Annotated in this window: 49 protein-coding genes (1 of these 49 running past the window's edge); 21 read left to right on the forward strand and 28 right to left on the reverse strand. The window is 69.0% G+C overall.

Annotated features, from left to right (window positions below):
• Window positions 1–123: TetR-like C-terminal domain-containing protein (locus ACWGO0_RS23090; RefSeq protein ID WP_453538278.1), on the forward strand; the 123-nt coding region annotated here is incomplete at its 5' end.
• 631 nt (window positions 124–754) lie between these two features.
• Here the strand turns inward: ACWGO0_RS23090 and ACWGO0_RS23095 are convergent.
• From ACWGO0_RS23095 to ACWGO0_RS23115, 5 genes are all read right to left on the reverse strand, one after another.
• Complete coding sequence (locus ACWGO0_RS23095) at window positions 755–1,297, reverse strand: hypothetical protein (RefSeq protein WP_453538061.1); 543 nt, start codon at window positions 1,295–1,297, stop codon at window positions 755–757.
• 43 nt (window positions 1,298–1,340) lie between these two features.
• The gene (locus tag ACWGO0_RS23100; protein WP_453538064.1) at window positions 1,341–9,917 is read right to left on the reverse strand and encodes a golvesin C-terminal-like domain-containing protein; all 8,577 of its coding nucleotides are present in this window, start codon (window positions 9,915–9,917) and stop codon (window positions 1,341–1,343) included.
• Between the two features lie 388 nt (window positions 9,918–10,305).
• On the reverse strand, window positions 10,306–12,429 hold the full coding sequence (locus tag ACWGO0_RS23105) for an MMPL family transporter (RefSeq protein WP_453538067.1): 2,124 nt from the start codon (window positions 12,427–12,429) through the stop codon (window positions 10,306–10,308).
• 179 nt (window positions 12,430–12,608) lie between these two features.
• The gene (locus tag ACWGO0_RS23110) at window positions 12,609–12,866 is read right to left on the reverse strand and encodes a hypothetical protein (protein ID WP_453538070.1); all 258 of its coding nucleotides are present in this window, start codon (window positions 12,864–12,866) and stop codon (window positions 12,609–12,611) included.
• Window positions 12,863–13,219: an ArsR/SmtB family transcription factor gene (locus ACWGO0_RS23115; protein ID WP_453538073.1), complete on the reverse strand. Its 357-nt coding sequence runs from the start codon at window positions 13,217–13,219 to the stop codon at window positions 12,863–12,865. Before ACWGO0_RS23115 ends, ACWGO0_RS23110 begins: the two co-directional genes overlap by 4 nt.
• Window positions 13,220–13,389: 170 nt before the next feature.
• Between ACWGO0_RS23115 and ACWGO0_RS23120 the strand changes: the two genes are divergently transcribed.
• Entirely contained in the window at window positions 13,390–14,286 is an 897-nt protein-coding gene (locus ACWGO0_RS23120; protein ID WP_453538076.1) for an aminoglycoside phosphotransferase family protein, read from the forward strand.
• Between the two features lie 133 nt (window positions 14,287–14,419).
• A complete protein-coding gene (locus tag ACWGO0_RS23125) occupies window positions 14,420–14,911 on the forward strand; it encodes a cupin domain-containing protein (protein WP_453538078.1) in 492 nt (163 codons plus the stop codon).
• Here the strand turns inward: ACWGO0_RS23125 and ACWGO0_RS23130 are convergent.
• Entirely contained in the window at window positions 14,872–15,651 is a 780-nt protein-coding gene (locus ACWGO0_RS23130; protein WP_453538081.1) for an AraC family transcriptional regulator, read from the reverse strand. The genes ACWGO0_RS23125 and ACWGO0_RS23130 overlap by 40 nt on opposite strands.
• A 54-nt stretch (window positions 15,652–15,705) precedes the next feature.
• On the opposite strand from ACWGO0_RS23130, the gene ACWGO0_RS23135 reads away from it, so the two are divergent.
• The gene (locus ACWGO0_RS23135) at window positions 15,706–16,869 is read left to right on the forward strand and encodes an MFS transporter (RefSeq protein ID WP_453538084.1); all 1,164 of its coding nucleotides are present in this window, start codon (window positions 15,706–15,708) and stop codon (window positions 16,867–16,869) included.
• A gap of 2 nt (window positions 16,870–16,871) precedes the next feature.
• On the opposite strand, the gene ACWGO0_RS23140 is transcribed toward ACWGO0_RS23135, so the two are convergent.
• Together ACWGO0_RS23140 and ACWGO0_RS23145 are read right to left on the reverse strand one after the other, a co-directional pair.
• Window positions 16,872–18,536, reverse strand: a complete 1,665-nt coding sequence (locus ACWGO0_RS23140) for an amidohydrolase (protein WP_453538086.1) — start codon at window positions 18,534–18,536, stop codon at window positions 16,872–16,874.
• Window positions 18,537–18,582: 46 nt separating this feature from the next.
• Window positions 18,583–19,983: a purine-cytosine permease family protein gene (locus ACWGO0_RS23145; protein ID WP_453538089.1), complete on the reverse strand. Its 1,401-nt coding sequence runs from the start codon at window positions 19,981–19,983 to the stop codon at window positions 18,583–18,585.
• A gap of 207 nt (window positions 19,984–20,190) precedes the next feature.
• On the opposite strand from ACWGO0_RS23145, the gene ACWGO0_RS23150 reads away from it, so the two are divergent.
• Window positions 20,191–20,748, forward strand: a complete 558-nt coding sequence (locus ACWGO0_RS23150) for a TetR/AcrR family transcriptional regulator (RefSeq protein WP_453538281.1) — start codon at window positions 20,191–20,193, stop codon at window positions 20,746–20,748.
• Window positions 20,749–20,791: 43 nt separating this feature from the next.
• On the opposite strand, the gene ACWGO0_RS23155 is transcribed toward ACWGO0_RS23150, so the two are convergent.
• The 3 genes from ACWGO0_RS23155 to ACWGO0_RS23165 are packed head-to-tail and all read right to left on the reverse strand — an operon-like array spanning window position 20,792 to window position 23,591.
• Window positions 20,792–21,739 carry an alpha/beta hydrolase gene (locus ACWGO0_RS23155; RefSeq protein ID WP_453538092.1) on the reverse strand — a complete coding sequence of 316 codons (948 nt, stop codon included), beginning with the start codon at window positions 21,737–21,739 and terminating at the stop codon, window positions 20,792–20,794.
• Window positions 21,736–22,470 (reverse strand): SDR family NAD(P)-dependent oxidoreductase, encoded by a 735-nt coding sequence (locus tag ACWGO0_RS23160; protein ID WP_453538094.1) that lies wholly within the window; start codon window positions 22,468–22,470, stop codon window positions 21,736–21,738. Before ACWGO0_RS23160 ends, ACWGO0_RS23155 begins: the two co-directional genes overlap by 4 nt.
• The gene (locus ACWGO0_RS23165; protein ID WP_453538097.1) at window positions 22,467–23,591 is read right to left on the reverse strand and encodes an LLM class flavin-dependent oxidoreductase; all 1,125 of its coding nucleotides are present in this window, start codon (window positions 23,589–23,591) and stop codon (window positions 22,467–22,469) included. Before ACWGO0_RS23165 ends, ACWGO0_RS23160 begins: the two co-directional genes overlap by 4 nt.
• Window positions 23,592–23,708: 117 nt before the next feature.
• Here ACWGO0_RS23165 and ACWGO0_RS23170 point away from each other — a divergent pair, with 117 nt between their 5' ends.
• Window positions 23,709–24,329, forward strand: a complete 621-nt coding sequence (locus ACWGO0_RS23170; RefSeq protein WP_453538284.1) for a PadR family transcriptional regulator — start codon at window positions 23,709–23,711, stop codon at window positions 24,327–24,329.
• Here ACWGO0_RS23170 and ACWGO0_RS23175 read toward each other — a convergent pair.
• Window positions 24,251–24,814, reverse strand: coding sequence for a flavin reductase family protein (locus tag ACWGO0_RS23175; RefSeq protein WP_453538100.1), 564 nt, complete (start codon window positions 24,812–24,814; stop codon window positions 24,251–24,253). The two genes, ACWGO0_RS23170 and ACWGO0_RS23175, sit on opposite strands and share 79 nt — an antisense overlap.
• A gap of 124 nt (window positions 24,815–24,938) precedes the next feature.
• Between ACWGO0_RS23175 and ACWGO0_RS23180 the strand changes: the two genes are divergently transcribed.
• Window positions 24,939–26,537 (forward strand): FadD3 family acyl-CoA ligase, encoded by a 1,599-nt coding sequence (locus tag ACWGO0_RS23180; protein ID WP_453538103.1) that lies wholly within the window; start codon window positions 24,939–24,941, stop codon window positions 26,535–26,537.
• 36 nt (window positions 26,538–26,573) lie between these two features.
• On the opposite strand, the gene ACWGO0_RS23185 is transcribed toward ACWGO0_RS23180, so the two are convergent.
• The gene (locus tag ACWGO0_RS23185) at window positions 26,574–27,500 is read right to left on the reverse strand and encodes a tyrosine-protein phosphatase (protein WP_453538106.1); all 927 of its coding nucleotides are present in this window, start codon (window positions 27,498–27,500) and stop codon (window positions 26,574–26,576) included.
• 182 nt (window positions 27,501–27,682) lie between these two features.
• Between ACWGO0_RS23185 and ACWGO0_RS23190 the strand changes: the two genes are divergently transcribed.
• Genes ACWGO0_RS23190 through ACWGO0_RS23215 form a run of 6 tightly spaced genes read left to right on the forward strand, consistent with a single transcriptional unit; the run spans window position 27,683 to window position 32,861 of the window.
• Window positions 27,683–28,468, forward strand: coding sequence for a 2-keto-4-pentenoate hydratase (locus ACWGO0_RS23190; RefSeq protein ID WP_453538109.1), 786 nt, complete (start codon window positions 27,683–27,685; stop codon window positions 28,466–28,468).
• A gap of 7 nt (window positions 28,469–28,475) precedes the next feature.
• Window positions 28,476–29,381: an acetaldehyde dehydrogenase (acetylating) gene (locus ACWGO0_RS23195; RefSeq protein ID WP_453538112.1), complete on the forward strand. Its 906-nt coding sequence runs from the start codon at window positions 28,476–28,478 to the stop codon at window positions 29,379–29,381.
• On the forward strand, window positions 29,378–30,421 hold the full coding sequence (dmpG, locus tag ACWGO0_RS23200) for a 4-hydroxy-2-oxovalerate aldolase (RefSeq protein ID WP_453538115.1): 1,044 nt from the start codon (window positions 29,378–29,380) through the stop codon (window positions 30,419–30,421). Before ACWGO0_RS23195 ends, dmpG begins: the two co-directional genes overlap by 4 nt.
• A 59-nt stretch (window positions 30,422–30,480) precedes the next feature.
• Window positions 30,481–31,623, forward strand: coding sequence for a Rieske 2Fe-2S domain-containing protein (locus ACWGO0_RS23205; protein WP_453538118.1), 1,143 nt, complete (start codon window positions 30,481–30,483; stop codon window positions 31,621–31,623).
• A gap of 1 nt (window position 31,624) precedes the next feature.
• Window positions 31,625–31,825: a hypothetical protein gene (locus ACWGO0_RS23210; RefSeq protein WP_453538121.1), complete on the forward strand. Its 201-nt coding sequence runs from the start codon at window positions 31,625–31,627 to the stop codon at window positions 31,823–31,825.
• A 10-nt stretch (window positions 31,826–31,835) separates the two neighbouring features.
• Entirely contained in the window at window positions 31,836–32,861 is a 1,026-nt protein-coding gene (locus ACWGO0_RS23215; RefSeq protein ID WP_453538124.1) for a 2Fe-2S iron-sulfur cluster-binding protein, read from the forward strand.
• Window positions 32,862–32,894: 33 nt separating this feature from the next.
• On the opposite strand, the gene ACWGO0_RS23220 is transcribed toward ACWGO0_RS23215, so the two are convergent.
• The gene (locus ACWGO0_RS23220; RefSeq protein WP_453538127.1) at window positions 32,895–33,734 is read right to left on the reverse strand and encodes an IclR family transcriptional regulator; all 840 of its coding nucleotides are present in this window, start codon (window positions 33,732–33,734) and stop codon (window positions 32,895–32,897) included.
• A 169-nt stretch (window positions 33,735–33,903) separates the two neighbouring features.
• On the opposite strand from ACWGO0_RS23220, the gene hsaA reads away from it, so the two are divergent.
• Genes hsaA through ACWGO0_RS23245 form a run of 5 tightly spaced genes read left to right on the forward strand, consistent with a single transcriptional unit; the run spans window position 33,904 to window position 39,070 of the window.
• Entirely contained in the window at window positions 33,904–35,076 is a 1,173-nt protein-coding gene (gene hsaA / locus ACWGO0_RS23225) for a 3-hydroxy-9,10-secoandrosta-1,3,5(10)-triene-9,17-dione monooxygenase oxygenase subunit (RefSeq protein WP_453538130.1), read from the forward strand.
• Entirely contained in the window at window positions 35,073–35,936 is an 864-nt protein-coding gene (hsaD, locus tag ACWGO0_RS23230; RefSeq protein WP_453538133.1) for a 4,5:9,10-diseco-3-hydroxy-5,9,17-trioxoandrosta-1(10),2-diene-4-oate hydrolase, read from the forward strand. Before hsaA ends, hsaD begins: the two co-directional genes overlap by 4 nt.
• A gap of 38 nt (window positions 35,937–35,974) precedes the next feature.
• Entirely contained in the window at window positions 35,975–36,868 is an 894-nt protein-coding gene (locus tag ACWGO0_RS23235) for a VOC family protein (RefSeq protein WP_453538136.1), read from the forward strand.
• Entirely contained in the window at window positions 36,856–37,341 is a 486-nt protein-coding gene (locus ACWGO0_RS23240) for a flavin reductase family protein (RefSeq protein WP_453538139.1), read from the forward strand. Before ACWGO0_RS23235 ends, ACWGO0_RS23240 begins: the two co-directional genes overlap by 13 nt.
• Before the next feature lie 40 nt (window positions 37,342–37,381).
• Window positions 37,382–39,070, forward strand: a complete 1,689-nt coding sequence (locus ACWGO0_RS23245; RefSeq protein WP_453538142.1) for an FAD-dependent oxidoreductase — start codon at window positions 37,382–37,384, stop codon at window positions 39,068–39,070.
• 3 nt (window positions 39,071–39,073) lie between these two features.
• Here the strand turns inward: ACWGO0_RS23245 and ACWGO0_RS23250 are convergent, their stop codons facing one another.
• Together ACWGO0_RS23250 and ACWGO0_RS23255 are read right to left on the reverse strand one after the other, a co-directional pair.
• The gene (locus tag ACWGO0_RS23250; RefSeq protein ID WP_453538145.1) at window positions 39,074–39,766 is read right to left on the reverse strand and encodes an ABC transporter ATP-binding protein; all 693 of its coding nucleotides are present in this window, start codon (window positions 39,764–39,766) and stop codon (window positions 39,074–39,076) included.
• A gap of 1 nt (window position 39,767) precedes the next feature.
• On the reverse strand, window positions 39,768–41,207 hold the full coding sequence (locus tag ACWGO0_RS23255; RefSeq protein WP_453538148.1) for an ABC transporter permease: 1,440 nt from the start codon (window positions 41,205–41,207) through the stop codon (window positions 39,768–39,770).
• 166 nt (window positions 41,208–41,373) lie between these two features.
• Here ACWGO0_RS23255 and ACWGO0_RS23260 point away from each other — a divergent pair, with 166 nt between their 5' ends.
• Together ACWGO0_RS23260 and ACWGO0_RS23265 are read left to right on the forward strand one after the other, a co-directional pair.
• Complete coding sequence (locus ACWGO0_RS23260; RefSeq protein ID WP_453538151.1) at window positions 41,374–42,036, forward strand: response regulator transcription factor; 663 nt, start codon at window positions 41,374–41,376, stop codon at window positions 42,034–42,036.
• Window positions 42,033–43,265 (forward strand): sensor histidine kinase, encoded by a 1,233-nt coding sequence (locus tag ACWGO0_RS23265; RefSeq protein ID WP_453538154.1) that lies wholly within the window; start codon window positions 42,033–42,035, stop codon window positions 43,263–43,265. The genes ACWGO0_RS23260 and ACWGO0_RS23265 overlap by 4 nt, the downstream gene beginning before the upstream one ends.
• Window positions 43,266–43,269: 4 nt before the next feature.
• On the opposite strand, the gene ACWGO0_RS23270 is transcribed toward ACWGO0_RS23265, so the two are convergent.
• The 9 genes from ACWGO0_RS23270 to ACWGO0_RS23310 form a co-directional block, all read right to left on the reverse strand.
• The gene (locus ACWGO0_RS23270; protein ID WP_453538157.1) at window positions 43,270–43,956 is read right to left on the reverse strand and encodes a ThuA domain-containing protein; all 687 of its coding nucleotides are present in this window, start codon (window positions 43,954–43,956) and stop codon (window positions 43,270–43,272) included.
• Between the two features lie 66 nt (window positions 43,957–44,022).
• Window positions 44,023–45,033 (reverse strand): hydroxyacid dehydrogenase, encoded by a 1,011-nt coding sequence (locus ACWGO0_RS23275; protein ID WP_453538160.1) that lies wholly within the window; start codon window positions 45,031–45,033, stop codon window positions 44,023–44,025.
• A gap of 21 nt (window positions 45,034–45,054) precedes the next feature.
• Window positions 45,055–45,864 carry a carbohydrate ABC transporter permease gene (locus ACWGO0_RS23280; RefSeq protein WP_453538287.1) on the reverse strand — a complete coding sequence of 270 codons (810 nt, stop codon included), beginning with the start codon at window positions 45,862–45,864 and terminating at the stop codon, window positions 45,055–45,057.
• A 62-nt stretch (window positions 45,865–45,926) separates the two neighbouring features.
• Window positions 45,927–46,823 (reverse strand): carbohydrate ABC transporter permease, encoded by an 897-nt coding sequence (locus ACWGO0_RS23285; protein ID WP_453538163.1) that lies wholly within the window; start codon window positions 46,821–46,823, stop codon window positions 45,927–45,929.
• Between the two features lie 123 nt (window positions 46,824–46,946).
• Entirely contained in the window at window positions 46,947–48,251 is a 1,305-nt protein-coding gene (locus tag ACWGO0_RS23290; protein WP_453538167.1) for an ABC transporter substrate-binding protein, read from the reverse strand.
• Window positions 48,252–48,365: 114 nt separating this feature from the next.
• The gene (locus ACWGO0_RS23295) at window positions 48,366–49,454 is read right to left on the reverse strand and encodes a substrate-binding domain-containing protein (RefSeq protein ID WP_453538170.1); all 1,089 of its coding nucleotides are present in this window, start codon (window positions 49,452–49,454) and stop codon (window positions 48,366–48,368) included.
• A 117-nt stretch (window positions 49,455–49,571) separates the two neighbouring features.
• Entirely contained in the window at window positions 49,572–51,590 is a 2,019-nt protein-coding gene (locus tag ACWGO0_RS23300; RefSeq protein WP_453538173.1) for a hypothetical protein, read from the reverse strand.
• A 62-nt stretch (window positions 51,591–51,652) separates the two neighbouring features.
• Entirely contained in the window at window positions 51,653–52,267 is a 615-nt protein-coding gene (locus ACWGO0_RS23305) for a heparin lyase I family protein (protein ID WP_453538176.1), read from the reverse strand.
• A gap of 526 nt (window positions 52,268–52,793) precedes the next feature.
• Complete coding sequence (locus tag ACWGO0_RS23310) at window positions 52,794–53,627, reverse strand: helix-turn-helix domain-containing protein (protein WP_453538179.1); 834 nt, start codon at window positions 53,625–53,627, stop codon at window positions 52,794–52,796.
• A 100-nt stretch (window positions 53,628–53,727) separates the two neighbouring features.
• Between ACWGO0_RS23310 and ACWGO0_RS23315 the strand changes: the two genes are divergently transcribed.
• On the forward strand, window positions 53,728–54,597 hold the full coding sequence (locus tag ACWGO0_RS23315; RefSeq protein WP_453538182.1) for a phytanoyl-CoA dioxygenase family protein: 870 nt from the start codon (window positions 53,728–53,730) through the stop codon (window positions 54,595–54,597).
• Between the two features lie 584 nt (window positions 54,598–55,181).
• Here the strand turns inward: ACWGO0_RS23315 and ACWGO0_RS23320 are convergent.
• The 3 genes in view from ACWGO0_RS23320 to ACWGO0_RS23330 are tightly spaced (each overlapping or abutting the next) and all read right to left on the reverse strand, a layout consistent with a single transcriptional unit that may run on beyond the window.
• On the reverse strand, window positions 55,182–55,526 hold the full coding sequence (locus tag ACWGO0_RS23320) for an Asp23/Gls24 family envelope stress response protein (protein ID WP_453538185.1): 345 nt from the start codon (window positions 55,524–55,526) through the stop codon (window positions 55,182–55,184).
• Window positions 55,523–56,215 (reverse strand): hypothetical protein, encoded by a 693-nt coding sequence (locus tag ACWGO0_RS23325; RefSeq protein WP_453538188.1) that lies wholly within the window; start codon window positions 56,213–56,215, stop codon window positions 55,523–55,525. The genes ACWGO0_RS23320 and ACWGO0_RS23325 overlap by 4 nt, the downstream gene beginning before the upstream one ends.
• On the reverse strand, window positions 56,206–56,585 hold the 3' portion of the coding sequence (locus tag ACWGO0_RS23330) for an RNA polymerase sigma factor (protein WP_453538191.1). The gene runs 208 nt beyond the window's last position; only the last 380 of its 588 coding nucleotides appear in the window; the start codon falls outside the window, past its right edge; its stop codon occupies window positions 56,206–56,208. The genes ACWGO0_RS23325 and ACWGO0_RS23330 overlap by 10 nt, the downstream gene beginning before the upstream one ends.

A 56,585-nucleotide genomic window follows, 5' to 3' on the forward strand; every position in this document is an offset into this window, starting at 1 on the left:
TTCACCGAGGTGTTCTGGGCGTCCCTGCACGGCCTGGCCACCCTGACCCGGGCGGGACGGCTGCCGCCGGAGGACACCGCGCAGAGGGTGGAGCTGCTGGTGGACCGGCTCGCCGTGGTCTGACATGCCGTCCAGGCGAGCGCGCAGCGGGGCCCCCTCGAGCCATCGCCCCACCCGCCCGAAAAAGCGGTGGAGCCGCACTCCAGTGTGCCGTTACGGTGCTCCCGCCCGCAGTCGCCCTGTCAAGGACGTGCCGTTGTACACCAAGTGAGACACCCCGAGCGCTGATCCGTCGCGCGTCGCGCATGTGCGCCGCGCTCCTTTTCGCTGCGGTCTTCTCACTGGAAGCGGTGCTATTTCTGTGTCCAAAAACTGGGTGGTCGTGCCCACCTGCCTGCCGATAGTTCTCCGCCCTTGCCACAGGTGCACCTCCACTGGCACCACCACCGTCCTGGAGCGGATGAACGTGCGTTCCGTACAACCCGAGCGGCCGGCCTGGCAGTCGCCGTACGGTCCGGCGCCGCACCGGGCGCACCGCGGCCGGTGGCCGTCTGCGCCGGTGTCGGCCAGGTCCCGGGCCGCTGTGCGGCGCGGACACGTGTGCAGCCGGCGCGACTGATCGCCGAGGTCGAGCGACCGCTCCCCTGAGGGAAGCGGCACCGGCGCCGGCAGACTGCCGCGTACGCAAAACGCTCGGCCGGGAAACCCCGGCCGAGCGCTTGCATGAACTGCTCGCGGCCTTACCGCGGGGGCGTCAGCCCCGGGCCTGGAACGTCACCTCGCTCACGCCCCAGAGGAATGCGCCGCCCAGCGGGTTCTCCGGCCATTCGGCACGGAAGTTCCGGACGAGGAATTCCACCATCCCGCAGTCGTAGCGGCTCCACAGCGACTCGTTGCGCTGATAGACCACGACCGGCCACTTGGCGGGATCGTCGTCCGACGCGTCCCAGCACAACATGTCCGCGGTGGCGTCGACCCCCCAGGTGATCAGCACCGGAGAAGTGCCTTCCAGTTCGGGTGTCTTCTCCTCCGTCTCCCAGTCGGCCTCGGCGGTCGCCGTCTCGATCACCATGCCGTCCCGCGGTGCCTGTTCCAGCGGCACCTTGGGTTCCGGCCTGCCGATCGACAGGTAGTTCTGCACCGCGCCGGCGCCGTAGACCTCCATGTAGCGCTGGAAGTCGAGCGGGAAGGGCGTGCCCCACGACGCGGCGATCGCGGCCCAGTCGACCTTCGTGCCCCCGTCCTTCGGAGGCGGCATGAGCCCCCGCAGGGCGTCCAGATCGGTCGGCTCACTCATCGGTACCTCGCTCTGTGTGCATTCGGTGCTCGTCGGGTCCGGGTCATGGAGTGCTCCCCGTGGGTGCCGCCGCACCGTTGTCCATCTGTGTGCCGAGATTGTCTCCCGTGCTCAGTTCGTTCGGTATGAACACCTGGAAGTCGAGCCCGACCGAACCGTCGGGATTGACGCCGTACGCCGACATGTCGTAGCCGGTCGGCACCGTCCTGCTGCCGTCGTAGCGCGGCGACACGGTGTACATGACGTCCTGGCCGGCCATCACGGCCGTGTAGACCTTGCTCTCGTACGTTCTCATGTGCTCGTCGCCCTGCGTGGAGCCGATCTGCTTGGCGTTGGCGCCGCGGGCGCACGGGGAGAGGTTCGCCAGGACGCCCTTGCCCGCCAGCTTGTTGCCGATGAGGTGACAGGCGTTTACGTTCTTCTGCGCGTCCAGCCCCTTGCCCGTGGCGAAGCCCTGGGCCCACTGGTATCCGGGCGGGTTCGAACCGACGGACGTGCCCTTGTTCTTCTTCAGGTACTCCTTCGTCAGACAGGCCTCACCGGTCGTGGCCCGGCTGCCGTTGGCCGCGTCCCGATCGCCGTACTTGATCCAGCCGTCACCGCAGCCCGACCTGTCGTCGTCGCTGTCGATCTCCGGCTTGGGCCGCGGAACGGGCCGCGGGGCAGGTGCGGGCTCGGCCGCGGTGTCGTCCCGCGCACGGGAACGCTCGTCGATCCGGTCCCGGACCTCGCTGACGACGTAGTCGACGGCGGCGGCCACGGCGATGATCGCGACCGTCACCACGACCGCGGCGACGAAGACCGCGGCGACCACCGGGATGGCGAGCACGAACCAGTGACCGTCGACCTCGACGTTGCTGATCGGGTTGCCGCCGGTGAAGGCGTAGCGGTTCCCGGTGAAGGGGTCACTGCCCAGACCCATGTCGGCCAGGGCCCCGTTGTACATGTCCCGGCTGGTGAAGCGGTTGAGCCCCGGGTCGTAGTCGCGGAAGCCCATGTCGTACGTACCGGAACCGGCGTCCCAGCGCTTGGCGTTGTAGCGGTAGGAGTTGTACTCCTCCTTGGTCGGGTCGGCGGCGTCCGGCTTGTCGATGCCGGTGAACTCCGACGAGTCGTCGTTGCCGTACGCCGTGTAGCCGTAGGTGGCCTTGGTGTTGCCCGTGCCGTCGGTCAGGGTCTCGACGTCGGTGTGGCTGTTGTAGCCGTAGTACGCGTCCTCGGTCGTCCCGTTCTCGTTGTGCTTGACCTGCGACAGGCGCTGGCCCCACGGGCTGTACTGGTAGGACTTGGTGAGCTTGCCGGCCACCTCCTCGGTCAGTACCTCCTGGGACAGGCCGAGGTAGCGGTAGTCGGTGGTCTTGCCGTCGGCGGTCTTGGACCTGGTGCGGTCGAGCGGGTCGAACGTGTACTTCGTCGACTTCATCGTGCCGTCGGCGTCCCGCTGCTGGGACTCGGCGACGTGGTCGAAGCCGTCGTAGATGCTGCGCGAGACGACCTGTCCGTCGTGGGACGTCGACTCCTGACGGCCCAGCGGGTCGTAGTTGAAGGAGGTGACGGACCCGGCGGTGGTCGACGTCTGCAGCCGGTTGCGGTCGTAACGGAAGTCCGTGGGCGTGCCGCCGACGGTCTGCTGGACGACGTTGGCGTTGTCGTCGTGGACGAACGTCTCCGTGGCGGCGCCGTTGCCGGTCTTCACCGACTTGGAGATCCGGTCGACCGGGTCGTAGGTGTAATCGGTGGTGGACTCCAGGTACGCCGAGTGGTTGTCGGCGTTCATCTTCTTCGCCGTGTCCTTCGCCTTGTTGCCGTTGGCGTCGTAGACGTAGGAGTGCGAGGCGACGAGTGTGCCGTCGGCCTTCTTCTCGGCGCTGGTGTTCACCGTGCCGTCGAGGAAGTAGGTGTTGTCGACGGTGTTGCCGTTGTCCTTGGTCTCCCGCAGCGCCTCACCACGGTCGGTGTACGTGTAGGAGGTGACCTTGGGGTCGGTGTCCGTGGGCGACGTGCCCACCGAGACCGACTTGACCTTCTCCCTCAGGTCGTAGGTGTACTTCGAGAACTGGTCGGGGTGGGTGACCGTCTCGGGCTGGTCGTTGGGGTCGTAGGTGTAGGCGGTGTTCGTCTTCTCCTGGCCGGCCAGGGTCTCGGTGATCCGGGACACCCGGTTCAGACCGGTGTAGGAGATCGTGTACTTGTCGACCTCGGCGCCGGACGACAGGTCGTCGATCAGCGAGAGGTTGTCGTTGAGGTCGTAGGCGTAGCGGAAGTGGTGCTTCTCCGCGTCGATGTCGCCGGTCAGATCGCGCACCAGCTTGACGCCGTCGGCCACGACCTTGCCGTCGGCGGCCTGGAACACCTCCAGCTTCGCCGCGTTGCCCTGGGTGAAGTCGAACGTGCCGACGCTGACCCAGGTGCCCGCGGCGACGGACTGGTCGACCGTCTTCTCGGTACTGCCGCCGGCGTGGGTGACCTTGTACTTGGCCGTCTTGCTGGCGCCCGCGACCTGCGGGAACTTCACATAGGCGGTGTACTTGCCGTTCTTGGGGATGTTCAGCGTCCAGGAGTACGCGTCCGTCCCCGCGCCCGCCGCGTGCACGCGGTGGTCGAAGCCCTGCTGTCCGCTGACGTTCGCCGTGGTCCAGGTGCCGGTGGAACCGGTGTGCTGGGTGTCGGAGTTGTCGACGAGGGGCACCGCGGTGCCCACCGGCACGCCGTCGTCGGTCTTCTCCTTCAGCTTGCCGTTCGGGTAGTAGCTCCAGCCCATGGTGCGGCTGACGGAGTCCCCGGCGGAGCTCAGCGTCCTGGAGGTCTGCAGCCCCAGGTCGTTGTACTCGTAGCTGGTCTTAATGTCCCACGGGTCGGTGGAGCTCCTGGTCCACCCGTTGTCGAAGTAGGTGAACTCGGTGTCGTTACGGACCGTCTGGCCCTCCGAGGGCGGCAGCGAGGTCCGGCTGACGCGGCCGGCCGCGTCGTAGAACGTCTGCGTGTAGACGTTCGGGTCGTTGTAGCGGGTGTCCGACGAGTTGTACGGCAGGTACTGCTTGACCGGCCGGTTCAGCGCGTCGTACTCGGTGCGCTTGGTGAAGTCGTCGGCGTTCGCTGTCTCCGTGCCGCGCGGGGTGATCACCCGGGTGGCGTTGCCGACCTGGTCGTACTCGAAGCGGGTGGACCGGTAGGTGATGGCGCCGGCGCTACCCGAGTGCGGAACCTTGACCTCGGCCTTGCGGCCCCGCTCGTCGTAGCTGGACAGGGTGGTGTTGCCGTCGGGGTCCGTGTCGACGACGACCAGCGCGTCCTTGTCGTAGGCGCGGCGCGTCTCATTGCCCAGCGGGTCGGTGACCGACGTGACCCGGTGCTCCAGGTCGTAGGTCATCTTCGACGAGAAGTCGTCGGGGTCCGCCGTGCGGTTCTTCTTGGGGTCGACGACCTTGACGTTGTTGCCCACCGAGTCGTACGAGTACGTGATCCTCTCGCCGGCGGCGTTGACCACCGAGGCGAGCTGGTAGATCTCGTCGTAGTTCTGGGTGGTGGTGTAGTCGTCCGGGACGGCGGGCGTGTCGACGCCCTTCGGCTCGGTCGTCGTCTTCAGGTGACCGGTCTTGTCGTAGGTGTAGGCGGTCTTGCGCAGGGGCGCGGTCGGCGAGTCCTGCGGCGAGGTGGCCTCGGTGATCTGGTCGGCCGCGTCGTAGACCGCCGTGGAGACCGCTCCCGTGGGCGAGATCGCCTTGGTGACGTTGTCGTTGGCGTCGTAGTCGGGTTCCGGGACGGTGACCAGGTCGTTCTGGGCCTGGTCCTTCGGAACTGTCCTGACCAGCGGCCGGCCGTACGTGTCGTACGTCTGCGTGGTGCGCTTGCCCAGCGGGTCGGTGGCCTCGGTGACCTTGCCGCGCTCGTCGTACACGTAGGTCGAGCTGTTGTTCAGCGCGTCCGTGATCCTCGCCGGAGAACCGGTCGGGGCGAACTGGCTGTTCACCGTCGAGTTGCCGTTGGCGTCGGTGGACTTGGTGAGCTGACCGTGGGCGTCGTACTCGTACCGGGTCGTGTAGTCGTCCACGGCGGGCGTCGAGACGCCCTTCGGGTCGGTGACCGACTTCAGGTTTCCGAAGTTGTCGTAGCCGAACTGCCAGGCGCGGCCCTGCGGCGACGTCTTGCGGAACAGGTCGGACGAGTAGCCGTCCAGCCGCTTGGCGTACTCGAACTTCTGGGCGTCGGCCGGGTACCTGCCTGGCGCGCAGTCGCTCTGCGGCGGGGCTCCGCCCGTGTTGTGCTCGGCGGTGCGCTTCCACTGCGGGTAGCCGGTGAGAGCGTCGTAGCAGTACGCGGTGACCGCTCCGTTGTTCTCCTCCATGTGGGTGACGTTGTTGTCCGCGTCCCACGTCAGCTCGGTCTGCTGCGACTTGGCGTTGACGGACCGCACCGGGCGTCCGAAGTCGTCAGTGACGTAGGTGGTGTCGTGGCCCTCGGCGTCGGTGACCGCCGTGGACGTGAAGCGGGTGTTGGCCGTGTCCGGGGCGTAGACGAACCCGGTGGGGCCGCCGATGCGGTCGGTGAGGGTCTGGGTCCACCAGTGGTACTTCGGGTCCTCGCCCTCGTTGGGGTAGTAGTAGTCGAGGGCGGTGGCGTTGCCTCGCGGGTCGGTGATCCTGACCAGCTTGACGTTCTTGTTGCCCTGCTCGGCGTCGTACGTGAAGCCGAAGACCTTCGGCTGGGACGAGCCCGCGCCGTCGGTCAGCTTGGTCAGCAGTCCCTTGTCGGAGTACTCGAAGGTCAGCTTGCGCTGCGAGACGTCGGTCATCGACTTGAGGTGGTCGATGATCTTCGGGCTGCTGGTGTCCGACTTGGTGTAGTAGGCGGCGGTGAGTGTCTGCCGCCCGGTCGGGTCGGTGATGTACTTGAGGAACTTGGTCGGCTTGTTGTTGGACTTGCGCTCTTCGTACGTGAACGTCTGGGTGTTGTCGTTCTTGTCGATGACGGACGTCTGGTAGCCGTCACAGCCGAAGAGGAACCGGGTGCCGTCCGGGCGCGTGAGGGTCCAGGCGTCCGGTACGGGGTCCTTCGCCGGGGTGCAGTCCAGTCCCGGCTTGGCCGTCAGCCGGAAGTGGACGCCGGCCGGCGCCTTCCACGTGCCGTCGTCCTGCAGCCGGAAGGTGTGGGTGGTCCCGTCCCCGTCGGGCAGCCGGATCTCCCGCGGGTGCGGGTTGGGGTGGAAGTCCAGCGGGGCGCCGAGCCGGATCGGCCCCGCGGCCTGCACGGACCAGCCGTGACCTGCGACGGTGTCCGAGGTGTCCTGGGTGTTGTAGGCGAAGCGGACGAAGGTGTTGAGTCCGCGGCCCGGGTTGCTGAGGGCGTTGTACTGCCAGACGCTGTTTCCGGCGGCGGTGTTGTTCATCAGCGACGAACCCGCGCCGGTGTTCATGCCGTTGTACGAGTAGTACTTCTCCAGGCCGAGCTGGTCCGAGGTCGGGTCCTCGACCGTGACGTTCTGCTGGAGTCCGGGTATGCCGCCCGTGCCGGACAGCCAGGTGCCCGCCACCGTGTCCCGGACGTCCCAGGTGAGGACGTACTCGGTGCGCTTGTTGCCCGAGCCGGAGTTGATGGGGGCGCGGAGGCCGGCCTGGAGCGTGACCGAGTCACCGGGCAGCAGGTCGGCCGGCAGGGCCGTCTGGAGCTGGTTGCCGCCGGTGGTGACGTCGGTGCCGTCCGGGAGCGCCCACCGGTAGCTCAGGGCGTGGGTGCCGGCCTTCCAGGTGGACGTCGTGGTGTTGGTGAGGGTGAACTCGACGGTGTGGTCGCTGTTCGGAGTGATCCGTGCCGGGGTCTGCGGCGCGTAGTACGTCGACTCGGTCGTCGAGTCGATGTAGGTGACCACGATCCGGGGGTGGAGCCGTGGCTCGGTGCCCTCGGACGACAGGAACAGGGTCCGCTCCTGCAGGACGGCCTCGTCGGCCATCTTGAGAACCACGCCCCGCTGGGAGGCCGGGGTGGTCACCCAGGACTGGGCGAGCGAGGTGACGTTCCAGTCGTGCCGGGCCGGGTCGTTGGTCTTCGACCCGGTGTCGGCCGTCACCGCGCCGAAGTCACCACCCGCGGTGGTCCAGTTCGTGGTCGCGTTCGCCTTGGCCCAGGTGGCCGCGGCCTCGTCGAAGTCGCGTGTCAGCGGCCGGAGTTCGTAGCGCGCCCCGGCGGTGTCCGTCGCGGTCTGCGTGCCCCACAGCCGCACGTTCGCGTCGAGGACGCGTGCCGTGGCCGGGATGCCGAGAGCCGGGAACTTCAGCACGGCGCGGGTGTCGCCGTACGTGGTGGAGTTGTTGCCGACGCTCAGCCAGTTCTTCGGGCCGCCGTCGTCGATCGTGTCGTGCGTGGACGTGGGCCGGGCGGAGGACAGCGTGGTGTCCTGCGAGGCGTCCAGCACCTTCGTCGTACGGCCCGCCTTCGGCAGCCGTACCAGCTGCGTCGGAGCGGAGACGACCTGCCCGTCCTTCGTCTTGACCGCGACCATGTAGTAGTAGGCGCGGCCGAACGGGTCCGGGTCCTCGGCCTTCGTCGGCGAGGCGCTCGTGTCCGTGAACGAGGTCACCGTGGACGCGACCGGCGCGACGAGGGTGGCTGCCGACGGGGTGAAGGCCTGGCTGATGGAGCGGTGGACCTGGTACTCGGCGATGTTGTCGCCGGTCCCGACGGGGTCGGCGTCCTGGTACGCAGACCAGTTCAGCTCCGCGCCGGTGTCGTGGATCGTGGTCGGGGCGGCGAGGTCGACGCCCTGACGCCCGAAGGTCATGACGAGGCGCGGGACGTTGGCGGTCTCACCGCCGTACCCGAACTCACTGCCCTCGTACCGCGGACCGCCCTTCGGGCCGTTCGCGGACTCGTCACCGGCCTTGATCACGAAACCGTTGTTCGTGTAGGTGCCGTCGATCCACTGCTGGACCGTCTTGGTGACGGGGAAGGTGTGCCAGGTGTTCAGTTCGCCCGGCTTCTTGGTGACCAGACCGCCCTTGGTGAACCGGACGGCGTCCGCGATCACCGATGTGCTGGTCGAGGCCGGACCGTCACCCAGGGCGATCTTGCCGAGCGTGCCCGCCTTGAACGGGTGGGAGCCCAGCGTCTTCCAGACCCCGCCCGTGCCGGCCTGCTGGTTGACCGTGTACGCCTTCGACCCGCCGTCGTACGTGACGGTGTACGGAGCGTTGGTGGCGCGGTCCGAGGCCGGGATGGAGTGCGCCTCGACCTGGTAGGTGCCGTCCTCCGGGAGGCTCGGCTGCCAGGTGTACGTGTCACCCGCGACCGAGTCCTTGTTGTACATGTACGTCTGGTTCACCGCGTACTGCGTGTACGCCGTGTTCCCCGACGCCGGCCAGGCGCCGACGGCGGCCGTCCGTCCGGCGTCGCCGTTGTCCACCACGACCGCCGTGCCCGAGAGCTCGCCGGTGATCCCGTTGGCGCTGTTCCACGTCGCCTGCTCCTCGGTCCACCCCTGCGTGGCGCGGTGCGCCTCCAGCTGGACCTCGGTGTCACCTGTGGTGTGGAACTGGTCGTAGTACAGCTTCAGATCGGCCGAGTCGAGCTTCGTGCCGGCCGGGACGCCGGTCAGCGGGAACCGCAGCAGCGCACGCGACGCACCCGTTGAGGTGTTGCCGACCGACAGGCGCCAGTTGTCGTTGTAGTTCGACCCCGGACCGTCCGAGGAGATCATCACGTCCTGCGCCGTCGTCGGCGTCGGCGCGATGGATATCGTCGGATCGACCGTGACCGGGTACTGCCGCTCCGGCGCGGCCAGCCACTTGGCGTCGGGCGTGACAGTCAGCTTCCAGCCCTTGCCGGCCCTGGTCAGCTTCTGGGTGACCTTCTTGCTGTGCGAGACCCCGTAGGGCGACTCGGCGTCCTTCCTGGCGTCCGTCATGAACGCCGCGGGGATCACCAGTACCGGATTCGCGGCCTCGCCGTAGAAGGCGACCGAACCGTCCTTGCCCGGCTTCGGCGTCAGCCCGCCGGCGTCCAGCGTGAAGGTGAAGGAGACCGGGCCCGCGGGCTTCCGGTCCAGGACGATGTTCTCCTTCACCCGGCCGGGACCGACCTGGTACGACAGGTCCGCACCCGCCACGGCGTCCTTGTACGTGACGGTGTCGCCCTTCGCGACGGGGGTGAGCTTGCCCGCACCCTCCAGGCCCAGAGTCACGGCATGACCGTCACCGGACTCGAAGCGGAGCAGCCTGTCGGCGTCCGATCCGAACCAGCTGTCGGCGGCATTGGTCGTGTTGGCGAAGACGAAGCCCTTGGCGCCGGTCGCGCGGACCGTCGGGTCGATGTCCTTCCACGACTTCCCCGCCCGGTACGCGGTCGGCTCCGCGGACACCTCGGCCTGCACCCGGCCGTCGGACAGCTTCCAGTAACGGGCGTTCGCCGTACGGCTGCCCGTCAGTTCCGCAACGCGCTTCGCTTTCCCGGCCGCCTTGCCCTTCGGCAGCTTCTCCCGGCTCGGGAGCACCGGAGTCCCACCGGTGGACGGCTCGTTCGGCCCGTCCGGCCGGCCCTCGTCATCCGAGAACCAGCCGGCGACGGCATCGGCGATACCGTCGCCGCTGTCACTCGAAACCGGTGCCGCATAAGCGACTTGTGGCAGCATGGTCCCGGCAACCGCCGAAACCACGAGGCAGGCTATCGCCCGCCCGTATCTCGCTTTCACGCCATTCCCCTCATCGGCGCCTGTCCCGCACTGGACGAAATAGGCGCACCGACGCGCCGGCGCGGGAACTCCGTCGCCGGTCACGGTGGATCCGACCTCGACCGGAGCGCCTCAAGGCATGCCAAACCAGACCACCTTCCGTATACGGAAAAGTGGCCGGGCCAGAGGCGGGACGGTCGTGGCGGGGGGATTCTGAACAGCGAATTGATGCCCCGTCAACCGTTGACGCATTTAGGGCATTTCAATTCCCGGAGAATGGCGACCGGGGTCACCGTGCCCGACTTTTTCGCAGTCTGGCATGGCGAACCCCGGTCAGGCAGTCAACGGCTCAGGCGCGCTCGGGCGCCAGGTCTGCCGGTTGCCGGGCAGCCTCCTCCTCGTGCGGCTGTGCCACGGCGCGGAAGAGACGCCCCGGCCACCAGAACCAGCGGCCGAGGTCGAGAGCGAGGGCCGGGACCAGGACCGTGCGTACGAGGAAGGTGTCCAGCAGGACGCCGATGCCGACGATGACGCCCATCTGGGCCATGGTCACCAGGGGCAGCCCCGCGAAGACGGCGAACGTGGCGGCGAGCACGACCCCCGCGGAGGTGATGACACCACCGGTGCTGGTCAGCCCCTCCAGTACGCCGCGGGCGTGCCCGAGACGTCCGGCCTCCTCCTTGACCCGGTGCATCAGGAAGATGTTGTAGTCGATTCCCAGGGCGACCAGGAAGACGAAGCCCATCAACGGGATCGACCAGTCGACGCCGGCGAAGCCGAGGACATGCTCGAAGAGGAGATTCGAGGTGCCGAGCGCCGCGAAGTACGAGAGCACGACGGTGGCCAGCAGGAGCAGCGGGGCGACCAGGGCGCGCAGCAGCCAGATCAGGACGAGGAGCACGACCAGGAGGACGACCGGGATGACGGTCTTCAGGTCCCGGTCGGCGGCCCGCTGGGTGTCCAGGGTCTGGGCGGTGGTGCCGCCGACGAGCGCGTCCGCACCGTCGACCGCGTGTACCGACTCGCGGAGCGCGTCGATGGTGTCCTTGGCGGCCTGGCTGTCCGGAGCGTCCTTCAGTACCACGGAGAGCGTGCTCAGTGCGCCGTCAGCGGTCCGGTCGCCGTCCTCGACGCAGGCCACGCCGGTCACGTCCGACGCCGCGGCCTTCACCTCGGCCGCCGTGCCGGTTGAGGTAACGATCTTCGCCGGGTCGGAGGCCCCTGACGGGTAGTGCGCGGAGATCCTCTCCTGGGCGACGACCGACTCGGGCTTGTCCTGGAACATCTCGGACTGGGTCAGGCCCATGCCGATGCCGATGGCGCTGAGTGCGAGGACGCCGGTGACGGCGGCCGACGTGATCCATGAGCGGCGGGGATGGCGGGCCACGGACGATCCGATACGGGACCAGATCGTGGTGGCTTTACGGGCCGGGGTGCCGAACCGGGGCACGAAGGGCCAGAACACCCAGCGGCCGGCGATGACCAACAGCGCCGGGAGCACCGTGATCATCGCCAGGAAGGCGCAGATCACACCGACGGCGCCGACCAGACCCAGGGAGCGGGAGGAGTTGATGTCGGCGAGTGACAGGCAGGCGAGGCCGACGGCGATCGTGCCTGCGGAGGCGAGGATCGCGGGGCCGGAGCGGCGCAGGGCGGTTTTCATCGCCGCGTGCCGGTCCTCTGTGCGGTGGAGTTCCTCGCGGTAGCGGGCGATGAGCAGGAGCGCGTAGTCGGTACCGACGCCGAACACCAGGACCATCAGGATGCCCGCGCTCTGCGGATCGACAGGCAGATGTGCGTACTTGGCGAGCAGGTAGGTGCATACCTGCGTGAGGACGGCCGCGAAGCCGACGGACAGCAGAGGGAAGAGCCACAGGACGGGGCTGCGGTACGTGATCAGCAGCAGCACGGCGACGACCAGGCCCGTGGCGATCATCAGGGTGGAGTCGAGGGAATCGAAGACAGCGATCTGATCCACGAGGGAACCGGCGGGGCCGCCGACCTCGATGCCGACGCCTGGCGGTGCGTTGGAACCGGCGATGTCGCGCAGCTCCTTGACCGCGTCCGTCACCTCACCCTTGGTGTCGAGCGGGACGATGGTCATCAGGGCCTTGCCGTCCTCGGACGGGATGGGCGCCGAAACCTGCTCACCCTTGGCCGCGAACGCGGCGAACGGTGCCTGGTCCGCCGCGGCCTTCGACGCGGCTGCGGCGGTGTCCTTTGCGGTCTCGCCGGTGTAGACGACGACGGCCGGCATCACGGCGTCGGTGCGGAACTTCTCCAGCTCCGTGTTGACCACCGCGGATTCGGCGCCGCGCGGCAGGAAGGCATTGGGGCCGGTGTTCTCGACGTCGGCGAGCTTGCCTGCCAGTGGGCCGAGTGCGACCGCGAGGATCAGCCATGCGGCCAGGACGAGCCATTTCGTGCGGCGACCGCCCGGGGCGCTCGCGGCACGCTTGAACAGCGTATTCATGAGTAGTCTCCTGGTGTGGAGTGCGGCCGGTCGATGACCGGCTCGGGGCGCACGGGACCCGCACCGCGGCGTGATGGTTTGCCGACCTGCCACGGTGTCCGGGTGGGATGTGTCTGGAATGCGATCTCCATGGGTACGGCCGGGAGTTACCGCTCCCGGCCGTACCGCTGGGTGTGCGGCTATTCGATCTCGCGCATCATCTTTTCCATCGAGGTGATCGAGGCGCGGGCCTGTGTCAGCTCGTCGAGGGTGCGGCGGTGAAGCTCGACGTTGTCCTCCAGGAGTGCCGCGTACTTCGTGGCGAGCTGTTTGTACTGCTCTTCACGCGATGCCAGCATGCGTGCCCGCCAGGTGGCGGCCACCTGCCAGACGACCACGATCATGAGGAGGAAGACACCGCCGGCGCCGACCACTCCCGCCCAGTCCGCTCCGCTCATCGCCCAGTCTCCTTCACGGTCTCTCTCGCTTCGTCGGTGATGGTCTCCGCGGCTTGCGCCACGGCCTCGGGGGTCAGCGTGTAACAGAAGGGTGTGACCTCGAAGTACTTCATGGTCTTGCCGTCCGCCGCCTGCTCCAGTTCGCCGGTGACGAGCCCCGCCGCCTCCAGCCGCTGCAGGTGCATGTGCAGCAGCGGGCGGCCCATGCCCAGCTCGCGGGCCAGCCGGCTCACGTAGTTGCGGCCTCCGTCGACCAGCGCCGCGACGATCCGCATGCGATGCGGATTGCCGAGCGCCCCGAAGATCTTCAGCAGCTCGTCCCCGCTCGGCTGCGGTGCCGGAACTCCGGACATCGCCGCCCCCTTCCTGCGTACCTGTCACTCAAAGCTGACACCCCCACCGGGACCTGTCAAAGAAACCTGACACATATCAGGGGGATTTAGGGGGACCTCGGGGGTGGCTCAGGGCCGAGGCGCTCGAAGGCACTGTCAGCGTTCCGTGGCATCGATGGTTGAGTGGGATCATGGACAACTTCGAGATCGATGAGAACCTGGTGCGCACTCTGGTCCGAGAACAGCATCCGGACCTGGCGGAGTTGGACCTGCGTGAGGTGATCGGCGGTTGGGACAACCAACTGTGGCGCCTCGGGGACGAGTTGGCCGTGCGCATGCCGCGCACGGAGCGCGCACCGTCCCTCCTGCGCAACGAGTACCGGTGGCTGCCCGCCCTGGCCCCGCGTCTTCCGCTGCCGGTCCCGACCCTCGTGCGGATGGGCGAACCCTCCGCACGCTTCCCGCGGTCATGGACCATCGCGACATGGGTTCCCGGCGAGCCGGCCGACCGCGCCCCGATCAGCCACGCCCGCGCGGCCGATACCTTGGCGGGCTTCCTCGAAGCGCTCCATGTGGAGGCGCCCGCCGAGGCGCCGGTCAGTCCGGATCGCGGCGTTCCCCTCAAAACGCTCGCGGACGGCGTCGGAAAGACGTTCGACCACCTCGCCTCCGAGGGCATCGTCCCAGACCTCCGGAATGTCCGGGAAGTCTGGGACGAGGCCCTCGCGGCTCCCGATTGGGAGGGCCCGCCGGTATGGCTGCACGGCGACCTTCACCCGGCGAACGTCGTCGTCCGGGACGGGACACTCTCGGGCGTGATCGACTTCGGTGACATGTGCGCAGGCGATCCGGCGGTCGACCTCGCGGCCGCGTGGGTGCTCCTGCCCGCGGGGGCGGCTGCGCGGTTCTTCGACGCGTACGCGCACGCGGACGAGGCGACCGTCCGGCGCGCACGAGGGCTGGCTGCCGTGAAGAGCCTTGCCCTCATCCTCATCGGCCGGGCCGGGGACCGGGGCCTGCCCGGCGGCAAGCCGACATGGGGACCGGCGGGCCGGGCGGCGCTCGACCGTGTTCTGGCATCGACCTGAAGCGCTGCGGGGTCAGATCAAAAATTGACCGTTCTTTCCGGTGCTGAATTGCACTCCGCCCAGGGTCTTTCGGCTTCATACAGTGGTGATCACAACGCAAGCGAGCCCGCTGCGGAACCGAAGGGTCACCACCATGGACAGCAAGAACACCGACTTCGCCACCCTCCTCACCCGCGCATCGGAGGCCGAGACCTGCGCCGACCCGAGCAGCGTGATGACTCTGCTCGCCGACACGGACGGGCCGGGAGGCGGGTTCACCACGTACCGCTCCACCTTCGCCGAAGGGGCCGTCGGAGCTCCCGCGCACTTCCACACCAAGGCCACGGAGCTCTTCTTCGTCATCAGTGGCTCCCTCCAGGTCCTGGTGGGCGACGAGATCACCGTCCTGAACGCCGGCGACTTCCTTGCCGTGCCTCCGCACACCGCGCACGCCTTCGCCGCGGCCCCTGGCTGCAAGGCGGATGTCCTGTTCACCTTCACGCCGGGCATGGCCCGCTTCGACTACCTGCGCCTCCTGGGCGGAGTGATGCGCGGTGAGACCGACCCGAAGGTGATCGCGGAGTCCTCGGAGCGGTACGACAACCACTACGTCGACAGCCCCGTCTGGCGAGCTGCACTCAGCTGACGGGGCTGGTGGGTTCCCGGGGTGTGTCCGAAGGTGCGGCGGAAGACGTCGATGAACGCGCTGGCGGACGACCAGCCACACCTGTGGGCCACGGTGGTCACCGGATTGTTCTCGGCCAGCAGGATCAGGGCGTGGTGCAGGCGGAGTTGGGTGCGCCACTGTGGATAGCTCATGCCCAGATCGGCTTTGAAGAGTCGGGAGAGGGTGCGGTCACTGGCGCCGATCTCCCGGCCGAGCTCGGCCAGGGTGCGGCCGTCGGCGGGATCCGCATGAAGGATGTCGCACACCGCCTTCAGCTGGGGAGCGGTGGGGGTGGGCAGGTGCAGGGGTTGCTGGGGTGAGGCCCGCAACTGGTCGAGGAGCACGGCCCGCAGCCGCGTTCGTTCGGGGCTGTCGTCGTGCGGTGGGTGCGTGTAGGCGAGGATCAGCTCCCGTAGGAGGGGGCCGACGGCCAGCACGGTCGGCTCGTCCAGGCGGAGCGGGTTGTCGTGCGCGGGCAGGCCGACCAGGTGCAGTTCGAGTTCGCCATGTGCCTGGTGCGCGTGCACGGTGCCGGCGGGAACCCAGATGGCGCGCGTGGCCGGCGCGATCCACGAGCCGCTGCTGGTCGTGATGGCCAGCACGCCACGGCCCGCGTAGACGATCTGGTGGTCATCGTGGCGGTGCGCGTCGATGGCGGCTCCGGACGCCAGTGACTGAGCCCTGGTCGGCGCGACAGGTTCGTGGCGGATTTCTGTCATCACGTGTCAGTTTATCGGAAGCGCGACAGGGTGCCGGGCTATGACGATGGCCGGGTGACCAAGAACAGATCGATCACTCTGCTGTCGGTCGGCCATGCCTGTGTGGACATCTACCAGGGCGCGGTCGCCTCCCTCGTCCCGTTCTTCGTCGCCGAGCGCGCCTACACCTACGCCGCCGTCTCCGGCATCGTGCTCGCCGCGTCCCTGCTGTCCTCCGTGGCCCAACCGGTGTTCGGCCTGCTCACCGACCGCTGGGCGATGCCCTGGATCCTGCCGGTGGGCACCGTCCTCGGCGGACTCGGCATCTCCCTCAGCGGCCTGAGCGGCTCCTACGCGCTGACCCTGGTATTCGTCGCGGTGTCGGGCATCGGAGTCGCCGCCTACCACCCCGAATCCGCCCGCGTCGCCAGACTCGTCAGCCAGGGCAGCCACAGTGCGATGGGCTGGTTCTCCGTCGGCGGCAACCTCGGCTTCGCCGCAGCCCCGCTCATGGTCACCGCCGTCGTCGCCTCCGGCGGCCTGCGCCTGTCACCACTGCTCATGGTCCCTGCCCTCGCGGGAAGTGTGCTGTGCCTGCCGGTCCTGTACGCACTGGGCAGAACAGGCCGGGGCGTCTCCGGCAGCGGGGACACGGTGGGCACCGATGACACGACATCGTTCGTGAAACTGTCTCTGGCGGTGGTCTTCCGGTCCATCGTCTTCGTCGGCCTGAGCACATTCATCTCGCTCTACGCGCAGCAGCGCATGGGAGGCAGTACGGCGGCCGGAACCGTGGCGCTGTTCGTCCTGTACGCCGGCGGCGCGGTGGGCTCCGTACTGGGAGGCAACCTGGCCAACCGCTGGGACAGAGTCACCGTCGCCCGCTGGTCCTACCTCCTCACCACCGCCGCCGTCGCGGGAACCGTGTTCGCCCCTGGTTCGCTGTTCCACCTGTTCGTCGCCCTGACCTCCATCGGCCTGTACGTCCCCTTCTCCCTGCACGTCACCCTCGGCCAGGACTACCTGCCCACACGCGTCGGCACCGCCGGCGGAGTCACGCTCGGACTGACCGTCAGCGTCGGCGGCCTGGTCAGCCCCCTGATCGGAAGGGTCGCCGACGCGACCTCCCTGCGAACCGCCCTGGCGCCGCTGATCCTGATGCCCCTCCTGAGCTGGCTGATGTTCCGGACTCTTCCCGAACCCGTCGCACCGAAGCCCGCAGCGCTCAACAGCGCGTGAACTCAGGACGTGGCGGCGGCGCGGTGCACGACGGTTCCTCCGACGACCACGGTCTGCGCGACCGTGCCGGGAATGTCCTCGGGAGCGGCCCGCAGGATGTCCCGGGACAGCACCACGAAGTCGGCGAGCTTGCCGACCGTCAGCGAACCCCTCTCGTCCTCCAGGAAGTTGGCGTACGCGGAACCCATCGTGTAGCCGTGCACGGCCGTCTCCACGTCGACCGTCTCCTCCGGCTGCCAGGCTTCCCCACCTCCCAGCGGACGCCGGGTGACCGCGGTGTAGATGCCGACCATCGGGTCCATCTCGGCGACGTTCCAGTCGCTGGAGAAGGCGAGGACCGTGCCGGAGTCGTGCAGACTGCGCATCGGCCAGGCCTTGTGCCAGCGGTCAGGGCCTACGTTCTCCGCCCAGTCCTGGCCCGGGCCCGCGATCTCCGGGGCGCAGTGCCTCGGCTGCATGCAGGCGACCACACCCAGCTCCGCGAAGCGCGGCACGTCGGCGGGGTCGAGGCATTCGACGTGGACGACCTGGTGGCGGGCGTCGCGAGGGCCGTTGAGGGTACGGGCGTGCTCGACTGCGTCCAGAACCGTACGGATGCCGCGGTCACCCGTCGCGTGCACGAAGCACTGGAAGCCGCGCGCGTCGAGCTTGCCGAGCAGTCCGGCGAACTCCTCGGCCGGGTAGAAGGTCTCGCCCCTGTGGTGCCCGCAGCCCGCGTAGGGCTCAAGCAGTGCGGCGGTGCGGGGCTCGACCACATCGTCGATGTAGAGCTTGAGCGGGCCGACGCGCAGCCGGTCGTCGGTGAACCGCCGCGCGGCGGCGGCGAAGTCGTCGAGGTCGGCGTCGGTCGTACCGCGCGGGTGGAAGAGCGCCGCGACGATCCGGGACCGCAGCCGGCCCTCGGCCCGTGCCCGCTCGAACAGGGCGAGGTCGTCGAGGGAGTTCTGCGGCTCGACGACGGTCGTGATGCCGTATCCGATCGCGTCGTCGAGGCTCTTGGACAGGCGTCCGTACTGGCGGTCGGGCGCGGCCCACGGCACACCGAGCTCGCGCAGCGCCCGGTGCCCGTCGCGGGAGAGGCCCTTGACCGCGAACTCCTTGATGAATCCGGTGGGTTCACCGGTGACAGGGTCGGTTTCGGCCTCCCCGAAGGGCAGGCTCGTACGGTCCCTGTCGATGCCGAGGCGGCGCAGCGCGGCGGTGTTCAGCCACGCGGTGTGCACGTCGTAGCTGAGGACGAAGGCGGGGGTGTCGCCGGTCGCCGGGTCGAGGTCGGCCGCACGGGGCATCCGACCGCCGGGAATGGCCGAGTAGTCGAAGGCCTCGGCCTCGATCCACTCGGCGTCCGGGTGGGCCGCGTGCCAGGTGCGGATCCGTTCGTGGATGCCGTCCAGGGTCCGTACGCCGGCGAGCTGCACGCAGGCGTCGTCGGAGCCGAGCCTGACGTGGTTGTGGGCGTCGATGAAGCCGGGCAGGACCAGCCGGCCGCCCGCGTCGATCACTTCCGTGTCAGGCCCGGTCCAGTCGGCCGCGCCTGTGCCGGGACCGAGCCAGACGATCCGGCCGTCGCGGACGGCGAGCGCCTGCGCCTCGGGCAGCGCGGGGTCGACGGTGTGGATGCGGGCACCGGTCAGGACGAGGTCGGCGGGGGCAGGGCGGTGGTTCATGGGGTTCGGGCTCCAGTGGTGGGACGTGCGGTACGGGTGGGACGGCTCAGGCGGTCGTACGGCGGCGGGCGAGCGCCCAGTAGGTGACGCCTGAGACGACCGCGCCGAGCAGGGTGAGGTCGGCGCCGCCGAGCGGGGCGACCAGCGGGCCGGTCCACAGCTCGGAGTCGCAGGTGAGCGCGGCGAAGACCATGCCCGCGAGGAGTGCGGTCAGGCCCGCCGGGTGGTAGCCGGAGCGGTACCAGTACGCCCCGGCGCGCCCGGTGTGCAGGGCCTCGGTGTCGTACCGGCAGCGGCGCAGCAGCATGTCGGCGAGGAAGACACCGCCCCAGGGGGCGAAGACGATGATCAGCAGGGAGAGGAAGGACAGCAGCGACTCGGTGAAGTCGGTGAGGAACAGCGCGCCGAGTGAGCCGAGCGCCGTGACGGCCGCGCTGATGACGATGGCCTTCGCCCGGCTCCAGGGGATGCCGAGGACCTGGAGGTTCAGGCTCGACGAGTAGAGCGTGATGATCGAGTTGGTGACACAGCCGCCGAGGACGAGGGCCAGGAAGAGCGGCTGGAACCAGCCGGGCAGCAGCTGCTCGGTTCCCGCGACGGCGTCGGTCATGTCCGTCTGCGTGGCGGCTGCGACGCCCGCGATGCCGAGGGCGACCGAGGAGAGGAAGCCGCCGATCGCGCCGCTCCAGGTGATCGAGCGCAGTGAGGTGGTCCGCGGCAGATAGCGGGTGTAGTCGGCGGGCATCGGCAGGTACGAGAAGGGGCCGGCCAGCATGACCACGAAGGCCAGGCTCCACCCCGAGGCCCCGGGGGCGGCGGCGGGTGCGCCGGTGTCCGTACCCGGCAGGACGAAGACCAGCAGGGCGGCGAAGCCGATGGCCAGGACGTAGGCCATCCAGCGCTCGGCGAACTGCACGGTCGCGTGCCCCCACATGGCCACGGCGAAGGTCAGGGCGAGGGTGATCATCAGGGCGAGGGCGCGGGCGGCGTCGCCGCCGTGCCAGCCGAGGTCGGCGAAGAAGACTTCGAGTGCCAGGGTGCCGACCACCGTGTTGACGATGGTGTAGCCGATGCTGACGACCCAGTTGAGCACTCCGGCGGGGAAGTTTCCGCGGGTGCCGAAGGCGGCACGGGAGATGACGAGCGTGGCCGTTCCGGTGCGGATGCCGCTGAGGCCCGCCGCGCTGATGGCGAAGAAGGACAGGCCGCTGATCACGACGACGGCGGTGGCCTGCCAGAACGAGAGGCCGAAGGCGACGGCCAGGGCGCCGTTGATCACGTAGGTGAAGGTGAGATTGGAGCCGAACCAGAGCCAGAAGAGGTCCTTGGCGCTGCCGTGCCGTTCGTCGTCCGGAATGGGGTCGATGCCGTGCGTCTCGACCCGGAACACCTCGTCGCTCGCGACTCCCGTGCCGGTCGTGCCGGTGGCTGTCCGCTGTTCGATCATGCGCCTCGCCCCTCCTCTTGGATCTTGAATGCCGTTCAAACAACTTGAACGGCATTCAAGATGCGCCGAGGTGTGCCCCGGCGTCAAGACCTCGGCAGAAATCCGTGCGGACGAGACGGATAGGGTTTGGCGAAACGGAGGATGGCGGAGGCGGAGGCGGAGCGGGTGGCGGCACGACGGCGCGACGGGCGGATCGCCCAGGAGCGGATGCTCGAGGAGGCCATGACGGCCATCGCCGAGGACGGTCTGGCGGCGCTGACCATGTCCGCCCTCGCCGAGCGGCTCGGCACCAGCGGCGGCCACATCCTGTACTACTTCGGAAGCAAGGACCGGCTGCTGCTGGAAGCCCTGCGCTGGAGCGAGGCCGCACTCACCGAGGAGCGGCAGGCCCTGCTGTCCCGCCGGGTGACGGCGGAGCGCAAGCTCGATCTGTTCCTGGAGCTGTATCTGCCCCGCGGGCCGCGCGACCCGCGCTGGACCCTGTGGATCGAACTCTGGGCACGGATCCCGGCGAGCGACACGCTGCGCCAGGCACAGGAGGAGATGGACCGCGGCTGGCAGGCCGACCTGGAGGCGCTCCTCGCCAAGGGGGTGGCCCAGTCGAGGTTCACGGCCGCCCTGGACGTCCCGTCCCGCGCGTCCGAACTGCTGGCGCTCCTAGACGGCCTGAGCACCCGGGTGGTCCTCGGGCAGCGCGAGTCCGAGCGGGACAGGGCCCTGGCCTCGGCCCGCTCGGCGGCGGCCCGCCTGGTGGAACGCGCCTGACCTCGGACTCCGTACATCCGGGTCGGGCAGCTCTGGATCCGGGTCATTCGGCCTTCGCGCCGAAGTCCTGCCCGCCGACCCAGTGCGTAGCGGCCTCCAGCGCCGCGCCGGCTTCCGGGAGGTGGCCGACGGCGCCCAGGAATCCGTGGAACATCCCCGGGTGGAGCTGCACCTGTGCGCGTACGCCCGCCTGTGCCAGTCGGCGGGCGTACGCGAGACCCTCGTCGCGCAGCGGGTCGCAGTCGGCCAGGACCACCAGGGTGGGCGGCAGGCCGGACAGATCGGGGGCGAGGCCGGGGGAGGCGTACGGGTCGGCCGGGTCGCCGTCCGGGCCCAGGTACTGCTCCCAGTACCAGCGCATATGGGCAGTGGTGTGGAAGAAGCCGGTCGCGTACGCCGTGGCCGACCCACCGTCCAGACGGTGGTCCAGCGCGGGGTAGAGGAGCAGCTGCGCCGCGATCGCCGGGCCGCCCTCGTCCCGTGCCCACAGGGCGGTGGCGGCGGCGAGATTGCCGCCGCTGGAGTCGCCCGCGAGGATCAGCCGGTCCGGGGAGCAGCCCAGTTCACCGGCGTGCCGCGCCGCCCAGGCCGTGACCGTACGGGCGTCCTCCGCGGCGGCCGGGAACCGGGACTCCGGGGCGCGCCGGTAGTCGGCGGAGACGACCAACGCGCCTGTCCGGGCGGCGAGTTCGCGGCACAGCCCATCGTGCGTATCGAGGTCGCAGAGGACCCAGCCACCGCCGTGGAAGAAGACGATCAGCGTGCGGGAGGCGGGGTCCGCAACAGGTCCGGGTCCCGGGTCGTAGATGCGGACCGGGACCGGGATCTGCCGCTCGGTGACCGAGTGCAGTTCGCGTACCGGGGCGCCGCCGCCCGCCTCGGCGGCCTGCCGCAGTCCCGCGGCGTCGAGCGGCCCGAGCGCCGGGTCCGGGAAGCCGGCCGACATCGCGTCGCAGAGGTGGCGGGCGGCCGGGGTCAGGGGATCGGTCATCCGGTCGTCAGCCCTCCGTCGGCGGTGAACTCCGTGCCTGTGATGTACGAGGAGGCGTCCGATACGAGGAAGAGGACCAGCTCGCCCACTTCCTCCGGGCGGCCCATCCGGCGCAGCGGGACGTGCGACCAGTCCTTGGGTGCGACCGCCGATATCATCGGGGTGTCGATCGCGCCCGGATGTACGGAGTTCACGCGGATGCCGTACCGGGCGAGGTCCAGGGCCGATGAGCGGCTCAGGCCGCGCAGGCCGAACTTCGTTGATCCGTACGCCGCGTGGCCGGGTATACCGACAAGACCCGCGGTCGACGAGACGTTGACGATCGATCCGCCGCCCGCCTCCTTCATCGCGGGGACGACGGCCCGGATGCCGAGGAAGGGGCCGAGGAGATTGACGCGCCACAGGGTCTCGAAGTTCTCGGCGGTCTCCTTCTCGACGGGAGCGGTCCGCCAGAGGGCGGCGTTGTTGACGAGTGCGTCGATCCGGCCGAAGGCGGCGACGCCGGCCGCCACCGTCTCCGCCCAGCCGGCCGCGTCCGTCACGTCATGGCGGACGAACAGGCCCTGATCGCCGAGGCCGGCCGCGACCTCGCGGCCCTCCTCCTCGCGCACGTCCGCGACCACGACGCGGGCGCCCGCCTCGGCGAACAGCCGGGCCTCGGCCGCCCCCTGGCCACGTCCGGCGCCGGTGACGACAACGACCTTGCCGTCCAAGGGCGTTCGGGAGGTCACTTGCCCTCCTGTGCGCGGAAGTGCGGGATGACCTTCTCGCCCCACTGGCGGATGGTCTCCATGCAGGCTTCCTGGGGGACGGTTCCCATCTGGATCAGACACATGACCTCGTCGACGCCGGTCTCACGGAGCTGCTCGACGTAGTCGATGGCGGTCTGCGCGTCGCCGTAGGCGTGTTCGGCGTTGAAGATGCCGGTGTCGGCGGGGCGGGCCGGGATGCTGGCATCGTGGAGCTTGGCGACCAGTTCGTCACTGCGGGACCCCATGGCGGCGGCGTGGTCCTCGAACTCGTCGTAGCCGGTGGGCTCCGGCCCGTTGCCGTACCAGTGGGCGATGGACTCTGCGAAGAAGCGCTGACCGCGGGTTCCGATCCGCAGGGCCTGCGCGGCGTCGTCGAGGACGATGGTCGGGCAGAGAGTGGTGAGGTGGTCGTTCACCTCGGTCGACACGAAGCGCTCGCCGGTACGGGTCGCGATGGCGTCGTCGTACACCTTGCGCATCTCGCGTACGTCGGCGGCGCCCGCGAAGCCCATCACCAGGGCGCCGATGCCGAGTTCGGCGGCGAGCTTGAGGGTGTCGTGCTTGCTGCAGGCCATGAACAGGGGCGGGTGCGGGTCCTGGACGGGGCGCGGGAGGATCGCGCCGGGGCCGATGTCGATGGATCCGTGCCACTCGAACCGCTCCTCGCGCCAGGCGTTGGCGAAGATCCGCAGGGCCTCCTCCATCTGGGGGTAGGTGTCCTCGGGCCGGACGCCGTACATGGACATCTCCTGCTTGGTGGCGCCGCGGCCGGAGCCGATGTCGACGCGACCGCCGGAGAGCACGTCGAGCATCGCGGCGCGCTCGGCGACGCGGACCGGGTGCTGGTAGCCGAAGGGCATGGTGACGACGCCGTGGCCGATACGGATCTTCGACGTCCGGGCCGCGACCCAGGTCAGGAAGATCTCGGAGGCGCTCATGTGGGCGTACTGGGTGAGGGAGTGGTGCTCGACGGCCCAGATCCGGTCGAAGCCCATCTCCTCGGCGAACACGGCCTGTTCGACACAGTCGTTGATGACCTGGCGTTCGCGCTCGGGGGTGGGGTCGGCGAGCTGGGCCTCGAAGATCATCGAGAACTTCACGGTGCCTCCTGGCTGATCCTGTGCTGATTCACGTATGCCTAATAGGAATATGTCTATCAGGTGTACCGGGGGAGGGGAAGGGGAGTCGGGAGCCCCGGCCGTAGACTGCCGGGCGTGGTGGAGAAGAAGACGGTGAGTGGTGCGCAGGGCGAAGGTGCCGGTGACGGCGAGCGGGTCGCGCTCCCGGCGACGAGCTGGGCGGTGCTCGGGCTGCTCTCCTTCGGCGAGGAGCTGTCCGGCTACGACCTGAAGAAGTGGTCCGACTGGTCGCTCCGCTTCTTCTACTGGAGCCCGTCCTTCAGTCAGATCTACGGCGAGCTCAAGCGCCTGGAGAAGGCCGGTTACGCCACTTCGCGGATGGTCGCGCAGGAGACGGGCAACCGCGACAAGCGCGTCTACACCATCACCGACGCCGGCATGGATGCCGTCAGGACGTGGGCGCGAGAGGCGCCCGTCGACCCGCCCGTGCTCAAGCACGGCGCGATGCTCCGGATCTGGCTCGGTCATCTGCTGGAACCCGAGCAGCTGCGTGAAGTCCTCGCGCAGCAGCGGGAGTACGCGGAGAAGATGCGGCTCCGGGCGCTGGCGGACGTCGAGGGTGCCCGCGCCGAGGCGGCGTGGGCGTACCCCGCGCTCACCTTGAAGTGGGCCGAGCGGTACTACGCCTCGGAGCGCGACCTCGCCGACGCCATGCTCGCGGACATCGAGGAGCTGGAGAAGGGCGAGACCCGCCCGTAGGTCCGGCGGAAGTAGAGCAGCGGCTCGGCCTCGCGGGGCTGCGCCAGCGCGGTGACGCGGCCCAGCGCGATGGCGTGGTCGCCACCGTCCAGTACGTCCGTCAGCTCGCACTCGATCGTGGCCAGTGCGGCGTCGAGCAGCGGAGCGCCGTTGGCGCCCGGGTGCCAGTCCACCCCGCCGAACTTGTCCCCGCCCGTCACCGCGAACTGACGGCACAGCTGTTGCTGGTCGGCCGCCAGGATGTTGACCGCGAAGCTGCCGGCGGTGCGGATGAGCGGCCAGGTGGTCGAGGTGTGCGCGGGGCAGAAGCAGACCAGGGGCGGGTCGAACGAAACCGAGGAGAAGGACTGCACGGCCATGCCGGCAGGCCGGCCGTCGGGCTGGATCGCGGTGATCACCGCCACCCCGGTACAGAAACTGCTGAGTGTCTCGCGCATCCGCGTGCTGTCGATCATCGGGGCAACCTCGTGAGTGAGGGTCGGCATCGGAACCTCCTGTGTACCTACTAGGTATATGCCTAACCGAAACACTGTGATTGGATACCGCCCAAGCTCGCACGTCAAGTAGGCAAGCAGGCAAGCACGTTCAAGCAGGCAAGCAGGGAGGGTCATGACCGACTCGGGCTCAGTCCAGATGCCGCCACCCACCACCCTCGCGCAGCTCCCGCAGTACGCCGCCGAGGCGTACGGCACCGCGGAAGCCCTCGCCGACGGCGAGGTCCGATGGAGCTTCGAGCGGCTGCGCGACGAGATCGCCGCCGCCTCGCGCGCCGCCGTCGCCCACGGCATCCGGCAGGGCGACCGGGTCGCCGTGTGGGCGCCCAACAGCCGCCAGTGGATCACCGCCGCACTCGGTGCCGTCGCCGTCGGGGCCGTACTCGTGCCCCTCAACACCCGTTACAAGGCGGCCGAAGCCGCCGACATCATCCGCCGCAGCGGAGCACAGGTCCTCTACACCGAGCGCGGGTTCCTCGGCACGGACTACGTGGCGATGCTGCACGAATCGGGCGAGGACCTCGGTCAGCTGCGCAGCACGGTCGTCCTGCGCGGCGAGGCGGGCGCGGAGTGTCTGGCCTGGGCGGAGTACCTGGCGGCGGGAGAGCGTGTGAGCGAGGCGGAGCGCGCCGCGCGCGCCGCCGCGGTGCGCCCGGAGGACCTCTCCGACATCCTCTACACCTCCGGCACCACCGGCCGGCCGAAAGGGGTGATGACCACCCACGCCCAGACCGTGCGCGTCTACGCGGACTGGTCGCGGCTGGTCACCCTGCGGGCGGGGGACCGGTATCTGCTGGTCAATCCCTTCTTCCACACCTTCGGCTACAAGGCCGGCATCATCGCCTGCCTGCTGCGCGGCGCCGCCATGCTCCCCGAGGCGCTCTTCGACACCGACCGCATCCTGCACCGCATGGCCGCCGAGCGCGTCACCTGTCTGATGGGTCCGCCGACCGTCTTCCACGGCCTCATCCAGCACTCCGAACGAGACGTTCACGACCTGAGCGCGTTGCGGCTCGCCGGTACGGGCGCCGCGTCCGTACCGACCGAACTCGTCGAGCAGATCCGTACGGTTCTCGGCGCTCCCGACGTCTTCACCGCGTACGGACTCACCGAGTCCGGCGGCGTCGTCACCGTCTGCCCGACCGACGCGGACGCCTGGACCGTCGCCCATACGGTCGGTGTGCCACTGCCCGGCACGGAGGTCCGTATCGCCGGTCCGCTCGGCGAGCTCCTTGCCGCGGGCGAGCCCGGAGAGGTGCAGGTCCGCGGCTACCACGTCACGGCCGGCTATCTCGACGACCCCGCCGCCACCGCCCAGGCGGTGAGCGCGGACGGCTGGCTGCGGACCGGGGACATCGGAGTACTCGACGAGCGCGGCTTCCTCCGCATCACCGACCGGCTCAAGGACATGTACGTCGTCGGCGGCTTCAACGCCTATCCGGCGGAGGTCGAGAACGTGCTGATCGGGCATGCGGGCATCGCCGACGCCGCGGTGGTGGGGGCGCCGGACGAACGCCTCGGCGAGGTGGGAGTCGCCTTCGTCGTGGCAGCCGAGGGCGCCGTCCCGGACCCCGCGGAGCTCACCGCCTGGACCCGGGAGCGGCTCGCCAACTTCAAGGTCCCGCGTCGCTTCCACGTCGTGGCGGAGCTGCCGCGCAACGCGGGTGGAAAGCTGCTGAAGGGCGAACTGCGGCGCACGGCAAGAGGGGAGTAGAGGCGAAGCCCAGGCCGTCAGTGTGGTGCGGCGCCGCTAACGCAGCAGCCGGTGGCGGAGCCTCGCCAGGGTCGGGATGTCCAGCCCCAGGCCGTCGGTGAGGTAGCCGTACAGGCTCCCGTAGTCCTTCTCCACCTGGTCGAGGGCCGCGCCGAGGTAGCTCGTGCGTACCTCCTGGAGAGGGATCAGCAGGTCCGGATTCTGCATCATGCCGGACTGTTTCAGACCCGCGCGGACCTTGGCGTCGTGGGCGGCGCGGAAGGTGTTGGACAGCAGGAAGTCCCGCTCCGCGGCCTGCTCCGGCACGCCGAGGGCGCGCAGCAGCACATAGCTCATCCATCCGGTGCGGTCCTTGCCCGAGGTGCAGTGGTAGAGCAGCGGGGCGGAGTGCCGGCCTTTCGCCAGCTCCCGGACCGTGGCGGCGAACTGGGCCCGGCTCGCGGGGTTGTCGACGAACGTGCGGTAGATGTCGCGCATGAACCGCTCCGCCTTGCCGTCACCGAGAGCGGCCCGCTGCACGACCGGATCCTTCGAGGCGATGACCGACATCGTCATCCCGTAGAGGCCGCGGTCGTCGACCGCGCGGGAGGTGACGGCCGGGCCGGCGGGCAGACGGTCGGCTCCGTCGTACTGGAGCTCCAGCGGGACCCGGAAGTCGACGACCTTCTTGAGGCCGAGGCCCGAGAGAGTGGCGACATCCGGGTCGGTGAGCTTGCTGAGGGCGTCGGCGCGGAAGACGTGGCCGTAACGGACGCTGCGCCCGGTGTACGTGCGGTAACCGCCCAGGTCACGGACGTTGACCGCGCCCTGGAGGGTGATCTGCCGGGCGGCGGTGTGCTGACCGGTGTCCGCAACGATCGGCGCACGGGCCTCGGCCTCGGCCACGGCCGAGGCGGGCAGGGCGGTGAGAGTGAGTGTGGCGATCACGAATCCGATGGCCAGGCGTGCACGTGCTGGGTGCATGGGGACAACTCCTCGGTCTGGAGGGGGAACGGAGAGGCGAGCCGAGCATCACTGCCGCGGGCGGGCCCCTGCCAGAGGTGCCGCGTGAGCTTTCCCGGCCAGTGGGAAACCGGGCTCCCGGACGACGGCGGGATCGGCTTAACGTCGCCGGAAACACCACCCCGCCCCCTGGAGGAGCCACGATGCTCACGGAACCTCAGAGGCATTCGGCCGCGGAGCTCCTGCGCTCCGCCGAGCTCGGCCGGACGCCGGTCGCCCCGCTCGTCGAGTCGTATCCCGGCATCGGCACCGAGGACGCGTACGAGATCCAGCTGCTCGGCATCCGGCGCCGGCTGGACGCCGGGGCCATGGTCAACGGCCACAAGGTCGGGCTCTCCTCGCCCGTCATGCAGCAGATGATGGGCGTGGACGAACCCGACTACGGCCATCTGCTCGACGACATGCAGCTGTACGAGGACCGGCCCGTACCCGTCGCCCGCTACTGCGCGCCGCGTATCGAGGTCGAGGTCGGCTTCGTGCTCGGCGACGACCTGCCGGGCGAGGGGTGCACGGAGGCCGATGTGCTCGCCGCCACCGAACGCGTCGTGCCCGCACTGGAGTTGATCGACAGCCGGATCGCGGACTGGCGGATCTCCATCGCCGACACCATCGCCGACAACGCCTCATCGGCGGGCTACGTCATCGGAGAGGGCCGCGATCCGCGCGAGCTGGACCTCAGGACGATCGCCGCCACACTCCGTACCGGCGAAGGCGACCTGCTGGCCTCCGGCCGCAGCAACGCGGTCCTCGGCGACCCGGCCACCTCCGTCGCCTGGCTGGCCCGCACCGTGGCCCGCTTCGGAGTGCCGCTGAAGAAGGGGCATGTGGTGCTGCCCGGCTCCTGCACCCGCGCCGTCGATGTGGCCGCGGGCCGGACCTACACCGCCGAGTTCACCGGACTCGGCTCGGTTTCCCTCTCGTTCTGCTGAGGTTTGGATGACCACGCACAAGACCAAAGCCACCGCCGCCATTGTCGGTTCCGGCAACATTGGCACCGATCTGCTCTACAAGCTCCTGCGCTCGGAGCACATCGAGCCGCGCTGGATGATCGGCGTCGACCGTACGAGCGAGGGCCTCGGCCGCGCCCGCCGCGCGGGAATCGAGGCCAGCCATGAAGGAGTCGACTGGCTGCTCGCCCAGGACGAGAAGCCGGACCTGGTCTTCGAGGCCACTTCCGCGTACGTGCACCGGGCGAACGCCCCGCGCTACGCGGAGCTGGGCATCAGGGCCATCGACCTCACACCGGCCGCCGTCGGCCCGGCCGTCGTTCCGCCCGCCAATCTCCGGGCCCACCTGGACCGGCCCAACGTCAACATGATCACGTGCGGCGGCCAGGCCACCATTCCGATGGTGTACGCCGTCTCCCGCGTCGTGCCCGTCCCGTACGCGGAGATCGTCGCGTCCGTCGCCTCGCTCTCCGCCGGCCCCGGAACCCGCGCGAACATCGACGAGTTCACCCGTACGACCTCACGCGGCATCGAGACCATCGGCGGCGCCGCGCGCGGCAAGGCGATCATCATCCTGAACCCCGCCGAGCCGCCCGTCATCATGCGCGACACCGTCTTCTGCGCGATCCCCGAGGACGCCGACCGGGACGCCATCGCTCTGTCGGTCAAGGAGGTCGTAGCGGACGTGTCGGCCTACGTCCCCGGCTACCGGCTGCGCGCCGAGCCGCAGTTCGACGACCCTTCCCCCGAGAACGGCGGCCAGGCCCGGGTCGCCATCTTCCTGGAGGTCGAGGGAGCGGGCGACTTCCTGCCCCCGTACGCCGGAAACCTGGACATCATGACCGCCGCCGCCACCAAGGTCGGCGAGGAGTTCGCGAAGGAGATGCGCGCATGAGCCCGTACACGCAGACGTCCCCGTACTCGGACACGCTCGACATCCGCGTCACCGACTCCTCGCTGCGCGACGGATCGCATGCCAAGCGGCACCAGTTCACGGGCGAGGACGTGGCATCGGTCGTCGCCGCGCTCGACGCGTCCGGTGTCCCCGTCATCGAGGTCACGCACGGCGACGGACTCGGCGGATCGTCCTTCAACTACGGCTTCTCCAAGACCCCCGAGCAGGAACTGATCAAGATCGCCGTGGATACGGCGCAGAGCGCGAAGATCGCCTTCCTGATGCTTCCCGGGCTCGGCGTGAAGGACGACATCAAGGCCGCCCATGGCAATGGCGCCGCGATCTGCCGGATAGCCACCCACTGCACCGAGGCCGATATCTCCGTCCAGCACTTCGGGCTCGCCCGGGAGCTCGGTCTGGAGACCGTGGGCTTCCTGATGATGGCCCACTCGACACCCGCCGAGGCGCTGGCGAAGCAGGCCCGGATCATGGCCGACGCCGGCTGTCAGTGCGTGTACGTCGTCGACTCGGCCGGGGCCATGGTCATGGACGACGTCACGGACCGGGTGGGCGCGCTCGTCGCCGAGCTGGGCGGCGACGCGCAGGTCGGCTTCCACGGGCACGAGAACCTCGGCCTCGGCGTCGGCAATTCGATCGCCGCGATCCGTGCGGGGGCGCTCCAGATCGACGGCTCCACACGACGGCTGGGGGCGGGCGCGGGCAATACGCCCGTCGAGGCACTGGCCGCCGTCTGCGCGAAGATGGGCATCCGGACCGGCATCGACGTACTGAAGATCATCGACGCGGCCGAGGACGTGGTCAGGCCCGTCATGGACGGCGAATGCCTCCTCGACCGGATGGCTCTGATGATGGGCCACGCCGGCGTCTACTCCAGCTTCCTCAAGCACGCCTACCGGCAGGCCGAGCGGTACGGCGTCTCCGGCGCGGAGATCCTGCTGCGCGCGGGGGAACGCCGCCTCGTCGGCGGCCAGGAGGACCAGCTCATCGACATCGCGGTCGAACTCGCCGCCGCGCGCTAGGGCCTGTCTGCATCAGCGCCATCACACCGACCGTCACCACGACGACGTGGAGGGACACCATGACCGCTTCCCAGGACGAGGTCCGCCTCATCGAAGCCGCCGCCGCGCCGACCCGGTTCGCCCGCGGCTGGCACTGCCTCGGTCTCGCCGACACCTTCAAGGACGGCAAGCCGCACGAGATCGAGGCCTTCGGCACCAAGCTGGTCGTCTTCCAGGGCGAGGACGACGGCGAGCTCCACATCCTCAACGCCTACTGCCCCCACATGGGCGGCAACCTCGCGCGCGGCTCCGTGAAGGGTGACTCGGTCGCCTGCCCCTTCCACGACTGGCGCTGGGCGGGCAACGGCAAGTGCTCCGGCATCCCGTACGCCCGGCGCGTCCCGCCCCGCGCCAGGACCCGCGCATGGACGGCGCGGGAGGAGAACAAGCAGCTCTTCGTCTGGAACGACCCCGAGGGCAATCCGCCCCCCGCGGACGTCGCCATCCCACGGATCGAGGGCGTCTTCAGCGACGAGTGGAGCGACTGGAGCTGGAACACCCTCCGGGTCGAGAACTCCCACTGCCGCGAAATCGTCGACAACGTAGTGGACATGGCGCACTTCTTCTACGTCCACTACTGCTTCCCGACCTACTTCAAGAACGTCTTCGAAGGCCACGTGGCCACGCAGTACATGGAGAGCTCGCCGCGCGGCGACGTCGACCTGGGCACGCTGAGCACGGGCGGCGGACTGCGCTCCGACGCCTCGTACTACGGGCCCTCCTACATGATCGACCGGCTGTGGAGCGACATCGGAGGAGGCGTCGAGCTGGAGAGCGTCCTCATCAACTGCCACTACCCGATCGACGACAACAGCTTCCTGCTGATGTACGGAACGATCGTCAGGAAGCTGCCGGGCATGAGCGACGAACAGGCAGCCGAGGCCGCCCGGCTCACCTCCGAGGGGCTCGCGGTCGGCTTCGAGCAGGACGTCGAGATCTGGAGGAACAAGGCGAAGATCGACAACCCGCTGCTCTCCGAGGAGGACGGTCCCGTCTACCAACTGAGGCGCTGGTACGAGCAGTTCTACGTGGACGTCGATGACGTCAAGGACGCGATGGTCCAGCGTTTCGAGTTCGAGATCGACACCGAACGGGCCACGGCCGCCTGGCGCGCCGAGGTCGACGAGAACATCGACCGCCACAAGGCGGAGAACGGCGGCTGACATGCAGCCCGTTGAGTGCGGAATCTGCGGAAACCAGGTGCTGTGCGAGAAGTTCAGCATGGCCCACACCCAGGTCCAGTGGACCGAGGACGCCTCGCGGGTGTGCCAGGAGTACCGCTTCCGGATGCGTACCTGCGGTGCGCTGCGCGACAGCATCGACCGCGCCGTCGAGGACGGGACCCTGGCGGTGGCCGATGCCTAGGACGTACCGCGTGAAGGTCACCGAGGTCGTCACGGAGACCGCCGACGCCCGCTCGCTCGTCCTGCGGCCCGAGGCCGGGAGCGAGGAGCGGTTCGGGTACCTGCCGGGCCAGTTCCTCACCCTGCGGGTGCCCGGCGGCGCGGCCCGCTGCTACTCGCTGGCGAGCTCCCCGCACACCGGTGAGCCCATGAAGGTCACGGTGAAGCGGGTGCCCGGCGGACTCGGCTCCGGCTGGGTCTGCGACGAGGTGTCGGCCGGCGACGAGCTGGAGGTGCTGCCGCCGGCCGGCACCTTCACCCCCGGCTCCCTCGACCAGGACCTTCTCCTGGTCGCGGGCGGCAGCGGCATCACCCCCGTGCTGTCGATCGCCAAGTCGGTCCTGGCGAGCGGGCAGGGCCGGCTCGCGGTCTTCTACGCCAACCGCGACGAGGGCTCGGTCATCTTCCGCGACGAACTGTGGGGACTGACCGAGGAGCACCCGGACCGGCTGCTGGTGGTGCACTGGCTGGAGACGCTCCAGGGGCTGCCGACGGCCGCGCTGCTGGCGTCCGCACTCGCCCCGTACGCCGGGCGCGAGACGTATCTCTGCGGGCCAGGACCGCTGATGGACGCTGCCGAACAGGCACTCCGTTCGGCCGGAGCGTCCGGCCGCCTCATCCACCGCGAGAAGTTCTTCTCGCTGAGCGGCGATGTGTTCGATGAGGCGGCTGCGGCTGCGGCTGCGGCTCCGGCGGTTGCGGCGTCGGCGGTTACGGGCGAGGCCGCCTGCACCGCCGAGGTCGAGCTCGACGGCGAGACCCACCACGTCCCCTGGGCCACGGAACAGCCGCTCCTCGACGCGCTGCTCGCCGCCGGGCTCGACGCCCCGTACTCCTGCCGCGAGGGCGCGTGCAGCGCCTGCTGCTGCCGGGTGGTCTCCGGCGAGGTCAGGATGGTGCGCAACGAGATCCTCGACAAGGAGGACATCGCCGAGGGGTACGTACTGGCCTGCCAGGCCGTACCCCTCAGCGAGAAGGTGGAGATCAGCTACACCTGAGACTCCTGGCAGTTCCCCCCGGCAGGCTGCGGTTCACATCCAGTCCGTGACCCGCAGCCAGCCCATCATGTTGTCCATGGCCTGCTCCGAGACGCCCGGCGTGTAACTGGGCGCCGGAGGAGCCGCCCGCGTGGCGCGCCCCGGCCCGTACATCGCCCGCCACACCGACCGCGCGCACCCCTGCACCACCGGCGCCAGCCGCTCCAGTTCCCGGTGGCCGCCCTTCCCCGAGACCGAGATCGCGGCGACCGCCCGCCCCGCCCCGCGCAGCGGAGCCGCCACGCACGCGATGCCCCGGAAGCTCTCCTCCCGGTCGAAGGCCACGCCCCGGTCCCGCGCCGCCGCCAGCTCGGCGCGGAGCGCGACCGGCCGGACGATGGTGCGCGGCGTACGAGGCCGCAGACCGTCCAGCAGGACCTGTTCCAGCGCGGCCGGATCGCTGAACGCCAGGATCGCCTTGCCCGCAGCCGTGCAGTACGCCGGTATTCTGCCGCCCACCCGCGAGGGCACCACCAACTCGTCCGAGCCGCCGATCCGCTCCAGGTAGACGACCTCCGATCCGTCCAGGACCGCGAGATGCACCAGATGCCCCGTCGTCTCGTGCAGGGCGTGCAGATGCGGGAGCGCGGCCCGGCGCAGCTTGTTGTGGTGCGAGGCGAGCGCGCCCAGCTCCAGCATCCGCATGCCCATCCCGTAGTCCCGGCCCTCCCGGTCCAGCCAGTGCAGCTGCACGAGCTGGTCCAGGATGCGGTGCGCCGACGACCGCGGCAGCCCCGAACGGCGCATCACCTCGGTGAGGCTGAGCCGGGGTTCGGGTCCTTCGAAGGCGCCCAGCACCTTCGCGGCCTTCTCCAGCAGCGACAGCGTGGGCATAGGAATCATCCCGGATGAACAGCGCGCAGCCGCGACATTGCGGGCACGTTCCCGACGTTGCGCCGACCCTGCCACGTGTTCCCGCCCAATGGGAAGAAGGTATTTCGTTTCGAAACAGCAAAGCGTAGGTTCCTCGCACTCGTCCACGATGATCCGAGAGGGAATGCGCATGAGCGACGTAGAGGTCCTCGAAGCGGTCCGCGCCCTCGCCCCGGCCCTGCGCGAGCGCGCCGCCGAGGCCGAGACACTGCGCAGGGTGCCGGACGCCTCGATCAAGGAACTGGCGGAGACCGGCTTCTTCCGGCTCCTCCAGCCCAGGGCGTACGGGGGTCACGCCGCCGATCCACGTGTGTTCTACGCGGCCGTCAAGGAGATCGCCAAAGCCTGCGGCTCCACCGGCTGGGTCTCCTCGGTGGTCGGCGTGCACCCCTGGCACGTCGGACTCTTCGCCCCCGAGGCACAGGAAGAGGTCTGGGGGGCGGACCGGAACGCCCGCATCTGCTCCTCCTACGCCCCGACGAGCAAGGTCACCCCCGTCGACGGCGGCTTCAAGGTCACCGGCCGCTGGCACTTCTCCTCCGGCTGCGACCACACCGACTGGGCGCTGCTCGGCGGCATGATCCCGGACGCCGACGGCCGGCCCGTCGACATGCGGACCTTCCTCGTCCCGCGCACCGACTACCGCATCGACGACGTGTGGGACACCGTCGGCCTGCGCGGCAGCGGCAGCAACGACATCGTCGCCGATGACGTCTTCGTCCCCGAACACCGCTCGCTGAGCTTCGGCCCGGTCACGGCACTCAACACCCCCGGCCAGGAGATCAACCCCGAGCCGCTCTACCGACTGCCGTACGCCTCCGTCTTCACCACCACCATCTCGACGCCGATCGTCGGCATCGCCGAAGGCGCGTACGAGGGTCATGTCGCCGCGACCCGCGAACGGTTCCGCATCTCGTACGGCCAGCAGGTCGCCGAGGACCCCTTCGCCCAGGTCCGGATCGCGCGCGCCGCAAGCGACATCGACGCCTCCTGGCTCCAACTCATGCGAAATATAGGCGAGTTGTACGAGCTCGCGGCACGTGGCGAGGGACTCCCGATGCTGCTGCGCGCCCGCGCCCGCCGCGACCAGGTACTCGCCACCGAGCGCTGCGTCGCCGCCGTCGACCTGCTGATGGAGAACGCGGGCGGCAGCGCCATGCGGACCAAGGGCGGCAACGTCGTCCAGCGCGCCTGGCGCGACGTCCACACCGGGCGCGGCCACGCCGCCAACGACCCCGAGCGGGCGCTCGTCCTCTTCGGCCAGGGCGCGCTCGGCCTCGACATCCAGGACACGATGCTGTGAGCGGCGACGGAATCACCTACGGGAGCACCTCGCGTACGGCCGGGGCCGCCGGTCTCACGCTCCACTACCACGAGGCGGGACCTGCGAGCGGCCCTGTGGTGATCATGCTGCACGGCGGCGGCCCCGGCGCCTCCGGCTGGTCCAACTTCGGCGGCAACCTGCCTCATTTCGCGAGGTCGTTCCGCACGCTCCTCATCGACCAGCCCTGTTACGGCCGCTCGGACAAGCCCGAGCTCGACCAGGACTACTTCAGCTACAGCGCCGACGCCGTTGCCGCCCTGATGGACGAACTCGGCATCGCACAAGCCCACTTCATCGGCAACTCGCTCGGCGGCGGCACCTCGGTGCGGATGGCACTGAACCACCCGGAGAAGGTCGGCAAGCTGCTCCTGATGGGCCCCGGCGGGATCTCGGTCAACCTCTTCGCCGCCGACCCGACCGAGGGCATCAAGCGGCTCTTCGAGTTCGGCATGAGCCCCGAGCCGACCCGGCAGCAGATGCGCACCTTCCTCACCACTCTCGCGTACGACCCGTCGATCGTCACCGACGCGATCGTCGAGGAGCGATTCGCGCAGGCCACCGACCCCGAGGCCCGTCTCGGCAACGCCCGGATGGCCGCCTCCTTCGCCAACCCCGCCTGGCAGCAGGCCACCATGCTCTGGCGCGAGGCCCACCGCATCACCCACCCCGTCCTGCTCACCTGGGGCCGCGAGGACCGCGTCAACCCGCTCGACGGCGCGCTGCTCGCCCTGAAGATCATCCCGGACGCGCGGCTGCACGTCTTCCCGAACTGCGGCCACTGGGCGCAGACGGAGAAGGCGGATGAGTTCAACCGCCTCGCCACCGACTTCTTCCAGTAACCCGACATCCGAAACGAACTGAAGGGCCTCGGACCACCATGGACATTCGCGCTCTCGGCTACCTGCGCATAGAGACCACCAAGCTCGGCGAGTGGCGCACCTACGCCCTCGACATCCTCGGCATGATCGAGGCACCCGGCTCCACCGAAGACGTCCTCCACCTCCGCATCGACGACCGCGCGCACCGCTTCGCGATCGTCGCCGGCGAGCAGGACCGGCTGCTCGCGGCGGGCTTCGAGGTGGCCAACGCCTCCGCCCTGGCCGAGGTCGCCGCCGAGCTCGAAGCGGCGGGCACCCCCGTCAAGGCGGGCACCGCGGCCGAACTCGCCGAACGGCGCGTGCAGGGCCTCGTCCGCTGCGAGGACCCGAGCGGAAACCCGGTCGAGGTCTTCTGGGGGCAGGCGCAGGACCACACCCCGCTCGGCACCCCGTACGGCAACCGGTTCGTCACCGGAGACCTCGGCCTCGGACATGTCGTGCTCCCTGCACCCGAGTTGGCGCAGACGCTCGCCTTCTACGAGACGCTCATGGGCTTCCAGCTGCGTGACTCCATGAAGCTGCCCCCGCAGGCCGTCCCGACCGGCAAGCCGGGCCAGGACTTCTACTGGATGCACTTCCTCAGCCCTAACAGCCGTCACCACAGCGTGGGCCTCTACCCCGGCGCCCTGCCGCCCGGCATCGTGCACTTCATGGTCGAGCTGGAGACCCTCGACGACGTGGGCTTCTGCCTGGACCGGATGAACAAGGCGGGAATTCCCATCGCCTCCACCCTCGGCCGGCACAGCAACGACCACATGGTCTCCTTCTACGCCCAGGCCCCCGGCGGCTTCCAGGTCGAGTACGGCTGGGACGGCCTGATCGTCGACCCCGCCACCTGGGTCGCGAAGGAGATCACCTCCGACAGCTTCTGGGGCCACCAGTGGAACGGCTGAACGAGGAAGCCGACTTCCGTGAGGTCCTCGGCCGCTTCGCCTCCGGCATCACCGTCGTCGCCTCCGTCGACGCGGACGGCGAACCGGTCGGCCTCGCCTGCCAGTCCTTCGCCTCGCTCTCCCTCGACCCGCCGCTCGTCATGCTCTGCGTCGGCAAGAACTCCAGCAGCTGGCCGAAGGTCCGGCAGACCGGCCGCTTCGGGGTGAGCATCCTGGCCGAGGAGCAGCGTGAGGCGTGCGCGGCGCTCGGCAAGCGCGGCCCGGACAAGTTCCGGGATGTGTCCTGGGAGCTGTCCGAGCACGGGGCCGTACGCATCGACGGAGCGCTGGCCACCGTCGACTGCGCGCTGCACGAGGTCCACGAGGCGGGGGACCACCTCGTCGTCACCGCACGCGTGCTGGAGCTGACCGCCCGCGAGGACGGACTGCCGCTGCTCTACTTCCGCAGCGCCTACGCCACCGGGACCTTCTGATGCCCATCGAATCGTTGATCTCGAAGAGGAGACAATCCGGATGAGCACGACGAGCACCACATGGGACCACACCTATGACGTCGTCGTGGTGGGATCGGGCGCGGCCGGGCTGGCCGCCGCGATCACCGCACGGCTGCGCGGCCTCAGCGTCCTGGTCGTCGAGAAGACCGGGACCTACGGCGGCTCCACGGCCCTCTCGGGCGGCGCCGTCTGGGTCCCGGCCAACTTCCACCTCGACGAGGCCGGTCTCGGCGACACCCGCGAGAAGGCCCGCGCCTACCTCGACGCGACCGTCGGCGACCGCGTCCCCGCCGAACGCAAAGAGGCCTACCTCGACCACGGACCGCGCATGGTCCGGGAGTTCCACGACAGGACGGCGGTCCGCTTCGTCTACACCCCCGGCTACTCCGACTACTTCCCCGAGCGGCTCGGCGGCTACCCGCAGGGCCGTTCCATCGAACCGGAGATCTTCGACTTCAAGAAGCTAGGAGACATCCGGCACGGCATGCGCCGCGCGGGGCTGCCCACGTACGGGCTCACCATCACCTCGTACGACTTCCGCTTCCTCAACATGGTCGCGCGCACCTGGGCGGGCAAGAAGACCTCGCTCAAGGTCGGGCTGCGGGCGGCCAAGGCCCTGGCCACCGGCGCGAAACTGCTCTCCCTCGGCGAGGCGCTCATCGCCCGGATGCGCTTCTCGCTGGACAGGCTCGACGGGGAACTGTGGCTGGACACCCCGCTCACCGGCCTGGTCGAGGAGGACGGCCGGATCGCCGGCGTACGCGTCACCCGCAGCGGCCAGGAGCGGACCGTCCGGGCCACGGGCGGCGTCGTCCTCGCCGCCGGCGGCTTCTCGCACAACCAGCGGCTGCGCGAGAAGTACCTCCCCGCGCCCACCTCCACCGACTGGACCTCCGCCTCCGACGGCCAGGCCGGCGACGCCCTGGAACTGGGTATCGCGGCCGGGGCGGCGACCGACCTGCTCGACAAGGTGTGGGGCGCGCCCTCCGTCTGCCCGCCAGGCGAGAAGCCCTTCTTCCTGGTCGCGGACCGGGGTATCCCGGGCATGGTCATCGTCGACCGGGCGGGGGAGCGGTACGCCAACGAGGCCGCCCCGTACCACGAGTTCGTCGACCGGATGCATGCGCATGACCGGCCGGACGACTCCGCCTCGACGGTCCCGTCCTGGCTGATCCTCGACGCCCGTTCCAAGGCCCGCTACCTCTTCATGGGCCTCTTCCCCGGACAGCCCTTCCCCAAGAAGTGGACCGAGAACGGCTTCATCAAGAAGGCCGCCACACTGGACGAACTGGCCGCGCGGATCGGCGCCCCGGCGGACCGGCTCCGCGCCACCATCGACCGCTTCAACGGCTTCGCCGCATCCGGACGCGACGAGGACTTCGGCCGCGGCGACAGCGTCTACGACCGCTACTACGGCGACCCGACCCTCCCCAACCCCAACCTGGCACCGCTCACCAAGGGCCCGTACTACGCAGTCCCCGTCCACCCCGGTGACATCGGCACCAAGGGCGGCCTGCTCACCGACGGCACGGCACGCGTGCTGCGCGAGGACGGAACGGCCATCGAGGGTCTGTACGCGTCCGGGAACTGCTCGGCCGCGGTCATGGGCGAGACCTACCCCGGCCCGGGAGCGACGATCGGCCCGGCGATGGCCTTCAGCTGGGCGGCAGTCAACGACATCGCCGAGAGGTCCGCTCCGCGAGCGTGAGTGTCATGCCGTCATGAGCTTTCCTCGTTTGAGGCGGATCACTTCGTCGGAGGCGTCTGCGACCTCGCGGGAATGGGTCACCAGGATCACGCATTTGCCGTCGTCGTGCGCCAGCTTCCGGAACACGTCGATGATCCCCTGTGCGGTGTCCTGGTCGAGGCTGCCGGTGGGTTCGTCGGCGAAGAGAATGTCGACCTCGCAGGCGAGCGCACGGGCGATGGCCACACGTTGCTGCTGACCGCCGGAGAGCTCAAGGGTGCGGCGGTGCTGATCGGCTTCGTCCACGCCGAGCAGGCGAAGGAGTTCCGTGGCGCGCTTCTTCCTGTTGCCGCCCATTACGCCCTTCACTCCTGTGATCTCCATGGCGGAGGTGATGTTCTGGACGGCCGTCATATAGGTGAGCAGGTTCAGCGACTGGAAGACGGTGGCCACGTGGCGGTTGCGGTAGCGGCCCAGGCCGATGTCGGCGATGTCCTCGCCCTTGAAGCGGACGCTGCCCCTGCTGGGTGTGTCGAGTCCACTGGCCAGCGAGAGGAGTGTGGTCTTGCCGCTTCCGGAGGGGCCGACGACCGAGTACATCCGGCCCTGTTCGAAGGCGTAGTCGACATCCTCGAGGACGGTGCGGCGGCTGTTGCCGGACTGGTAGGTGCGGCCCAGGCCGGTGAGCTGGAGTATCGGGAGGATCGGGCTGGTCACGTCAGTCGCCCTTCGTGAGGATGTGGCGCGGATTGAGGCGCAGGATGCGGATGCCGGGGACGATGGTGGCCAGGGCGGCGATGCCGATGCCGGTGGCGCCGACCGCGCCGATGTCGCCCGCGCCGAGCCTGATGTCGATGGAATCGATCGGCTCGACCTCGGGCGTTTCTTCGCGGTTGGCGCCGCCTGTCGTGTCGGAGCGGTCCTGACCGGGTTCCTGGCCGGCGGCGGACTCCTGGGCGGAGGAGACCTGGCCGGAGAGGAGCTGGTCGCCGACGGCCTGGGCGATGGCCTGGCTCCCGGCGGCGGCGAAGCCGATGGCCAGGACGGCACAGGAGACCACTTCCACCAGGTGCTGGCCGAGCAGCCGGGGCTTCTTCTCGCCCAGGGAGAGCAGGATGCCCATCTCCTTGCGGCGTTCGCGCATGTTCGAGGCGATGATCAGGGCGAGGATGACGGTGCCCGCGACGGCGACCAGCCAGACCGTCAGCGAGGCGAAGTCCGCCGTCTTGTTGATCGGGCCGACCAGGGTCTTGTACTGCTTGTCGTTGACGCTGATCGGGAAGATCTTCAGGTCGGCGCCCGCGGCTTCGGCGTCCTTCTTGAGTTGGTCCACGTCGTCGGGGCTGTGCAGGGTGAACGTGGCCGACTTGACGTTTCCGCCGTCGGAGCCCACCTTCTTGCCCTCCAGACGGGTCGCGCCGTCCGGGGTGACGTAGATCTGGTTGGAGGGTGCCATCATCGGCGGCACGTACGTGCCCGGGTCAGCAGTGTCGTTCCTGTAGATGCCGCCGACGGTGAAGCCGGTTTCCTTGGTGGTCAGTCTGCCGTCGGGGTTCTGGATGTTGGCGTTGAGCTCGACCTTGTCGCCGACCTTCAGGTCGTTGTCCTTGGCCACCCGCTCCTCGATGACGACCATGTCGCTCTCGCTGTCCGGCGTTATCCCGGAACCTTCGATGATCTTCGAGTCGCCGCTGCGGAAGTCCTTGACCGAGTCCATGTCCCGGACGCCGTCCGCCTTGAAGAAGTTCACACCGCCGCTGTCCTGCCCGGCCGGTGCCGGAACCGGTTCATGCAGCTCGACCTGGTCCGTGGGGGCTGCGACACCGTCCTTGGTGTAGTTGCACCGCGCCACGACCGATGACGTGCAGATCTTGTCCACGAGGCCGCGGGGCAGGTCGGCGTCGGCCCCGATCATGCCGGGCTGCCCGCCGCTGCCCTGGGAGCCCTTCCCGGCGGCTAGGTAGGCGTTCAGGTCCAGCTGCATGGTGGCCACCACGCCCACACTGTTCTTGGCCGAGTTCGCGGCACGGGCAGCGGCGGACTGGATCAGGAACCCGGACAGAACCAGGGTGCAGATGACGAAGAACAGGCCGACGAGCATCACGGTCTTGCCCACATGGGCCCGAAGGCGCCACCAGGCTCGTTTGAACAGATTCATGCATATCACGCTACGAGCACGGGGTTTTGGCGAGCATTTGAATGCAGAGGTCCATACCGGACGTCTCATACACGGATCAAATGTGCCGTCTGATAAGACGGACCGAGTGCGCATCCAATGGATGTGACGGCCCCTCTGAATTCATGAAAAATAAAGGTTGTGGCGTGTGCGCGTGCTGGTGGTCGAGGACGAGGAATACATGGCGCGGATCCTTGAGATCGGACTGCGCAGGGAAGCGATCGCCGTCGACGTGGTGCACGACGGGGCGAGCGCCCTGGAGCAATTGGCGGTCTACGATTACGACGCGGTGATTCTCGATCGGGATCTGCCCGAAATCCATGGTGACGAGGTGTGCCGCCGGATCGTCGCCATGGGGCTGGGATGCCGCATTCTCATGCTGACCGCCGCCTCGCGCCTGGGCGACAAGGTCGAGGGCCTCGGTCTGGGCGCCGACGACTATCTCCCCAAACCATTCGATTTCCCTGAACTGGTCGCCCGGCTCAGGGCTCTGTACCGCCGCACCCCGATGGCGCACGCGCCGGTCCTCGAATTCGCCGATGTGCGTCTGGACACGCACCGCCGCCTCGTCACCCGCGGGGGCACCGAGATCCGCCTCACCCTGAAAGAGCTCGCCGTCCTGGAGCTGCTGATGCGCGCCGACGGCGGCGTACTGAGCACCGAGTACCTTCTGGACAAAGCCTGGGACGTACGCACCGACCCGTTCACCAACGCGGTACGTCTGGTGGTGCACACCCTGCGCAAGAAGCTCGGCGAACCCCAGCTCGTCCACACCGCCATCGGCTCGGGCTACTACCTGGGAAACAAGTGAGACGCCCGCGCCGGCCCCTGAGGCACGCGCCGGGACAGCGTTCACTGAGCATCCACGGCCGGCTCTTCCTCGGATTCGGCATCGCCCTCGGTGCGTGCGCCGCGCTGATGGTCGCAATCATCTACATCGGGATGCGCTTTCTGCCCACATACGACTTCAGTACGACCGTCGTCGTGCCGAACGCCACCTCCCGGCCCATGTCCCCCGCTCCGACCACCGGGCCATTTCCCTCGGCGAGCCCCGCTCCACCACTCGTGCAGGGCGAGAAAGCCGAACGCCTGGGCGGTATCTCCAGCAAGGAAGACGTCTGGAACACCGTCCTGCTGGTGTCCGCCGGAGGTGTGGTCCTGGTCATGGCCGTCGGTCTGGGTGCCGGCTGGCTGATCTCCAAGCGGCTGCTCGCCCCACTCCACACCATCAGCGAGGCCGCGACGAAGGCGGCGGACGGCGATCTGACCGAACGCATCAACGCCCACGGCCCCGACGACGAGCTCAAACAGCTGGCCGACACCTTCGACACCATGCTGGCGCGCCTTCAGCAATCCTTCACCGCGCACCAGCGGTTCGCCGCCAACGCCTCCCACGAACTGCTCACCCCGCTGGCCACCACTCGGGCCATCCTTCAGATCGCCGCCGATGACCCCACCGGCACGGAGCTCACCGAACTCACCCCCATGCTCCAGGAGACCAACGAACGCAACATCAGCGTCGTGCGGGCCCTGCTCGACCTCGCCGCCTCGGACCATGCGGCATTCGACCCCACTCCTGTGGACCTCGCCGACCTGGCCGAACACGCCATCGCCGCGCGGGCCGCACAAGCGGAGGCGAAGGAGATCCGCCTCGGCGTGGACACCGAGATCGACTGCGAGGTAACGGGCAGCTCCACCCTTCTGAGACAGCTCCTGCTCAACCTCCTCGACAACGCCCTCACCCACAACGAGCCCGCATCGGGCCGCGTCCACCTAGCGGTCTTCCGGGACGGGGCGAAGGCAGTGGTCGAAGTGAACAACACCGGCCCGCACGTCGATGCCACCGTTGTGGAGCGCCTGTTCGAACCCTTCTACCGGGCGCACTCCCGTATCGGCAGCGACCGCTCGGGCCACGGCCTGGGCCTGGCCATCGTCCGCTCCATCGCCACCGCCCATCACGGAACCGTGACCGCGACCGCGAATCCCACGGGCGGACTCACCCTGCGCGTGGAACTACCGACGCCCTTCGACACCTCGTGAGCAGTCATTCGGGCCTTGCCGCACCAGCCGCCCATCGCAGCCCGCCCAGCAGGTGGTGGCGGAAGGCAGGGTCGGTGTAGGCCTCGTCCGCGTGGCCCAGTGACGTATAGAAGGAGCGGCCGGCGTCGAACTCCCTGCACCACACCAGGGGGTGATCGCTGCCCATGCCGCCTCCCTCGTAGCCGGACTCGTCGATCGTGGCGAGGACGTGTACGCCGGGGCGGCGCGGGTTGCTCCGGAAGTCGTACCACTCGTCGGTCCACTCCCACCGCGGCGGCAGATGGGCCATCGCCGGATGGTTCCGGTGCTCGACCAGCACCGTGCCGGGCTGGACGTCGGGGTGTCCGGCGAAGCGCGCACCGAGCAGCTCGCCGTAGTACGGCCAGTCGTACTCGGTGCAAGCGGCGGAATGGATGCCCATGAAGCCGCCGCCGTCCCCGATCCAGCGCCGCAGCGCCGCCTGCCCGTCCGGGGTGAGGACCTCGCCGCTGGTGGACAGGAAGACCACTGCACCGCGCCCCGCGAGGGAAGCGTCGGTGAAGACCGCGGGGTCCTCGGAGGTTTCCACCGTGAAGCCGTGCGCCTCGCCCAGCTCGCGCAGAGCCGCCTGCCCGGCGGGGATGGATTCGTGGCGGTAGCCGGTGGTACGGGTGTAGACGAGGATGTCCGACAGATGGCCGGTCTGGGGCATGCTGGCACTCCGGGGTTCTGGCGCGCAGGGCGGTTACGGTGATCGGCACCGCGCTGTTCGCGGGGATCAGGCCGAGATGGTCAGAGCCGCGCGGTGTACGGGATGGGCGAACTCCCGCCCGGCGCAGTAGCGTTCGACCTCGTCCAGGGCGCTGCGGGTGATGCGCTGGAGCTCACCGCCGAGCGAGCCGGCGATGTGCGGGGTCAGGAGCACGTTGGGCAGCGAGTACAGCGGCGATTCGGCCGGCAGTACCTCGGGTTCGGTGACGTCGAGGACGGCGTGGATGCGTCCTGACACGGCCTCGGCGGTGAGGGCCCGGGTGTCGACGAGCGAGCCCCGCCCGGTGTTGATGAGTGTGGCGCCGTCCCGCAGGAGCGACAGTCTGCGGGCATCCAGCAGGTGGTGGGTCTCGGGCAGAGCCGGGGCATGCAGCGAGACGACGTCGCAGACGGCCAGCATCTCGTCGAGTCCGACGAGCCGGGCGCCCATCGACTCGGCAGCCGCGGCGTCCAGGTGGGGATCGGCGAGGAGGACGTCGAAGTCGTGGGGGCGCAGCAGTTCCAGCACCCTGCGTCCCACGAGGGAAGCGCCCACCAGACCGACGGTCCTGCGGTAGTTGCCGAAGCCCGGGTAGTGCGCCGCCCAGTCCAGGACGTCCCGGTGTTCGCGGTAGAGCCCGCCGATCTCCAGCACCCGTTTGTTGGCGAAGAGGATGGCGGCGACCGTGTACTCGGCCACGGGTACGGCGTTGGCGGCGGCTGCGGTGGAGACGACGAGTCCACGGTCCCAACACGCGTCCGTCACATGGTGCTTGACGCTCCCCGCGGCATGCACGACCGCCTTCAGCGCCGGCATGCGGGCCAGAACGGCGTCGTCGAGCGGGGGGCATCCCCAGGACGTGATCAGGATTTCGACGGCCGCCAGGTCCGGTACGCGGCCGAAGTCCTCGGCGAGAACATGCGGATCGATGTCGACGTGCCGGCTCAGCCGCTGGACCGCGGCCGGCGGGAAGAGTGCGTCGCGGTGCGGGCGGCCCATGGCGAACAGGGCGCGCGGGCGGGGCGGAGTGGAAGGCATGGGGATCCTCATGACGATGGCCTACTTGACGGCGCCGGCTGTCATGCCGGACTTCCAGAACCGCTGGAGCATCAGGAAGAGGATGACCAGGGGAACCACGGACACCAGCGATCCGACGATGGCCAGCAGATAGTCCTCCGGGTGGCCCTGGGAGAGCGCGGAGGAGTACCAGACGTACAACCCGAGGTTGACCGGGAAGAGGTCCTCGTCGGACAGCATCACCAGGGGCAGGAAGAAGCTGTTCCAGATCTGGGTGAACTGGAAGAGGAAGATGGTCACGAAGCCGGGAGCGAGCATGGGCAGAGCGATACGGCAGAAGGCCTTGAACTCGCTCGCCCCGTCCATCCGGGCGGCCTCCAGGACCTCGTTCGGGACGTAGGACGCGCTGAAGACGCGCGCCAGATACACCCCGAACGGGAACACGAGGCCGGGTATGAAGACGCCCCAGAAGGTGTTGACCAGACCGGCCTTGGCGGCGATCAGGTACAGCGGTATCGCCATGGCCGTGCCGGGCACCATCACACCCAGCAGGACGAGGGAGAACAGCTTCTCCTTGCCGGGGAAGGCCAGTTTGTCGAACGCGAACCCGGCGGCCACGCTGAAGACCGTGGCCAGCAGCGCGCCGACACCGGCGTACAGGATGGTGTTGAACATCCAGCGCAGGAAGATGCCGTTGTCGATCTCGAAGAGATACCCGAGGTTGTCGAAGAGCGCGAAGTCCTTGCCCGGTGCGAAGCCGTTCGTGGCGAAGAGGTCCTGGCGGCTCTTGGTGGACGACAGGACCAGCCAGAGCATCGGCAGAAGTGTGTAGAGGGCGGCGAGACCCAGCATCGCGGTCACGCCGGCCTTGGACAGCAGGACCGAGGGACGTCTGTTGCGTGTCGTGTGCTTCGTCACGGCTTGCTCCTGCTGCGCGAAAATCGGGTGACGACGAAGGACAGCGCAGCGGCGAACACTGCGATGAGCAGCGAGGCGGCTGCCGCCAGTCCGAAGTCGTTGTGCGTGAAGGCGGCGGTCTGGACGAACATGTTGGGCGTCCAGCTGCTGCCGATCGCACTGGAGGCGCTGTAGATGACCTTCGGCTCCGTGAAGAGCTGGACCGATCCGATCACGGTGAACAGCACGGCCAGAGCGATGGCCGGGCGGATCATCGGCACCTTGATCGACAGGGCGGTACGGATTCCCCCCGCACCGTCGATCTTCGCCGCGTCCAGGGTCTCTCCCGGCACCGCCTGGAGCGCCGCGTAGAAGATGACCATGTTGTAGCCGATCCACTCCCAGACGGCGATGTTCGCCGCCGAGAACACCGCGTTGTCCGCCGACAGGAAGTTGATGTCGAGGCCACCGGAGTTGAGGAAGTCGATCACCGGGCTCAGCCCGGGCGTGTACAGGTAGACCCAGATGAGCGCCGCGATCAGCCCGGGCACCGCGTGCGGGAGGAACAGGGCCAGCTGGAAGAAGGTCCGTGCCTTGGCCAGTGCCGAGTCCAGCAGCAGGGCGAGCGCGAGCGCGCCGCCGATCATCACCGGGATGTACACCGCGACGTACGCGGCGATGGTGACGAAGCCGCCACGGAACGCCGAGTCCGACAACGCGCGTACGTAGTTGTCCAGTCCGGCGAATACCTCTTCGGTGCCGCCGAAGCCGAGGCCGGAGGTGCGGGTGGTGAACAGACTCATCCAGCCCGCGTAGAACAGCGGGGCGAGGGTGACGGCGGCGAAGAGGACGAAGAACGGTGCCAGGAGCAGCGCGGCGGTACGGCGCTGGGCGCGGGCTGACGGGCTTGTCATACCGGGCCTTTCTCGATCAGAGCGGGAAGGTGCGGGGGATGAGCCCGATACCGGCCCTGCCCGGCGGCACGGACGGGGCGGTGCGGGGCAGGGGCGGGCATCGGCTCACCGGGGATTCGCGTACTACGGGGCGAGCTTCATCCCGCGCCGCTCCATATCCTCGACGGTGGCCTTCTGCGCACCGGTGAGGACGTCGACGAGCTTCACCTTGCCCTCGGCGACCTTCGGAAGCTGGTCGACGATCGCCGTGTTCGTCGTTCCCATGACGGGGCCCCACGTCCAGCCGGGCACGATCGCGTCGTAGGACTCGCTGCCCACGCCGTACACGTCCTGACCGCCGAAGTAGTCGGTGGAGAAAGCGGCCTTGGTGACCGGAACGAGCTTCGGGTCGGCGGGGAACATGCTGCTCGTACCGGAGGAGACCCAGGCCTTCATGCCCTCGGGGTCAGTGGTGATCCACTTGATGAACTCCGCCGCGGCGCCGCTGTTCTTGGCGCCCTTCGGGATGACGAAGGACGAGCCGCCGTACATGGCGGAGGCCGGCTTGCCGCCCCACGTCGGGACAGGGGCCACCGACCACTTGCCCGCCTGGTCGGCCACGGTCGCCTGCTGGGCTCCCGCACACCAGCTCGCACAGACGTAGGCGACGGTCCGGCTCTGCTGGACGCTCGTCCAGAACGGGTCGAGCGAGCTCAGCGAGTGGACGAGGTCCTGCTTGGCCAGGTCGCCCCAGTAGTCGGCCACCTTCCGGGAAGGAGCGTCGTCGAGCGATACCTTCCAGGCGTCCTTCTCCGTGCCGAACCACTTGCCCCCGGCCTGCCAGGCAAGGGCCGTCAGCAGTCCCGGGTTGTCCGTGTACAGGACGCCGCCGCGGGCCTTCGGGTCGGCCTTCTTCACCTGCCCGGTCATGTTCCGGTACTCGTCCCACGTCTTCGGGACGTCGATCTTGTTCGTCTTGAAGAAGTCGTCGCGGTAGTACAGCATCAGCGGCGCGGCATCGCGGGGAACACCCCACGTCTGGCCGCCCAGCTCGACCAACTGCTGTGTGGACTCCGGGAAGTGGTCGTCGACCAGCGGGCCGAGCCTGTCGCCCAGGTCCTCCAGTTTGCCCTGCGTGGCGAACTCCGGCAGCTGGGGATACTCGACCACCGCGACGTCCGGTACGGTCCCGGCCTTCACGGCGTTCGTGAGCTTGGAGTAGTACTCCTGGCCCGAGGGCACCGACTCGAAGGTCACCTTGATGCCCGGGTGGGTCTTGTTGAAGGCCTTCGCCACCTCGTCGGAGCCCTTGACGAAGGACCAGAAGGTGACTTCCCCGGTCTTCTTCTCCGCCGCGGAACCCCCACTGTCCGAGCCGCCACACGCTGTGGCGAGAAGGCCGAGTGCCGCGACGGAGCAGACGAGCGCTGTCAGTCGTCTACGAAACATGATGTGCCACCGATCGTTCGCTTGGGTGTCACCGCAATCATTCGTTACGTACGACAGCTAGTCAATGCATTCACTTTCGTTTTTTTGGAAACGAAGCCATATGGCATCACATGGTTAAGCGTTGCCTCGGCGGTCGGCGCCACAGGACGCACGCACCCGCAGTTCCGGGCGGAGCAGGATCTCGGCCAGCGGCGTGGACGGGTCGGAAAGCCGGCGTACCGCCAGGTCGAGGGCCCACGCCCCCACAGCCTGCTTGGGGGGAGCCACCGCGGTGAGAGGGACCTCGCTGAGCTCGGCGACCTCGTCGTCGTAGGTGACCAGGGCCAGATCCTCCGGGACGCGTACGCCCCGTGCGCGCAGGATGCCGACGAGCGCGATGGCATCGATGTCGTTGTGCACGAGCGCTGCCCGGAACTCACCGGCTTCCACGGCCCGTACGACTTCCTCGAAACGCGCGTCGGCCGGAGCCGCGTCACCACTGGTGGTGATGCGGTACTCCGGCCCGGGCGTCAGCCCCATGGCTTCCACGGCGTGGGCGTATCCGACGCTGAGGAGAGCCGTGTTGGGGCTCTCGGCCCTGGCGACCAGGGCCACCTTGTCGTGCCCGAGCCCGGCAAGGTGACGTACCGCCAGCGCCGCTCCGTAGGCGTGGTCGGAGGCCACCTGTTCCAGCCGCCCGGCCCGTATCCCCGCCCGGCGCTCCACCAGGACAGCCGGTACCTCAAGGCTGCTGAGCCACTCCTCGGCCTCGTCCACCGGGCGCAGACCCGGGTGCAGCATCAACAGCAGGCTGTCGATGCCGCCCGCCATGAGCTGGCGGACCTGCTCCTGGTTCTCCGACAGGGACTCGCCGGAGACGGCGAGTACGACACGTACGCCGCGCGAGCGGGCCGCGTTCTGCACACCGCGGATCACCTCCGCGTAGTAGTAACCGCCCGGAGGCACCACAAGACCGATGGCGTACTGCTCCGTGGCAGGCTGCACCGCGGGGGCAGAGGCATCGGCCGGGGCGGGTTCGGCAGGGGCCAGGGCCCTGGCGCCGCCGTGCACGCGGGTCAGCAGTCCCCGGCCGGCCAGCTCCCGTACGTCCTGGCGCAAGGTGACGGCGGAGACGCCCATCTCCGCCGCCAGATCCTTGACCGTGATCGAACCCTGCCGCTCCACAGCACGCAGGATCGCTTCCCGCCGCTCGTCAGCCAACACCTTCAGTCCCCTCTCGATAGCGAGTGAGTGAGTCGTACTCTTTCACTCGACAACCGAAAGATATCAATCAAAGGTCAACATTGGCCTGGACCGGCGGATTTCACAGACATCCGCAGGTCACTGCGAAGGCCGGTCGTCGACCGCGACGAGGTTGTGGCCGCGCAGCGTGTAGATCAGGCCCTCGTGGACGTTGAGATGCGGGCCGCTGTACCAGGCGCCGTTGATGTCCGCGACGACGGTGCTGACGGCGAACGTCTTGGGGTCGAAGCGGAAGAGCGTGGTGTCCGACACGCCGTAGACCACACCACGGTTGGTGACCAGGGCGGCGAAGGACTTGCTGACGCCGCTCACGTCAGCGGTGTGCACCACCTTCCGGGTCCTCAGATCGATGACGAACGACCTGCCCTTGACGGTGAGCCCGTAGAGGTTCTTGCCCTGCACCGCCAGGGCCGCCACACCCGCCGTCTGCTGCGTGTCGACGCGCCAGTGCTCGGTGCCGGTGACCGGATCGACGGCGACGACCGTGGCGCGCGGTCCCGTCCTGGAGGTGTTGTCGCCGCCCAGGTAGGCGATGCCGTCCCGGTTGGCCACCGCCCGGACGAGCTGGACGTCGTCGATCGGATTGACGTACGAGGCCGACTTTCCGGTGCCGGGGGAGTACGTCCACAGGGCGCCGCCGCCCTCGGTGTCGGACTGCACGCCGACGAGGAGCAGCTCGTTGAGCGGGTCCCACGTGGTGTCCAGCGGCCTGTTCTGCTCGCTTGGGAAGTTCGCGGCCTGATGCGGCTGCTGCCGCCCGGAAGGGTCGTACCGCCAGATGCCCTGCGAGCTGTACTGGCCGGTGTACAGGACGCCTTCGATCACTTCGGCGTCCTTGGCCTCACCGGGCGCCCGCAGATTCACGACCTCGCCGGTCCGCAGGTTGCGCCGGGAGATGGCGCCGTTGCCGCCGAGATAGACGTACCCGCGGCCGGCGGCGACGCCCATGCCCGCCTGCGGGCTGGCCTTCGCGCCCGCCTCTTGCAGATCGGTGACCACCGACGTCCTGGCCGACACATCGATCTCGGCGACGAAGCCGTAGCCCGAGACGACCGCCAGCTTCCCGTCGACGTGGTCCAGGCCCCAGATCTCACCGAGGTCCGGTCCCGTGAACTCCACGGGGGAGATCGTCCTGTCCGCCTTCGAGTAGGCGCTCACCCCCGACGTGGACGCGAAGTAGAACCGCTTGTCGTCGGCGGCGAACGTCTTGACGACCTTCCCCTGTGTGGGCGCCACGGTGTACGAGGAGAGGTCCTTGAGGTCCATCACGGCCAGGTTCGCGGGAGCGACTCCGCCCGAGGTTCCGGCGACCAGGTGGCCCCCCACGACGGCGAGTTCCCGGATCTCGGTGTCCTTCTCCAGCTCCTTGGGCACGACCGAGGTGAACGTGCGGGCCTGTCGGTCATAGGCGAACAGAGACGCCTTGCTCGCGGTGCTCCCGCCGGAGAGGATGCTGCCCGCCCCGAAGAAGACCGTCGTCTCCGTGGCCGCGAGCGCCCGGGAAAGGGTCGCCTTCGGGTCGGGGACGCCGAGGTTGGTGACAGCACCGGTGGCCGGGTCGTACTGCCACAGGGCGGGCGCCTTCCCCGGTATGCCGCCAACGGCGTACACAGTCCCGTCGGGGGCGACCGCCAGCTTGCGGATGTCGCGGTCCTCGGTCCTGCCGATGCCCACGGCAGGCTTGTCCGGCGTATTCAAGTCCCACCGGTAGAGATTCGGCTTGCCCTGGTCACCCTTGAGCAGGACGCCGATATAGAGGTGCTGACCGGTGGGGTCCACCGCGAGCGCCTGGATCGAAGGCTCGGGCGCTGCGTCGAGCTGGGTGGACGCCACCACCTTCCGGCTCGGCAGATGGAACGCGATCACGCTGGAGGGCTGCATGTTGCGTGACCCGATGTAGACGGTGTCGCCGACCCGCAACCCGCTCATCAGCGAGAACTGGACCAGACCCGGCCCCAGATCGGTCACCGTCGTGGACAGCTCACCCGCGGCGGCGCTGCGCTGTCCGGCAAGCATGGATCCGGCGGCCGTCGCCAGCCCGAGCGCGCCGCCGGCCTGGAGCACTCGGCGCCTGCTCAGGAAAGTTGAGTCGTTCATCTGTGTACTCCACGAGGTATTGAGTCTGCGGTTTCAGGTCGGGACGTCAGGGCGTGAGGAGGTCAGGACAGGTCGAGAACGCGGATGTCGTCGTGCTGGACGATCCGCGTGGGTACGTCACCGTTCGCGATCGACTGCGAGGGACGGTAGAGGCCCCACTTGATGTAGCCGTGGTCGGCCGGATTCACCGGCTGATAGGTGCGCACGTTGTTGTACGAGACAACCGGCTTGTAGCCGGACTGCCCCGGAAGTTTTACGGAGACCTTGAAGTAGCCGGTCTCGTCGGTGGTCCAGCGGGCATCCACGCGGAAATTCATCCACTGGTTGACGAGGGGGCGGAAATCCGCGACAACGGCCGTCTGCTGGTTCAGATGCGGCGACCTGAACGCCACCTCGTTGCGCTTCGTCATGAGGTAGAACGCCGGGACGTTGCCACCCCCGTACTTGCCCTGGAAGATGATGTCGCCCGAGGCGCTGTCACCCGGCTGGTACGTCTGCCAGTCCTTCAGCAGGACGCTGAACTCGTAGCGCTGCTCGTCACCCACGTCGAAGCGCCCGGATTCGAGCAGGTCCGTGGCGCTCTCGCTGCGCGGTGCGCCGTTGGACTCGTACGCCGGATCGCCGAGCGTCACCTTGTGCTGAACCGCGTACGAGCCCGCGTGCCCGGGCTGCACCATGCCGGAAGCGTCCGGCGCTGTCGCCTTCGAAGTGGAAAGGCCTTCCACTCCCGAGTTCAGGGTTCCGCTCTCGTAATTGACCCGGAGTTTCTCTGTTTCCGGCTCTGCTTCCGCGGAATTGGCGAGCACGACGGGAACCAGCAATGCTCCGGCGCAGAATGTGAGCGTTACCTTGCCAAGCTTGATCATTTCACTCCTCGATATCGTGGGGATTACGAGAGACCTGTCGAGTGGGGGGCTTCCTCGGACCGTGGACGTTCGGCGCGATCACACGATGTGGCCGTAACCCTGACGGCGAAGTGACATCACTTGACCTCACTTTGGCCGCGGTTCGCGCTGGGTGCATGCTGACACGGTTCCGAAGGAAAGCGGAAGACCGGCGACCGAGATTGATTTAAGTCAAGGCATCTCAGGCTTCAAGCCATGGTTTCGCACTCTTGGGTGCCACTTTGCCCATCGAATCTACTGCTCCACTGGCCTTGCGAATGTCGTCGTTCGAAGGGATGTGATGCTCGGCGGCTGGCCGTCAGGGCTTCCGCTGCCCGCGAAAGACCGAGGGCGCGACGCCCACATGCCGGGTGAAGACCCGGGTGAAGTAGGCGGGGTCGGGGTAGCCGACGTCCCGGGCGATGAGGGAGACGGGGCGGTCGGTGTCGGCCAGGAGGGTCTTCGCGCGATCGATCCTGCTCCGCATCACATAGACCGTGGGTGTCGAGCCGGTCATCCGGCGGACCGCGGCGGCGAGGGTGTCGCGGGAGACCGACAGCTCCCTGGCTATCGCGCTGATGCGGACAGGGCCCTCCGTGTCGTCGAGCAGCCGCACGGCGCGCCTGCCGAGATCCCGTTGCGTGTGCCCCGGTTCGGCGGGCTTCCTGCGGCCGGTCCCGACCGCGGCGATCAGCGCGTGCAGGGAGCCGGCGGCTGTCGCATGGCGGTCGAGCGACTCCGGAAGGGACAGCAGGTCCAGCAACCGTACGCACAAGGCGTGGGCCTCGACGGCTTCGGCGGGCTCGACGACCGGGACGGCCGCCCCCAGATAGCCGAGCTTCGCGTACGCCGTCGCTGCGGGCCCCTCGAACAGGACCCAGTGCTCGTCCCAGCCGTTCGCCGAAGGGCCGTAGGAATGACGGACGCCGGGGGGCAGCCAGAAGAACGATCCGGCCCGCACCTCATGCCGTCCTGGATACCCGTCGAGTTCCAGGGAGCCCGAACCCCGCGTCACCAGTACTCCGGCGTGACAGCTCAGCACCCGGTCCACCCGCGAAGTGTCCTGGCCGAGGATGCGTCCTGCCCCGGTCACGGCGATTCCAAGCGCCTGCACGCCCTCCGGCGGTGTGCGGTAATGCGCCACGGACTCCACGTGCACCCTCCAGTCGACAGTCGTCCCCGTCGACAATCGTCCAAGTTTCTGCGGAATCAGTACATGGTCCCTCGTCAGGGCGGGCCGAGAGCATGGAACCATGAACGCTGAACGTCTAACCCTCACTTCCAACGGCTACCGCCTGGACCACCGCAGGGTCGGCAGGCTGGAGCCCGTCCCCGACGCCGAACTCCGTGATCCGGGGCTCCTGCGGGAACGTCTCGCCCGCGACGGCTGTCTCTACCTGCCGGGATTCTTCGACCGCGCGGTGATCGAGGGATTTCGCCGCCACTACTTCGCCACCCTGGCGGACAGCGGACTGATCCGCCCGGGTTCCGACCCGGGTGAGGGCCTTGCCGGGGCTGCCGGAGATCTGGACCGCGGCCGTCTCCGGTCCCTTCTCTTCCAGCGGATCGTCCCCGGGCCGCAGTACGAGGCCCTGTGCCGGAACCCCGCGCTGGTCGCCTTCCACCAGCGGTTCTTCGGGACCGAGGAGCTCCACCTGCACCGACGCAAGATCATCCGCCATATCGGCCCCGGTGAATCCGGCGTCGGCACCGCCACCCAGGCCCACTACGACCTCGTATACCTGCGCGAGGGCACCGACCGGATCCTGTCCTCCTGGATTCCCCTGGGCGACTGCCCGGTGGCCCGGGGGCCGCTCATCTACCTTCAGGGCAGCCACCACCGCGTCCTGGCCGACGAGGCCGCCGGGCGTCTGCGGCGCCCCGCCGTGTCGATGACCGCCGACCTGCCCGCCCTGGCGGAGGAGTACGACTCACGCTGGCTCGTCACCGACTTCGCCGCGGGCGACCTCATGGTCCACAGCCCGCACATCATTCACGCCTCCCTCGACAACCACGACCCCGACGGCCGGTTCCGTCTGTCCACCGACATCCGCTACCAGGCCGCCGCGGACCCGATCGACGCGCGCTGGCAGAACCACTGGCATGACAAGGACGGCCTGTGAAGGCAGTCCGCCGTCAGCCCACGACGGGGGCGGTGAGCAGGAGATGGAGGATCAGGGACCAGCAGCCCGAAGCCACGGCCGCTGTGCGCCACCGGCGGCGGCGGAGCTTCGATACCGGGTCGGGCCGGCGGGGTCGTACCGGCGCGCCGCCATGCGGCGTTCGGATCACGAGGGGTGGAAGGGGTGGCAGCGGCACAAGCGGTGAAGGGGCATCAGGGCCTTTGGTGTCGCGTGCCGGGCAAGGTGCTGGGGGTGTCGAGGCGGCCAGGCCGGTCAGGAACACGGCGTAGGCCCTGCGACGCGCTCCCCGCGGGGAGGTGCGCCCCGACTCCCAGGCGCCCACGGTCGCAGTGGTCACCCCGAAGGCTTCCGCGACCTGGGGGCGCGTCAGCCCCCAGGTCTGGCGCAGGCTCAGGCGCGTCGACGGGGCGGGAAGAGCTGGCAGAACGGGGGCGGGGCGCCGGCTGCGTGGGGACGGCGGAGCAGCGAGAGAGCTTTTCATGTGCGGTATGACCATCGTTCCGGTCCGCCGTCATGCGGTGGGCCCGAATCTCACCCGTTCGGCGGGCGGACAGTACCGGGCGTCAGACGACCCCGGTCACGATCACCGTTGCCCGTAGCCTGCCGTCCCCCGAACCGTCCCTGCCCTCGATGACCGGTCGAGTTGCCTCCTCGACCGCGAGGCGTACCGCGCGCGTGACATCCAGCGCCCGGTACCCCCGTCGAACCGTCAGCCTGAGCTCGATGCTCCAGATGCCGTCCGCGGGGTTCCGGACCGCCCGGACCCCTTCGGGGCGCGCCTCGGTACGTTGGGCCACTGTGCGCAGCAGCCCCGTCAGGCTCGGTCGCAGGAAGGCGACTCCCGGCGTGGTGCGAGCGGCTGCGGCAGCCGAACGTTCCAGCTCGGTCCGGATGTCCTGCTGCGTCATCCCGCGCTCCCTTCCGGCCCGTGGTCCGTCCCGGCGTTCCCGCCGGGACCTGTGTCCGTGACCGTGTCGTCGTCCTCGTCGAGTACATCGACGACCCGCACGTCGATCTCCCTGATGTCCATGCCCAGCGCTCGGTCGGCCGCGGCGAACAGCGCGTCGCGCACCGCGTCGGCGGCCGTGGACAGCGCCCCCAAGGTGCACGCCACTTCCACGCGTACACGCATCGGGCCCCGCCCGTCGCCTGACCTGCCGCGGTCCGCGTCCAGGGGCAGGATCCGGCAGCTCCCGGTGCGGATTCCGGGCAGGCCGTCGGCGGCTGCCCGCAGTTCGCGCGCCGCGGCCGATTCGAAGATCCAGCCCGTGTCCTCGGGCTCCCCGCCCAGCGGAAGGGTGCGCCCCGGCCGCAGTTCCAGCCGCACGACATCCATGACACGCGCCGTCAGAGCGTCGGCTCCGGCAGGCGGGTCGACGTCGCGTGCCGTCCGCACCAGTGCGTCGAGGGCCCGCAGATCCGTCAGCGCCGCCGAGCAATGCGGGCAGGTGGCACGGTGCGAAGCCTCTTCCTCCGTACCGCTCTGAAAGTCGTCGGCGAGACCGGCCCAGACGCTCTCCAGGGACCGTCCGCAGGGCAGCAGCTCGTCATCGTCGCCCGCGCCGCCGACGGGCTGTGGGTTCGCGTTCAACGCCATTCGCTCATCGCCTCCGTCAGGTAGCGCCGTGCCCGGAAGATCCTGCCGCGCACCGCCGTCGTACTGATGCCGACGGCCTCCGCGATCTCGTCGTACGAGAGCAGGTGCAGCTCCCGCAGTACCCAGCATGCGCGCTGCTCGGGCGAGAGCGCGGCCAGGGCCGAGGTGAGGTCCGCGAGCGCGGCGTGCGTCTCGGCCGCGCGGGCGGGCGAACCCTCGCGCGGGGGAGCGGCGAGCTCCGGCACCGTATCGAGATCGGTCGTCGGACGCCGGGAACGGAGCCGGTTCAGACAACGGTTGGTGACGATCCTGTACATCCACGTGCGGAACGCGGCGTCGCCACGGAACTCCGGCAACTGCCGCCACGCGC

It is taken from the genome of Streptomyces sp. NPDC055749 (assembly GCF_053617235.1).

Bases quoted from the DNA above. Each gene is read 5' to 3' on its own strand.
- ACWGO0_RS23095 (WP_453538061.1), bottom strand. From the start codon at position 1,297: ATGAGTGAGCCGACCGATCTGGACGCCCTGCGGGGGCTCATGCCGCCT.
- ACWGO0_RS23100 (WP_453538064.1), bottom strand. From the start codon at position 9,917: ATGCTGCCACAAGTCGCTTATGCGGCACCGGTTTCGAGTGACAGCGGC.
- ACWGO0_RS23105 (WP_453538067.1), bottom strand. From the start codon at position 12,429: ATGAATACGCTGTTCAAGCGTGCCGCGAGCGCCCCGGGCGGTCGCCGC.
- ACWGO0_RS23110 (WP_453538070.1), bottom strand. From the start codon at position 12,866: ATGAGCGGAGCGGACTGGGCGGGAGTGGTCGGCGCCGGCGGTGTCTTC.
- ACWGO0_RS23115 (WP_453538073.1), bottom strand. From the start codon at position 13,219: ATGTCCGGAGTTCCGGCACCGCAGCCGAGCGGGGACGAGCTGCTGAAG.
- ACWGO0_RS23120 (WP_453538076.1), top strand. From the start codon at position 13,390: ATGGACAACTTCGAGATCGATGAGAACCTGGTGCGCACTCTGGTCCGA.
- ACWGO0_RS23125 (WP_453538078.1), top strand. From the start codon at position 14,420: ATGGACAGCAAGAACACCGACTTCGCCACCCTCCTCACCCGCGCATCG.
- ACWGO0_RS23130 (WP_453538081.1), bottom strand. From the start codon at position 15,651: ATGACAGAAATCCGCCACGAACCTGTCGCGCCGACCAGGGCTCAGTCA.
- ACWGO0_RS23140 (WP_453538086.1), bottom strand. From the start codon at position 18,536: ATGAACCACCGCCCTGCCCCCGCCGACCTCGTCCTGACCGGTGCCCGC.
- ACWGO0_RS23145 (WP_453538089.1), bottom strand. From the start codon at position 19,983: ATGATCGAACAGCGGACAGCCACCGGCACGACCGGCACGGGAGTCGCG.
- ACWGO0_RS23150 (WP_453538281.1), top strand. From the start codon at position 20,191: ATGCTCGAGGAGGCCATGACGGCCATCGCCGAGGACGGTCTGGCGGCG.
- ACWGO0_RS23155 (WP_453538092.1), bottom strand. From the start codon at position 21,739: ATGACCGATCCCCTGACCCCGGCCGCCCGCCACCTCTGCGACGCGATG.
- ACWGO0_RS23175 (WP_453538100.1), bottom strand. From the start codon at position 24,814: ATGCCGACCCTCACTCACGAGGTTGCCCCGATGATCGACAGCACGCGG.
- ACWGO0_RS23180 (WP_453538103.1), top strand. From the start codon at position 24,939: ATGACCGACTCGGGCTCAGTCCAGATGCCGCCACCCACCACCCTCGCG.
- ACWGO0_RS23185 (WP_453538106.1), bottom strand. From the start codon at position 27,500: ATGCACCCAGCACGTGCACGCCTGGCCATCGGATTCGTGATCGCCACA.
- ACWGO0_RS23190 (WP_453538109.1), top strand. From the start codon at position 27,683: ATGCTCACGGAACCTCAGAGGCATTCGGCCGCGGAGCTCCTGCGCTCC.
- ACWGO0_RS23195 (WP_453538112.1), top strand. From the start codon at position 28,476: ATGACCACGCACAAGACCAAAGCCACCGCCGCCATTGTCGGTTCCGGC.
- dmpG (WP_453538115.1), top strand. From the start codon at position 29,378: ATGAGCCCGTACACGCAGACGTCCCCGTACTCGGACACGCTCGACATC.
- ACWGO0_RS23205 (WP_453538118.1), top strand. From the start codon at position 30,481: ATGACCGCTTCCCAGGACGAGGTCCGCCTCATCGAAGCCGCCGCCGCG.
- ACWGO0_RS23210 (WP_453538121.1), top strand. From the start codon at position 31,625: ATGCAGCCCGTTGAGTGCGGAATCTGCGGAAACCAGGTGCTGTGCGAG.
- ACWGO0_RS23220 (WP_453538127.1), bottom strand. From the start codon at position 33,734: ATGCCCACGCTGTCGCTGCTGGAGAAGGCCGCGAAGGTGCTGGGCGCC.
- hsaA (WP_453538130.1), top strand. From the start codon at position 33,904: ATGAGCGACGTAGAGGTCCTCGAAGCGGTCCGCGCCCTCGCCCCGGCC.
- ACWGO0_RS23235 (WP_453538136.1), top strand. From the start codon at position 35,975: ATGGACATTCGCGCTCTCGGCTACCTGCGCATAGAGACCACCAAGCTC.
- ACWGO0_RS23245 (WP_453538142.1), top strand. From the start codon at position 37,382: ATGAGCACGACGAGCACCACATGGGACCACACCTATGACGTCGTCGTG.
- ACWGO0_RS23255 (WP_453538148.1), bottom strand. From the start codon at position 41,207: ATGAATCTGTTCAAACGAGCCTGGTGGCGCCTTCGGGCCCATGTGGGC.
- ACWGO0_RS23270 (WP_453538157.1), bottom strand. From the start codon at position 43,956: ATGCCCCAGACCGGCCATCTGTCGGACATCCTCGTCTACACCCGTACC.
- ACWGO0_RS23275 (WP_453538160.1), bottom strand. From the start codon at position 45,033: ATGCCTTCCACTCCGCCCCGCCCGCGCGCCCTGTTCGCCATGGGCCGC.
- ACWGO0_RS23280 (WP_453538287.1), bottom strand. From the start codon at position 45,864: ATGCTGGGTCTCGCCGCCCTCTACACACTTCTGCCGATGCTCTGGCTG.
- ACWGO0_RS23285 (WP_453538163.1), bottom strand. From the start codon at position 46,823: ATGACAAGCCCGTCAGCCCGCGCCCAGCGCCGTACCGCCGCGCTGCTC.
- ACWGO0_RS23290 (WP_453538167.1), bottom strand. From the start codon at position 48,251: ATGTTTCGTAGACGACTGACAGCGCTCGTCTGCTCCGTCGCGGCACTC.
- ACWGO0_RS23300 (WP_453538173.1), bottom strand. From the start codon at position 51,590: ATGAACGACTCAACTTTCCTGAGCAGGCGCCGAGTGCTCCAGGCCGGC.
- ACWGO0_RS23305 (WP_453538176.1), bottom strand. From the start codon at position 52,267: ATGGTGCAGCCCGGGCACGCGGGCTCGTACGCGGTTCAGCACAAGGTG.
- ACWGO0_RS23315 (WP_453538182.1), top strand. From the start codon at position 53,728: ATGAACGCTGAACGTCTAACCCTCACTTCCAACGGCTACCGCCTGGAC.
- ACWGO0_RS23320 (WP_453538185.1), bottom strand. From the start codon at position 55,526: ATGACGCAGCAGGACATCCGGACCGAGCTGGAACGTTCGGCTGCCGCA.
- ACWGO0_RS23325 (WP_453538188.1), bottom strand. From the start codon at position 56,215: ATGGCGTTGAACGCGAACCCACAGCCCGTCGGCGGCGCGGGCGACGAT.